Raw genomic sequence first — 54961 nt, 5'->3', positions numbered from 1 at the left:
CGGCCCCGCCGCGGCGGGCGCCCAGGCCCCGCGCCGCCGTCCCCGCGCTGCCTGCCCGCTGGGCAACCCGGCCCCTGGCCAGGGCATCCCGCCCATCGCCCCGTCCCGTGCCGCGCATGGCTCCGCCCCGATAACGTCGGTGCTGCGCCCGGCGCTTTCTGGCTCTATGCGCCGCCGAACCGAGGCCCGCACTGGGCCATAGCCCTGGAAAAGCCCGCCCGATGCCGCTGCACGTCGCCCTGACCCACCGCACCGCCTACCGCTATGACCGGGCCGTCTCCCTCGGCCCGCAGACCATCCGGCTGCGCCCCGCGCCGCATGCCCGCACGCCCACCGTCAGCTACGCGCTGAAGATCGAGCCGAAGCCGCATTTCCTCAACTGGATGCAGGACCCGCAGGGCAACCACCTGGCCCGCGTGGTCTTCCCCGAGCGCGTCACGCATTTCGACGTCACCGTGGATCTCGTCGCCGACATGGCGACCATCAACCCCTTCGACTTTTTCCTGGAGCCGGAGGCGGAGACCTGGCCCTTCGCCTACGACCCCGTGCTGGAGCAGGAGCTCGCCCCCTTCCGCAAGCTGGAGAAGCCGGGGCCGCTGCTGGCCGCGCTGATCGCGGAAGCGCAGAAGGGCCAGCAGCGCACGGTGGACATGCTGGTCGGCCTCAACCGCGCCGTGCAGGAACGCATCGCCTATGTGGTGCGGCTGGAGCCCGGCGTCTGGACGCCGGAGGAGACGCTGACCAACGGCAAGGGAAGCTGCCGCGACAGCGCCTGGCTGCTGGTGCAGTTGCTCCGCCATCTCGGCTATGCCGCGCGCTTCGTCTCCGGCTACCTCATTCAGCTCGTCGCCGATGTGAAGCCGCTGGAGGGCCCCGAAGGCCCTGCCGAGGATTTCACCGATCTCCACGCCTGGGCCGAGGTCTATCTGCCCGGCGCCGGCTGGATCGGCCTCGACGCCACCTCCGGCCTGATGGCCGGCGAGGGCCATATCCCGCTGGCCGCGACGCCGGAGCCGGTCTCCGCCGCCCCGATCACCGGCCTCGTCGAGAAGGCGGAGACCAGCTTCGAATTCCATATGGAAGTGCGCCGCGTGCGGGAGACGCCGCGCGTCACCAAGCCCTATACCGAGGCCCAGTGGCAGGACATCCTCGCCCGTGGCCAGACGGTAGACCGGGCGCTCAAGGCCGGCGATGTCCGCCTGACCATGGGCGGCGAGCCCACCTTCATCGCCGCCGACGACATGGACGCGGCGGAATGGAACACCGCCGCCCTCGGCCCCACCAAGCGCCACTATGCCGGAAGGCTGCTGCGCCGCCTCGCCGCCCTGTGGTCCCCCGGCGCGGCGCTGCAATACGCCATGGGCAAGCAGTATCCCGGAGAGCCGCTGCCGCGCTGGGCGCTCTACTCGCATTGGCGGAAGGACGGGGAGAAGGTCTGGCGCGACCCGGACCTGCTCGCCTCCGACGACGACCGGGACACCGCCACCGCCGAGGACGCCGCCCGCTTCGCCGGCATCCTGGCGGAACGACTCCAGGTGGACCCCGCCCTGGTCCACCCGGCCTATGAGGACATCCACTACTACCTGTGGCGCGAGAAGCAGCTCCCCGCCAATGTGGTGGTGGAGGATGCGAAGCTGCGCGACCCGCTGGAGCGCGCCCGGCTGGCGCGAGTCTTCGCCCAGGGCCTGGCCAGCCCGGTGGGCAGCGTGCTGCCGCTGCGCCGGGTGATGCAGGATGGCAGCCGCCGCTGGCAATCCGGCCGCTGGTTCTTCCGCAGCGACCAGCTTTTCCTCATCCCCGGGGACAGCCCCATCGGCTTCCGCCTGCCGCTGGAAAGCCTGCCCTGGCTCTCCGAGGAAGACGCCGCCCGCAACTTCGAGACGGCGCCCGACCCCTTTGCCCCGCAGCCCCCCCTGCCGCCGCGCCAGGCCTTCGAGCGCCCGCGCCGGCTGGCGGAGGGCCCGGCCATGGGCGCCGAGGAGTTCCGCCCGGTGCCGCAGGAACTGCCTGTGGTGGGGCGGAGCGACCCGGGCGTGGTCCGCACCGCGCTCTCCGTGGAGGCGCGGAACGGCCTCCTCCACATCTTCTTCCCGCCGCTTTTCCAGGCGGAGGATTGGCTGGACCTGACCGCCGCCATCGAGGCGACGGCGCGGGAGGCCGGCCGCCAGGTGGTGCTGGAAGGCTACCTGCCGCCGCGCGACGACAGGCTGCTGCACTTCTCTGTCACCCCCGACCCGGGCGTGATCGAGGTGAACATCCACCCCAGCGCCTCCTGGGCCGAGCATGTGGAGCGCACCGGGCAGCTCTATGAGGAGGCTCGGCAGACCGGGCTATCCGCTGAGAAATTCATGCTTGACGGAAGGCATGTCGGCACCGGCGGCGGCAACCACGTGGTGATGGGCGGCGCCTCGCCGGCGGAGAGCCCCTTCCTGCGCCGGCCGGATTTGCTGAAGAGCCTGCTCGGCTTCTGGCACAACCATCCGAGCCTCTCCTACCTGTTCAGCGGGTTGTTCATCGGCCCGACCAGCCAGCATCCGCGGGTGGACGAAGCGCGGCAGGACAGCCTGGCGGAGCTGGAAGTCGCCTTCTCCCGGATCAAGGCGAAGCAGGAGACGCCGCCCTGGCTGACCGACCGGCTGTTCCGCAACATCCTGGCGGACATGACCGGCAACACCCATCGGACGGAATTCTGCATCGACAAGATGTACGCGCCGGAGAGCAGCTCCGGCCGGCTTGGCCTGGTGGAGTACCGGGCGCTGGAGATGCCGCCGCATGCCCGCATGTCGGCGGCGCAGATGCTGCTGATGCGCAGCGCGATCGCCGCCTTCTGGCAGACGCCCTATGACCGCCGCCTGGTCCGCTGGGGCACCCGCCTGCACGATGAGTTCATGCTGCCGCACTATGTCCAGCAGGATTTCGCTGATGCGCTGCGGGAGCTGGGTGATCTCGGCTTCCCGCTGGAGGAGGGCTGGTTCGCGCCGCACCAGGAATTCCGCTTCCCGCGGATCGGGGAAGTGACCTTGCGCGGCATGGGGCTGGAGTTGCGCCATGCGCTGGAACCCTGGCACGTACTGGGGGAGGAGCCGGCGGCGGGCGGCACGGCGCGCTATGTTGACAGCAGCACGGAACGCCTGCAGGCCCGGGTCTCCGGCTGGGTGGAGGAACGCTACGTGCTGGCCTGCAATGGCTATGAGGTGCCGCTGACCGCGACGGAAACCCAGGGGGAATACGTCGCCGGCATCCGCTTCAAGGCCTGGGACCCGCCCTCCGCGCTGCACCCGACCATCCGGGCGCAATCGCCCGTTGTGCTGGATGTGTATGACCGCTGGACCGGGCGCAGCCTGGGCGGGCTGACGCATCACGTCTCGCATCCTGGCGGGCGGAATTACGAGACGCTGCCGGTGAACGCCAACGAGGCCGAGGCCAGGCGGCGCACGCGGTTCCAGCCCTTCGGGCATACGCCCGGGCCGATGGCGGCGCCGCAGAAGCTGCCGGCGCGGGAGCAGCCGCGGACGCTCGATCTGCGGCGGGGCGCATGAGGGGGGCTTTGCCCCCCTCAACCCCCCACCAAAGGCCGAAGGGCCTTTGGAAACCATTCGTTTGCGCTCCACGGTTCAACCTGCCGACTCAAGGGTTCAAAGGGCCTTTCGGCCCTTGGCGGGTGGGAGCTCGAGGGAGGGTCGCGCCGCAAGGCGCGCCTTGCGGCGCGACGCCCTTCCTCGAACACCGGCGGTGAATACCCTGGACGAAATGGTGGACGGCCATGGCGGCTTCCGCCCGCATTGGCGCCCCCTGCTCGCCGCCCTCGGCCAGCTCGGCCGCGAGGTGCTGACCGAACGCGCCCAGCAACTCGACCGCGCCTTTGCCGAGGAGGGCATGACCAGCCTCCTCCCCGGCCCGGTTTCCGCCCCCGCCGCCTGGCGCTGCGACCCCATCCCGCTGATCCTCGACCCCGCCGAATTCGACTCCCTGGCCGAGGGCCTGGCCCAGCGCGCCGCCCTCCTCGAACGCGTGCTCCGCGACGTCTACGGCCCCCAGCACCTGCTGGCCGAGGGCGCCCTGCCCCCCGCCCTGGTCTACGCCAACCCCGCCTTCCTCCGCGCCTGCCGCCACCCCGCCGGCCATGCCGGCCCGCTGCTGCAAAGCTACGCCGCGGATCTGCTGCGCGGCCCGGATGGGCGCTGGCGCGTCCTGGCGGACCGCACCGCCGCCCCCTCCGGCATCGCCCATGCGCTGGAAAACCGCCGCGCCATGGCCCGCCACATTCCGGAATTCGCCCGGGTGACGGAGCTGCGCCGCCTGCTGCCCTTCTTCGACATCTGGCAGGACGCCTTGCAGCGCCTGGCCCCGGCGGAAAACCCCGGCGTCGCCCTGCTCACCCCCGGCCATGCCAGCCCGCTCTGGTTCGAGCATGTGGTGCTGGCCCGCGAGCTGTCCTGCGCCCTGGTCGAGGGCGGCGACCTCACGGTGCGCGACGGCGCCCTCTACCTGAAGACCCTGCGCGGGTTGCAGCGCGTGGACGTGCTGCTGCGCCGCCAGGATGGCCGCACCATCGACCCGCTGGAGGCGGAGCAGAACACGCTGCAAGGCGTCGCCGGCCTGCTGGATGCCGCCCGCACCGGCACCGTCCGCATCGCCAACGACCCTGGCACCGGCTTCGCCGAGGCGCCGGCCCTCGCCGCCTTCCTCCCGGCCCTCGCCCGCCGCCTGCTGGGCGAGGAGCTGCGCCTCCCCGGCGCCCATACGCTCTGGCTCGGCGACCCCTCGGCGCGGGACCAGATAGGCCATGGCTTCGACCGCTGGCTGGTGCGCAGCGCCGTGGACGGCACCGTCCGCTCCATCCGCGCCGGCGCCCTCTCCCCCGCCGATCGCCATTCCCTGGCCCAGCGCATCCTGGCGGCGCCGGGGGAGTATGCGGTCTCCGAAGCCCTGGACGGCTCCTTCACCCCCTGCCTCTCGCCGGAAGGGCTGGTGCCGCGCCCGGTGATGCTGCGCCTTTTCCTGGTCTTCGACGGCCAGCGCTGGCACGCCCTGCCCGGCGGCCTCGCCCGCACCCTGGCGGCGCCCGACCCTGCCTCCGGCCGCCGCCCGCGAACGGCGCTGGCCAAGGATGTCTGGGTGCCGGCGCAGGACGGCCTGGACATCCTCGGCCCCCGCTCCCTGTCCATCGCCGCCCTGCCCATCCGCCGCGGCAGCGGCGACCTGCCGAGCCGCGTGGCGGATAATTTCTTCTGGCTCGGCCGCTACCTGGAAAGGCTGGAAAGCGCCGCCCGCCTGTTGCGCGCCGGCGCCGCCCGCCTCGCCCGCCCCAGCCCGACGCCGCGCGAGGCGGTGGAGCTGAAGAGCCTCTGCGCCTGCCTCGCCCGGGCGGAGCTGCTGGATGCCGAGACCGCCCAGGCCGGCCTCGCCGGCATCGGCACCGGCGCGCTCAGCCGCGCCCTGCTGCGGGCGATGCGGGAAGGGGGGCCGGTGGCCGGGCTGCTCGGCCAGGTCTCCCGCCTCACGGAGTTGCTACGGGACCGGCTGACCGGGGAGATGCACCTCGCCCTGCAGCGCGGCCTGCGGCAGCTTCGGGACGCGCTGCGCGGCATCGCCCCGGCGCGCGATGCGGCGCGGGAGCTGGAACAGCTCGACCAAACCTGCGCCCTGGTGCTGGGCTTCGCCGCCACCGTCGCCGGCCTCGCCGCGGAGAACATGGTCCGCGGCGGCGGCCGGCTCTTCCTCGATCTCGGCCGGCGGGTGGAGCGGGCGCAGAATGTGGTGGCGGAGCTCGCCCGGGCGCTGGACCAGCCCGGCGCCGCCACCCAGCCGGCGCGGCTGGAGCCGGGGCTGCGCCTGGCGCTGGAGCTGCGCGATTCCGTCATCACCTATCGCAGCCGCTATCTCACCGTCATGCAGCCGGCGCCGGTGCTCGACCTCGTGCTCGCGGATGAGGGCAATCCGCGTGGCCTGGCCTTCCAGTTGCGCGCCGCCAGGGACACACTGGCCGACCTGGCCGGGGAGGCGGAATCCTCCCTGGTGACCCTGGCCGAGCAATTGCTGGAGGAGACGCGCGACATGGTGCGGGAGGTGGCGGCATCCCCCGCCCAGGCGGAGGCCGCGATCCGGCTGCTGCCGCGGCTGAAGGCGATGGAAGGCGCGGTGGCGGCGCTCTCGGACCGCGTCAGCCGCCGCTACTTCGCCTTGCTGCCGGCGCCGCAATCCCTCGGCCATGGCAGCAGCACGGGCCGGCTGCGCGGCGCGGCGTGAGGGACGGGGTCCGCCCTTGAGGTACCGCGTCCGCCACAGCACGGCCTATGCCTACCGCCACACGGTGGATCTGGCGGCGCATCTGCTGCATCTGACGCCGCGAACGCTGCCCTTCCAACGCGTGGAGGCGGCGCGGATCACCGCCGCCCCCGCCGCCTCCCGCCGGCGGGAGGGGGTGGATCATTTCGGCAATCCCTGCACCTGGCTGTTCCTCGATGAACCCCATGCCGCCTTCGAGGTGACGGCGGAGGCGGTGGTGGAGGTGCGCTTCCCCGCGCCGCCGCCAGCGGCCGCGACGCCGGATTGGGCGGTGGTGGCGGAGGCCGCCCGGCAGGGCGGGCCCGGCGCCTGGGAGGCGGCGGAATTCCTCTTCGAAAGCCCGATGCTGCCCGGCCTGCCGGCGGCCACCGACTGGGCTGCCCCCTGCTTTCCCGCCGGGCGGCCGGTGCTGGACGGGCTGCTGGCGCTGAATGCCCGCTTCCGCCAGGAATTCGCCTTCCGCGCCGGCGCCACCAGCCTGGAAACCCCGGTGGCGGAGGTGCTGGCACGGCGGGAGGGGGTCTGCCAGGACTTCACCCATCTGATGATCTGCGCCCTGCGCGGCCTCGGCCTGCCGGCGCGCTACGTCTCCGGCTATATCCGCACCCGCCCGCCGCCCGGGCAGAAGCGGCGGCTGGGCGCCGACCAGAGCCATGCCTGGGTGGGCTGCTGGCTGGGGCCGCTGCATGGCTGGGTGGACCTCGACCCCACCAACGATCTGGTGGCGCAGGAGGAGCATGTGGTGCTGGGCTGGGGCCGGGATTTCTGCGATGTCAGCCCCCTGCGCGGCGTGGTGCTGGGGGGCGGCGCGCACAGCCTGACCATCGGGGTGGATCTGGAGCCGGTGGAGCAGCCGGCCCCGGCGGGGCTGCCGGCCGAGGCGAAATAAGGGCGGGAGAGCGCCCGCACCCGGCCAGAGGGCAGGCGGGCCAGGGGGCAGGCGGGTCGGTGCCGGCGGAACTCCGGCCGCGGCGGCGCGTCCTGGCCGCGCGGGAGGGGTCCCGGCCATGAAGTTGTTCCGCTGCCAGCATTGCAGCCAAGTGCTGTACTTCGAGAACACGCTCTGCGAGCGCTGCGGCCACCGGCTGGGCTTCCTGCCGGAAGCCGCCACGCTCTCCGCCCTGGCGCCGGAGGGCGAGGCCTGGCGCCCTCTGGCCGCGCCCGGGCAGCGCCGGCTGTTCTGCAGCAACGCGCAATACGCCGCCTGCAATTGGCTGGCGCCGGAGGATGGTTCGGAAGCGCTCTGCGCCGCCTGCCGGCACAACCGGATAATCCCCGACCTGACGGTGGCGGAGAATCTGCCGCCCTGGCGCCGCATCCAGGATGCTGCGCACCGGCTGATCTACAGCTTCCAGCGGCTGAAGCTGCCGCTGGCCAACCGCATCGAGGACCCGGCGCATGGCCTGGCCTTCGATGTGCTGGCGGACCCGCCGGAGGGCAGCGCGCCGCCGGTGATGACGGGGCATGAGGAGGGGCTGATCACCATCGCGCTCGCCGAGGCCGACGATGCCGAGCGCGAGCGCCGCCGCACCGCCATGGGCGAGCCTTACCGCACCCTGCTCGGCCATTTCCGCCATGAATCCGGCCACCATTACTGGGATCTGCTGGTGCGGGATGGCGGCAAGCTGGAGGAATGCCGCGCGGTGTTCGGCGATGACAGCCAGGACTACGCTGCGGCGCTGCAGGCGCATTACGCCCGGGGCGCGCCGCCGGACTGGCAGAACGCCTATGTCAGCGCCTATGCCGCCGCCCATCCCTGGGAGGATTTCGCCGAGACCTGGGCGCATTACCTGCACATCGTGGACACGCTGGAGATGGCGAGCGCCTTCCGCCTCAGCGTGCAGCCGCGCGTGGCGAGGGGCGACGAGCTGGATACGCAGATCGAATTCGACCCGTACAGGGTGCGCGACGTCGCCGCCCTGGTGGAGGCGTGGCTGCCGCTGACCTATGCGGTGAACAGCCTGAACCGCTGCATGGGCTCGCCGGATCTCTACCCCTTCGTGCTGTCGCCGCCGGCGATCGAGAAGCTGGGCTTCGTGCATCGGCTGGTGCACGGGCAGAAGTAGCCCCCCGACTGGGACGTACCGTCCGGGCGCGCAAGCGCGCGCTCGACACCGTCGAGCGCCTCCCTCGGAACAGCCACGGTGCCGCAAGCGAGTCAAGGCTGCGGCTTCGCCGCACAGCGCGACGCGCGGCTACGGCCCTGACTTGCTTGCGGCACTATGGCCCGGGCAATGGCGGCCTTCGCCCGACACCCCGCGAAGCAAGCTTCGCGAGGACGCCGTCGTCGTCGAAGGCCCTTTCAAGGGCCTTCGCTTGCGCGACGGATGGCCTTCGCAGCGCCTGCCTGAACCTGCCGCCGCCCATTGCCCTTCCGCGGCTTTGCCGCGGCAGGCTGTGCCGCCCTTCGGGAATGCAGCGACTCCCGGGGGCCCCCACGAAGCCGCGCAGCGGCTTCGTGGGGAGCTAAGCGAAGCCCAGCTTCGCCGCGATGCCACCCTCCTGCGCCAGCTCGCCGAGCTTCTTCCAGGTGGCGTCCTCGATCTCGACACCCTCCGCGGCGCGCTGCTGCTCCGCCCGGTGCTCCACCTCGCCCGGATAGAGGACGCCCTTGCTGCCCTTGGCCGGCGGCGTCTCCTTCAGGTAGTGCGCGAACTCCCCCACCTCCTTGCGGAAGGTCAGCAGCGGGCGGAAGGCCTCCACCTTGATGGCGATCAGGAAGCAGCCGTCATTGTGCCGCCCGCTGGGCTCCACCCCGAAGCCGAGGCCGGTGAGGATGCCGCAGAACACCTCGCCCATCGCCGCCAGCGCGGTGCCCTTGTAGCCCTCGCCGGCGCCGCCCAGGGGCAGCAGCGCGCCGCCCTTGATCTTCTTCGGGTCGGTGGTCAGGTCGCCCTCGCTATCCACCACCCAGCCGCGCGGAATCTCCTGCCCGCGCGCCTCGGCCAGCTTGATCTTGCCCATCGCCACCGCCGAGGTGGCGAAATCCATGCAGAACGGCCCGTCCAGGTCGGACGGCACCGCCATCGCCCAGGGGTTGGTGCCGAGCCGCGCCTCCCGCCCGCCGAACGGCGCCACGCCCTTCGGGGAACGGCCGCTATCGGCCCAGGCCATGCCGATCATCCCCGCCTTCGCCGCCATCAGCGGGTAGCTCGCCAGCCGCCCGACATGGCCCTGGCGGAACACGGTACAGGCGGCGATGTTGGTCTGCTGCGCCTTCTCGATGGTCAGCGCCATCGCCTTCTCGTTGATGACGTAGCCGAAGCCCCAATTGCCATCCACCACCGTCGTCGCCGGCGATTCCTGCACGATGGTGAAGGGTGCGCCCGGCACGATATGCCTGACCCGCACCCGCTCGATGTAATTTGGCAGCATGATGACGCCATGGCTGTCATGCCCGGCGAGGTTGGCATTCACCACATGCCGGGCGACCGTCGCCGCCTCCTCCTCCGGCACGCCATTCGCCATCAGCAGCGCACGGCCGATCTCCCGCAGCTTCTCCGCCTGAACCTTCGGCATGGTTCCTCTCCCTATCCCAGAGCGTGATCGCTTTCGGTGGCCTCACCGGAAGCGTGAATCACGCGATCATACAAAGACCTGGAGCATGAGCCATGAGCGCAAGCGAACGGACCATGCTCCAGAGCGTGATCGCTTTCGGTGGCTTCACCGGAAGCGTGAGTCGCGCGATCCAGCAAATGGCCGGAGCGGGACGGGCCGAGCGAAGCTCAACCCGCCCCGCCCTGGCGTTGCGCCGCGACGGCGGCGCGGTAGTCCAGAATCCGTTGCTTCAGCCCCGGCCGGGCGGCGGAGCGGACCAGCGCGGCGAGGTCGGCATCGTCGTCCGCCGCCCGCGTGCGGGCATGCAGCAAGGCCACCGTCTCCGGCGCCAGCCGGGACGCGGTGGCGGCGATGCGCGTCAGCGCCTCGGGCAGCTCGACCTCCGTCAGCACCGCGGTGGCGAGGCCGGCCTCCAGCGCCGCCTGGTCCACCAGCGTTTCGCCGCCCAGCAGCACCGCCCGCGCCCGCCCGGCGCCGATCCGCGCCGCCAGCCGCGCCGTGCCCAGCACCAGGCCGAAAGCCGGGCCGGGAAAGGCGAAGCTCGCCCCCGCCTGCGCGATCCGGTGATCGCAGACGGCGAAGAGATCCGCGCCGGCGCCGAAGCTGCGCCCCTGCCCCACCGCCACCGTCACCACCGGTGCGGCATGCAGGCGCTGCAGCAATTGCTCGATCCGCACCACCCGCAGCAGCAGATCGCCATCGGACAGCGCCTCGAGATCCGAGAGATCGAAGCCGGTGCAGAAATGCTTCCCCGCCCCGCGCAGCACCAGGCAGCGCGCGCCCTCGGCCAGCGCTGCCGTCACCGCCGCCTCCAGCGCCGCGACCAGTTCCAGCCCGAGCGCATTGCCGCGCTCCGGCCGGTTCAGCCGGAGCGTGGCGACGCCGCCTGCCTGTTCCACCTGCACCAGCGTCACGCGGCTGGGTTCCGCTGCGGCCAGGGCATCTGCTGCAACGCAGCATGGCCTGGGCGAAGATTGCGCATCGGCCGCTCCTCCTTCCCCGCCATCCTGCGGCGGCTCGCACCAGCGCGAAACCCCCCATGGCCGGCAATATCTAGTTTGCTCATCATTCGTCTGCGTCCTAGTCTCGCGTCATGCGGGACGGTTCCAGCCTCGCCCATACGCAATGGCACATCGGCATCGCGATCGCGCAGATCGCCAGGCGCTGGCGCGCGCGGCTGGATTCCCGCATCGCGGAGCACGGGCTGACGGAGGCGCGCTGGCTGGCGCTGCTCACCCTCTCCCGCCTCGGGGACGGGATGACGCAGAAGGCGCTGGCCACCAGCCTGGCCATCGAGGGCCCGACCCTGGTGCGGACGCTGGACTGGCTGCAGGCGGAAGGGCTGGTGGAACGGCGCGAATCGGCGCAGGACCGCCGCGCCAATACGCTGCATCTGACGGACAGGGCCCGGCCGCTGATCCAGCGCATCGAAGCGGTGGCCACCCAGGTGCGGGCGGAAATCCTCGCCGGAATCCCGGAAGCCGATTTGCGTGCCTGCCTCGCCGTGCTGGACCGGGTGGCGGCCGGCCTCGCCGCCCCGCCCGCCGAAGGCGGCTGAAATGGACATCGGCCCAGGCAGCGTACGGAGCAGCGCGCCCGGGGTCACGCGGAACAGGGGCCGGGCGCTGCGCATGACCGCGCTCGGGCTGGCGCTGCTCGGCGCGCTGGCCGGCGCCGCCTGGTTCACCCATCGGCTCCTCACCCTCGTCATCGTCGATGATGCGCGGGTGGCGGCGGATATGGTCACCATCGCCTCCCGCGTGCCGGGCTGGGTGGCGGAGGTGCGGGTGATTGCCGGCGATACGCCGGGCAAGGACAGTCTGCTGGTCCGCATCGACAGCCGGGAATCGGAAATCGCCCTGCGCGAGATCGAGGCGCGGCTGGCGACGCTGGCGGCGCGGCGGGCGGAGCTGGAGGCGCGGCTCTCCATGGTGGACCGCCAGACGGAGAGCGCCGCCGCCGGTGCCCGCGCCAAGCTGGAAGTGGCCCGTGCCGCCCTGCCGGCGGCGGTCGCGGAGCGCGTGCTGGCCGAAGCGGAATTCGAGCGCGCCCAGATGCTGGTGGCGAGCGGCAGCGGCACCCGCCAGCGCCAGGACCAGACGCGCAGCGCGCTGGACACCGCGCGGCAGAAGGTGCTGGGCGCCACTGCCGAGATCCTCAGCGCCGAGGCGCAGATCGCCGCCAGCGAAGCGGCGCGGGAGGAGCTGGTGGTGCTGCGCCGCCAGCTCGAAGCCCTCGGCCCGCAGCAGCGGGAGCTGGAGGCGCAGCGCGACCGCGCCGCGCTGGACCTCGCCGACCGCCGCATCCTGATGCCCTTCGACGGCAGCATCGACCGCGTCTTCATCGACCCCGGCGAATATGTCGCCGCCGGCCAGCGCCTGCTGATGCTGCACGACCCCGCCCGCGTGCGGGTGGAGGCGAATGTCAAGGAGACGGAGATCCGCTGGTTCCGCCCCGGCACCCATGTGCAGGTGATGGTGGACGCCCTGCCCGGCCAGCGCTTCGAGGGCGTAGTGGAACGCGTCGCCGGCGCCGCCACCAGCGAATTCGCCCTGCTGCCCAGCCCCAACCCCTCCGGCAATTTCACCAAGATCACCCAGCGCCTGCCGGTGCGTGTGGTGCTGCAGCCGCCCCCCGCGCCCGGCCTGCTGCGCCCCGGCATGATGGTGCAGATCGAGGCCGCCGCGATTGAGTGAACGGACGCTGGAGAGCCTCGGCGCACGCTTCGGCCCCAGCTATCGCTGGCTGGTGACCACCACGGCGATCATCGGCACCCTCTCCACCATCCTCGCCTCCACCATCGTCAACGTGGCGCTGCCGGACATAATGGGCGCCTTCGGCATCGGCCAGGACCATGCGCAGCTTCTCTCCACCGGCTTCCTGGCGGCCGTCACCGGCACGATGCTGCTGAACGCCTGGTTCACCGAAAGCTTCGGCCACCGCGCCACCTATCTCGGCGCCGTCGCGCTGTTCCTGGCGGGCTCCGCCCTCTGCGGCTTCGCGCCGAACGAGGCGGTGCTGATCCTCGGCCGCATCCTGCAGGGCGCCTCGGCGGGGATGATGCAGCCGCTCGGCACCCAGATCATCTTCCTGGTCTTCCCGCCGGAGAAGCGCGGCTCCGCCATGGGCCTCGCCGCCGTCGGCATCGTGCTGGCGCCGGCGCTGGGGCCGACCCTGGGCGGCGTGCTGGTGGATAATTACGGCTGGCGCAGCGTCTTCATCCTCTCCGTGCCGCCCACCTTGCTCGGCACCGCGCTCGCCGTGGTCTTCATGCCGGACCGGGCGGAGTCCGGGCCGCGGCGGCGCTTCGACCTGCCGGGCTTCCTGCTGCTGATCGCAGCGCTGCTCGCCCTCTTCACCGGGCTTTCCACCGGGCAGCGGGAGGGTTGGGGGTCCGAGCCGGTGGTGGGCGCGCTGGCCGCCGCCGCCCTGGCCATCACCGGCTTCCTGCTATGGGAATTGTTCACGCCGGCGCCGCTGCTGAACCCGCGCATCTTCGCCCATCGCGGCTTCGCCGGCGCCTTTGCCGTCGCCATCGTCTACGGCGCCTGCATCTTCGGCACCACCTACCTGTTGCCGCTCTTCGTCCAGACGGTGCAGGGCTATACCGCGACGCGAGCCGGGCTGGTGCTGATGCCGGCCGGGCTCATCATGCTGGTGGTCTTCCCGGTGGCGGGGCGGCTGGCGGATGCGCTGCCGCCCTGGCAGCCCGTGGCCTTCGGCCTGGTGCTCTTCGCGCTTTCCTCCTGGCTGCTGCGCGGCGTGCATACCGACACGCCCTTCTGGTCCATGGCGCTGATGATCCTGCTCGGCCGCGTGGGGCTGGGGTTTACGATGCCATCCATGAATGCCGGCGCGCTGCGGGCCTTGCCGCCGCGCTTCCTCGGCCAGGGGGCAGGGGGGATCAATTTCGCCCGGCAATTCGGCGGGGCGCTGGGCGTCAACCTGCTGGCCGTCGCGCTGGAGCGGCACACAGAGCTGCACGCGCAATCCCTGACGCCGAGCCAGGATGGCGGCGGGGCCGGGACCCTGGAGTTCATCCGGCAGTCCCAGGCGCTGCTGGCACAGGACGGGGTGCCGGAGACGGAAACCCTGGCCGGGGCCTATGAGCTGCTTTCCCGCGCGGTGGCGGCGCAGGCGAGCATGCTGGGATTCCGGGACAGCTTCCTGTGGGTGGCGCTCGCCTGCCTGGCGGCGGTGCTGCCGGCGCTGGCGACGCGGCGGAAGCGGCCAGCCTAGAGCATTTTCAAGTCCGGCGGAATCGCCGGACGCCGCGGAAAACTGTAGCAGGCGGATTGGAACGCTAGAGCGGGATCGGTTGAGCTGCGCTCACCCGCCCCGCTCTAGCTCATTGTTCGGTCGCGTGATTCACGGTTTCGGTCGATTCAACCTCAACCGATCACACTCTATCTTATTGATGGTAGAGCAGATTCACGCCTCCGGGCGATTCCGCCCTCCGGCGATCTGCTCTAGATGCGCCATTTGTCGAGCTGGGAGCTGGAGACGACCCTCGACGCCTGAACCATGGGGCTCCAAAAGCCTTTCGGCCCCTGGTGGGTGGGGGTTCGAGGGAGGGTCGCGTCGTAAGGGCGCGCCTTACGACGCCCTCCCTCAACACCCGCGCAGCAGCTTCGCCAACGTCGGCGCCACCCCCGCCACTTCCCTGCCCTGCGCCAAAGCAAAGCTGCCGGCTTTCGGCTTCGGCAGCTTCAGCCGCACCAGCATTTCCAGCAGCCCGACGCCGCAGGCGATGCCGTCCAGCAGCGGCACCGGGCATTCGGGCTGCAGCTTCGGCGCCATGCCGGCGAGCGCGGCGCCGCCCAGCACCACCGCATCCGCCCCCTGCGCCACCAGCGTGCCCAGCCCCGCTTGCAGCTTGCGGCCCACACCCTCCGGGTCGCGCACCGCCTCCTGCGGCGTCGCCGCCACCGCCAGCAGCCCGGCCAGGCGGGTGGAAAGCCCGTGCCGGGCGATGCGTTCGCGGTAGGTCTCCGTGCTGCCGAAGGTGATGAGGCCGAAGCGCCCGCCCAGCAGGCAGGCGGCGAAGCAGGCGGCCTCCGTCATGCCCACCACCGGGCAGGGCAGCGCCTGGCGCGCCGCTTCCAGCGCGGTGTCGTGGCTGACGGCCAGCAGCACGCCATCCACCTTCCCGGCGTGCTCGGCCAGCAATTCCAGCAGGGCGTGGCCGGCGACGATGTCCTCCGCCCGCGTGGCGATGACGGCGGGGCCGAAGCGCGGCGTCGCCGGGATGATCTCGGTGCCCGGCGCGGCCGCGCCGCGCGCCGCCGCGGCGCAGAGTTCGGTGATCGCCTCCGTGGTGTTGGCGTTCGCCACCAGCAGCTTCATGGTCCCGGTCCCCCGCGCGGCTCGGCGCCCAGAGTGCGGCTTGGGTGCACCGGCCGCCACCCGTGCTTCGCCGACGGGGCCGCGGCGCTGCCGCACGGGCCGCCCCTTGCCCTGCCGCGGCAGGCTGGGCGAGGCCTCCACTGTCGAGCGACTCCCGGGTCCCCCCACGGCGTTGCGCAGCAACGTCGCGGGGGTTTCACCCGCCCACCAACCCGGGCGGGGTAGCAACGCCGCCGCGTGGTGCCCCGGCGGCGGTCTCGCCGAAGACCTGGCGGAAGCTCTCCGGCAAGGCACGGCTGCCGGGCAGGGCCAGCCACAGCCGCAGCAACTGCCGCGCCGCTTCCGGCGCCGCCACCGCCCCGGCCGCCACCCGCTTCCAGACCAGGTGCGGGTTGTGCAGCAGCACGTCGCCGGCATGCAGCGGAATGGTCAGCGCCTGGCCGGGGGCGGCGGCCGCCTCATCCAGCGCCGCCAGCGCCGCGAGCTGGGCCTCATCCAGCGCCGTCTCCAGCATCGAATCCCGGTCATACCGCCCGACGAAGGCCCCGCTGGCCGTGCTGAACACCGGCAGGGAAAGCGGCGTCTCCGCCCCCAGATGCGGGAAGGGCTGGTGTAGCACGGCAAGCGCCGCGCGGTCCGCCTTCATCAGCGCGTTGTGCAGGGCAGGGGCGGAGACCAGCGTCACCACCCCGCCCTCCCGCGCCTGCTGCAGGCAGAGCAGCGCGACGGCATCGGCCGGGTCGGCGTGGAAGCGTGGCGGCCCCCCGGCCTCCACCCCTGCTCCTGGCCCCGCCAGGCGGCCCACCAGAGCGCCCGCGGCGTCCTGCGGCAGGGGCGTGCCCAAGGCCTGGCCCAGCGCCAGCAGCGCCGCCTCGGGCGCCGGCAGCTTCTCGATCGGCAGGCCGCGCAGCAGCACGAAGCCGCGGCCATGCTCCAGCCGCTCCGCCACCGGGCCGAGCAGGGGGGCCAGCTTCGCCGCCGGGTCTGGCTCGGCCAGGGCAGCCGCCAGCTCGGCGCCGACCGGCAGCATCCAGTCCGCGGGGGTCAAGGCGGCGCCGCTCCAGACGGAGGGACCGGCCTGGGGGGTGAGCCGGGGGGGTGGGGTCATGGGCGAAAGGGTAGCAGGGCCGCCCCCCTTTCCGCATCCTTCCTTCCATGCAGCCCTGCCATCCCCGCGGAGGGGCCCGCCGGCGCATCGGGGGTTGTGGCGGGGCGGGGAAGCGGCAAACCTCCCGCACCCGCCCCTCCCCTGGCGGCCATGGAGAATTGTGCGATGGATGCCCCCGTTCTCGACCTGCCCTTCGACGCCGCGGCGATGATCCCCGGGCTGAAACGCTGGGTGGCGTGCGAGAGCCCGACCTTCGACGCCGCCGCGGTCGGCCGCATGATGGACATTGCGGCGCGGGACCTCGCCCTGCTGGGTGCGCGGATCGAGGTGATCCCCGGCCGCCTGGGTTATGGCCCCTGCCTGCGCGCCAGCTTCGGCCACCCCAGGGCCGGCGAGCCCGGCATATTGGTGATGGGCCATATGGACACCGTCCATCCCATCGGCACGCTGGAGCCCTTGCCGGTGCGGCAGGAGGGCAACCGGCTTTACGGGCCGGGGGTCTATGACATGAAGGGCGGCAATTACATCGCCGTCGAGGCCATCCGGCAATTGCTGAAGGCCGGCATCCCCACCAGCCGGCCGGTGACCGTGCTCTTCACCTCGGATGAGGAGGTCGGCAGCCCCTCCACCCGCGACCTGATCGAGGCCGAGGCGGCGCGCCATGCCGTGGTGCTGGTGCCGGAGCCAGCGCGGCCGGATGGCGGCGTCGTCACCGGCCGCTACGCCATCGCCCGCTTCAACCTGCGCACCACCGGCCGGCCCAGCCATGCCGGGGCGCGGCTGGCGGATGGCCGCAGCGCCATCCGCGAGATGTGCCGTCAGGTGGTCGCCATCGAGGCGATGACGACGGAGGACGTGACCTATTCCGTTGGCGTCATCCATGGCGGGCAATGGGTGAATTGCGTCGCCACCTATTGCGATGCGGAGAGTCTCTCCATGGCCAAGCGGCAGGAGGACCTGGATGCGGCGGTCGAGAAGATGCTCTCCCTGCGCCCTACCGGAAATGACGTGCAGCTCGAGGTGACGCGCGGCGTGACGCGGCCGGTCTGGGAGCCGGATGCGAAGGGGATGGCGCTGTACGAGACCGCCCGCGGCATCGCCCGGAAGATCGGCTTCGACATCAACCACCAGAGCGCCGGTGGCGGTTCGGACGGGAATTTCACCGGGGCGATGGGGATCACCACGCTGGACGGGCTCGGCGTGCAGGGCGCCGGCGGGCACACGCTGGAGGAGCATCTGGTGATCGACAGCCTGGTGCCGCGGGCGAAGCTGCTGGCGGGGCTGCTGCAGGTGGTGTGATCGCAGAATGGGGGCTCCGCCCCCATGCCCCCGGCAGAGGGCGCCGCCCTCTGCACTCCCGCCGGGGGGAAAGCTTCCCCCCGGACCCCGCCCCGAGCCGGCAGGTTGAACCCACGGGTCTGAAACTCGGACCGGGGGTTCGGGGGCAGCGCCCCCGATCTTTTACTCCGCCGCCTTCGCCTCGTTCCCATCCCGCCAGGCGATCAGCCGCCGCAGCCCCTCGCGCATATCCACCTCCGGCTTCCAGCCGATGGCGTTGAAGGCTTCCTCATGTGCGATGCGGAAGGCGCCGCCGCTGGTCAGCCGCACCTTGCCGTCGCTGCCGACGAACTCGGGCGCCGGCCCGCCGCCCGCCAGCTCCGTCACCAGCTTCACCAGCTCCAGCGTGGTGATCGGCGCGACGCCGGAGGCATTCACCGCCACATCCGTCGCCGCGCTCTCGAAGGCCATGCGGTTGGCCCGCGCCAGATCGCCGACATAGACGAAATGCTTGGTCTCGGAGCCGTCGCCGAAGACCTGCGGCGCCTCGCCGCGGCGGACCTTGTCGATGGTCTCGATGATGTAGAGGGCGTTGGCCGCGCGGTAGTGCTGGCGCTCGCCATACACGGTGGAGTAGCGCAGCACCACGTAGTCCTGCCCCCATTTGCGGAAGGCGTCGCGGCAGAGCTGCTCGCCGATGATCTTGCTGGCGCCGTAGAGGATGGCGGCCGGCGGCGCGCCCACCGAATGGAAGGGCGTGCTCTCCACCAGCTCGCCGGAGACGCCCGGGCCATAGCCATAGACGGCGTTGGAGGAGGCGAAGACGACCTTCTTCACCTTGTTCGCCCGGCAGGCCTCCAGCGCGTTCTGCACGCCGCGGATGTTCACGTCGAGCCCGCCCCAGGGGTCGCGGTCCATGGAGAGCGTCATGAAGGCGGCGAGCTGCAGCACGCCGGCCGCACCCTCCGTCACCCGCAGCAGATCCGCCATGCGCATCACGTCGCCGCGCACCAGCTTCAGCCGCGGATGGTCCTTCACATGGGCGATGGCGGCTTCCGAGCCGAAGGCGAAATTGTCGAACAGCACCACCTCCGCCGCGCCATGGTCGAGCAACTCCCCGGCCGTGGCGGAGCCGACGAGGCTGGCGCCGCCGATGATGACGAAGCGGTTGCCGGAAATGGGCACGGAGGCGGGCATGTTTCTCTCCCCAGGGGATGGCTGCCCGCATCCAAGCGCGGACCGGGCCCGGGGGAAAGGGGGCGCGCCGAGGTTGTCTCCGCCGCCGGACAGGTGCATGTAGCGCCCGTCCGCGTGCCGGGGTGACCCTGCTGTTGCCTTTCCGGCGCGCGCCGGAAGGAAGGTCCCCCCTATGAACATCCTGTCCCGTCGCGCCGCCCTGGGCGGCGCCGGCAGCCTGTTGCTTGCGCCCCGCCTCTCGGCCCAGCCCGCCTGGCCCAACCGGCCGGTGCGCATCATCGTCCCCTTCAGCGCCGCCGGCACCACGGATATCGTCGCCCGCCTGCTGGTGGAGCCGCTCTCGGCCCGGCTCGGCCAATCGGTGGTGGTGGAGAACCGGCCTGGCGCCGGCGGCAATATCGGCGCGGAGGCGGTGGCCAAATCCACCGACAATCACACGCTGCTGATGACGACGATCGGCACGGCGGCGATCAATTACGGCCTCTACCGCACCACCATGCCCTACAAGCCGGAGGATCTGGTCGCGGTTTCCAACGTCGCCGGCGTGCCGAACGTAATCCTCGCCGCGCCGAACCTGCCGGTGAAGACGCTGGCGGAGGCGGTGGCGCTGGCGAAGACCCGCAGCGGCGGCCTCACCATCGCCTCCTCCGGCAATGGCACCTCCCTGCACCTGACCGGGGAGTTGCTGAAGCAGGTGGCGGGGATCGAGCTGGTGCATGTGCCCTTCCGCGGCGCCGGCCCCATGCTGACGGAGGTCATCGCCAGCCGGGTGGATCTGGCGGTGGACAATCTGCCCAGCTCGCTCGGCCATATCCGCGACAACCGGGTGAAGGCCCTGGCGGTGACGACGCCGCAGCGCAGCCCGGCGGTGCCCGACGTGCCGACCACGGCGGAGGCCGGCTATCCGGCGCTGGACGCCACCGCCTGGTTCGGCATCCAGGCCCCGGCGCGGCTGCCGAAGGAAGCGGTGGCGCGGCTTTCCCAGGCGCTGCAGGCGATCGTCAAGGAACCGGCGATGCAGGCGAAGATCGCCGAGCAGGGCGCGGTGCCGATCGGCGACACGCCGGAGCATTTCCAGGCCTTCATCGCGTCCGAGATCGCCAAATGGGACCAGGTGATCCAGAAGGCCAATATCAGCCTGGAGTAGTTCCCCATGACGTTGCTGCGCAACGCCTGGGGCCCTCCGACTCTCTGTTCGCGCAAGGCCTCGCACAGCCCTCCGCGGCAAAGCCGCGGAGGGCAGCGGGCGGCGCCAGCTCCGGCGGGCGTCGGCCCGAGCGGTGGGGACGGGTCAGCCCGCCTTCCCGGCCTCCTCCTCGCCCTCCTCCGCCATCGCCAGCAGCTCCGCGGTGCTGAGCAGCAGCACCCGGCGGGCGTCCAGAAGCTGCGGCGCCTGGTGCTGCAGCGTCTCCCAGCGCGCCTCCACCGCGTCCAGCGCGGCGTCGAGGCTGGGGAATTCCTCCTGCTCCGGCGCCGGGCGCCCGCCGCGCCACCGCAGATAGACCGGCCCCTGACCCTGTTCCGCCATGCGTGACCCTCCTGTGGCGCTTCCTTTGCGTTACGTCGGCGGCGGCTGACAAGCCGCCCCTGAGTCCCCAGATGAGCCGGGGCCGCCCGGGCGCGCGCCGGGCCGGCTGGCCATCTCAGCCAGGGGGAGGGCGATATGCGCTACATCTGCGACGCGCCAGGGGGAATGAGCTGGTTCCGCCTGGAAACCGAGACCGAGGCCGCGCAGGAATCCCAGCTCATGCGCCATGCGGTCGAAAAACACTACCGGCGGGCGCGGGAGGATGCCGCCCAGGGCTTCAACCCCGCCGGCATTCCCTTCATCGAGCAGGATATCCGCCGCGCCACCCATATCGAGCGGACCATGCCGGTGTTCATGACCCTCCGGGATGCCGAGGGCAATGCGCTGGTGACGGCCATGCTGCCGCCGCCCAGCCAGGGGGTGCAGGGCTTCCGGCCCATCGTCGTCGGCGCGGCCAACAGCGACCCCTTCCCGGATTACGGGCCGGCGATCGAGGCGCTGGCGCGGCATCTGCGCCTGACCCTCGACCCGGCGCTCTGCTACCCCTACCGGCGGGGCTGAGGGCGGCTCAGCCGGGCTTGCGCTCCGGCGGGATGCGCTCGAAGGCCAGGATTTTCGCAATGAAGGGCTCCGGCAGCGGCGTCGGCCGGCGGGTGTCGCGCGTGGCGTTCACATAGGTCAGCCGGCCGGCGACCAGCAAAGTGCCGTCCCGGAAGCAGCCCATGCGGAAGCGGAAGCTGCTGCGGCCGAGATAGTCGATGCGGGCGGCGATCAGCAGCGCATCGTCATGCCCGGCCGGGGCGTGGAAATCCAGCGTGGCATTCACCGCGAAGACATCCGTGCCATGGGCGGCGAAGCCATTGGCGCCGCGCCAGCCCAGGGCACGGAGATACTCGGTGAGACCGATATCGAAATACATCAGGTAATTGGCGTTGAAGACGATGTTCTGCGGGTCCAGCTCCGCCCAGCGGACGCGCAGGGGGTGGGTGAAGGCGAAATCATCCAGGGTTTCAGCCATGCGGGTCGGACAGCCGGGCAAGGGTGGCGAGGAAGCGTTCGGCGGCGATCTCCGGCGGCCAGGGCTGCCAGGGCCGGTCGCCCAGGGCGGCCAGCGGGTCGGCGGCCAGCAGCGGCGCGCGGATGCCGAGCGTGAAACGAACCTCCTCCGGCGTCCAGCCGGCGACATGCACGGCTTCGGCGGCGGCCAGGGCGATGTCGCAGGCCTTGTGGGCGCGCTTGGAGTCCTTGGTCCAGGCGGGCAGGGCGTAGCGGAGGGCGACGGCCTGCTGCAGGCGGGATTGCAGGGCGGCGAAAGCGGCGCCGAGGAAGGGCTTCAGCGGCGAAATGCAGTCGAAGCCGAGCAGGCCCTCCTCGGCATCGTGCAGGAGCTCGCGCCGGGCTTCGTCCTGGGTGAGGCCGCCCTTGGTGCGGGCGCGGCGCAGGGCGAGGACGGAAAGGGAATGCTGGGCGACGGAAAGCGGGGCGCCAGGCCAGATGGAATGGCCGCCCCAGCGGAAGGTGCGGGACAGGCCGATGGCCAGGTCCTCATCGGTCCAGTCGAAGGGGGTGGGGGAGAGAAGGTCCAGGCGGCGGCCGGAGGGGAGGCGGACCCAGGCGCGGTCAGGCACGGCGCTGTCTTGAGGGTCGCGCCGTAAGGCGCGCCTTACGGCGCGACGCCCTCCCTCGACACCGCGCCGCCATCAAAAGCGCGGCGCCGATATGTCGAACTCCTCCATCACCGCCAGATCCTCGTTGAACCAGGCCGCGATCCCCGCCCGCCGCTGCCCGATATATTCCGGCTTCCCCGCGGCACCCAGACGCATGGTCAGGTCATGCCCCGGGATCAGCAGCGTCCCCGGCTCCTGCTTCCACAGCCCCCAGATGCGGTCCAGGCTGGCGCGGCTGGCGCCGGCATCCATGGTCATGTCCGTGGTCATGGAAAGCATCTCGGCACGGTTCTTCGCCGCGTCGCCGCTGAACACCACCGGCACCTCGCCCCCCGTCATCCGGAACACCAGGCAGCCCGGCGTATGCCCCGGGCAGAGATGCGCGGTGAGGCCGGGCAGGAAGGCCTCGTCATCCTCCAGCAGATGCAGCTTCGGGTGCTTCGCCAGATCCTGCACATACAGCTCCGGCAGCGGGTTGAAGCCGACCGGCGTGCTGGTCGCCCACTCCATCTCGACGCGGCCGATCCAGACATCGGCATTGGGGAACAGGGTGTAGTTCACCGAATGGTCCCAATGCGCATGGGTCAGCACCACATCGGTCACGCTCTCCGGCGCGCAGCCCGCGGCCTTGAGCTGCCGGCCGAATTCGCCGCGAATGGCGAAGGCGCCGACATCGATGAGGATGGTCCGCCCCTGCCCGCGCAGCAGCGCGATGGTGGACCAGCCCAGGCCGCCATGGCAGAGCGACTTGCCCGGATAGCCCTGGATCAGCACGTCCAGCTTGTACATCGCGCCCATTCCTCCCGCGTCATCCTCGACCCGCCCCGATGAGCGGGCGCCGCATCAGGATCACCTCGTGGTCCCTCTCCCGCTCGATGCCCGCCCGCGCCCAGCCGAGCCGGAGATAGAAGGGCTCGGCGGCCAGGGTGTAGAGCCATAGTACCGGCACGCCCGACCGGCGCGCAAAGCCCTCCACCTGCCGCACCAGCGCGGCCCCATGGCCGCGGCCGCGGCATTCGGGCAGCACGAACAGCCCGGCGAGCCAGGGCGTGAGATCGGGCCGGGTCTCCAGGTCCTGCTGGACCAGGCCGGCCGTGCCCACCGGCCTCTCCCCCTCGAACAGCACGAAATTGTCCTCCGGCCCGACCGGCGGGGCGAGGATCCAGCCGGTCATCTCCTCCACCGTGCAGCCGCCGGGATGATGGAAGAAGGCTTCCACCCGCCAGCGCGCGACCAGGGGCGCCAGCTCCGGCCGCTGCGAGACGGCGAGGATGCTGCGCTCCATCGCTAGTAGGTGGCGAAGATGCGCGCGATCTCGGCCGGGTCGCCGGAGATGGTCAGCGCCAGCGCCAGCAGGATGCGCGCCTTCTGCGGGTTGAGGTTGTCGGCCGGGATGAAGCCCGCCTCCGCCAGCTTGGTGGTGGGGAAGACGCGGCCGCTGCCGGCGCGGGTGGATTGCAGGACGATGACGCCCATCTGCTTCGCCTCCAGCAGCGCCGCGGCATCGCCCGGCGTGACGAAGCCGGGCGCAAAGCCGGCCACCACGATGCCCTTGGCACCGGCGGCGGTGAAGGCGCGCACCGCCGTGCCATCCGCCCCCGCATAGGAATAGGCGATGTCGACGCGCGGCAGCTCGGCCAGCCGGCGGATGTCGAATTCCGTCTCCGGCGCCAGCTTGCGCAGCGGGCGGCGATACCACACGACGCGATCGCCATCGGCCTGGCCGAGCACGCCGAAATCCGGGCTGCGGAAGGTCTGCATGCGGCCGGTGGAGGTTTTCGTCACCTCCCGTGCCGCCTGGATCTCGTCATTCAGCAGCACCAGCGCGCCGAGGCCGCGCGCCCCCTCATCCACCGCGACGCGCACCGCATTCACCAGGTTCAGCCCGGCATCGGTGGAAAGCGCCGAGGCCGGGCGCTGCGAGCCGACCACCACCACCGGCACCTTCACCTTCAGCGTCAGGGAGAGGAAGAAGGCCGTTTCCTCCAGCGAGGCGGTGCCATGGCCGATCACGATGCCGGCCAGATCCGGGGTCTCCGCCGCCACCTTGTCGCAGAGCAGGACGAGCTCCTGCCACTCCTTCCAGGCGATCTGCGGCGACGGGACGTTGCGGTAGGGCACGGCGAAGACATCGGCGACGAGCTGCACCTCCGGGAAGCGCTCCAGGATGCCGTCGGCCTGCAGCATCCGCCCGTTGGCGCCGTAATTCACCGTATCCAGCGGCCCCTTGCCGATGGAGGCGATGGTCCCGCCGGTGCCGATGAAGGCAACGCGCTTCCTCATCCCTGCCTGCTCCGCCCGAATTCTACGGGGGTAAAGACTGGCACGGGCGGAGGGCCGCGCCTAGCGCAAGGCCGGGCCCGCAGCCCCGGCCCCGCCACCGCGCCGCCCGTTGCCCCGAAGCGGCTTCGCCGCTTCAGGCTGTGCGAGGTCCCGGGCCCCCAGCGACTCCGGGGCCCCCATCGCGTTGCGCAGCAACGTCATGGGGAAATGAGGACGAGGTCGTCCCGGTGCACGATCTCATCCCGGCCGCGCCAGCCGAGGATGGCCTCGATCTCCTCCGAGCGATGCCCGGCGATGCGCCCGGCATCCTCCGCATCATAGGCGGAGAGACCGCGCGCCAATTCGCGCCCGGCGGCATCGCGCACGCTCACCGGATCGCCGCGGTGGAACTGCCCCTCCACCCCGCGCACCCCGGCGGGCAGCAGGGAGGAGCCGCGGGCCAGCGCCCGCGCCGCCCCCTCATCCACCGTGAGGCTGCCGAGCGGCGCCAGCGAACCCGCGATCCAGCGCTTGCGCGCGGTGCGTCCCTCCGGCGCGGGCAGGAACCAGGTGCAGGGTGCGCCCTCCTCCATCGCCCGCAGCGGGTTGTCCCGCTTGCCCAGCGCGATCGCCATGGCGCAGCCAGCGCCGGTCGCGATGCGCGCCGCGATCAGCTTGGTGCGCATGCCGCCGGAGGAATAGCCGGGCGGCGGCTCACCCCCCATGGCCATGATCTCCTCGCCGATCCGCTCCACCACCGGCAGATGCCGCGCCGCCGGATCCTTGCGCGGGTCGGCGGTGTAGAGCCCGTCGATGTCGGAGAGCAGCACCAGCGCATCGGCGCCGGTCATCTCCGCGACGCGCGCCGCCAGCCTGTCATTGTCGCCGAAGCGGATTTCGGCCGTCGCCACCGTGTCGTTCTCATTGATCACCGGCACGCAGCCGAGTTCCAGCAACGTGCCGAGCGTGGCGCGGGCATTGAGGTAGCGGCGGCGATCCTCGCTGTCCTCCAGGGTCAGCAGCAATTGGGCGGCGGAAAGACCATGGGTGGAGAGCGCCTCCTGCCAGGCGCCGGCCAGGCGGATCTGGCCGACCGCGGCGGCGGCCTGCTTCTCCTCCAGCCGCAGCTTCTTGCGGGTGAGGCCGAGGGCGCGACGGGCCAGCGCAATGGCACCGGAGGAGACCAGCACCACCTCCGTCCCGCGCGCGCGCATGGCGGCGACGTCGGCGGCGACGGAGGCGAGCCAGGCGGCGCGCGGCGCGGCGGTCTTCTCCTCCACCACCAGGGCGGAGCCGATCTTCACCACCACCCGCTTCGCCTCCCGCAACAGGGGAAGGGCGGGGCCTGAGGGAGCTGCCATATCCATGGCACGGGCGCATAGCATGGGCGGGAGGCTGGGGGAAAAGTCGGGGGCTTCGCCCCCGAACCCCCAGCAGAGGGCTCTGCCCTCTGCACTCCCGCCGGGGAGGGGACCCCTCCCCGGACCCCGGTCCGAGTCGGCCGGTTGAACTGCAAAACTCACACCGGGGTCCGGGGGGTGGTCCACCCCGGCGGGATTGGCGGCACTGCCGCCAACGGGCAGCGCCACTGGCCAGGGGCATGGGGGTGGAGCCCCCATTACGCACGCCACCCCGCTTGACCCCCACGCTCCGCAGCCGGCAGGCTTGCCGCAAGCGGCGGCGCCGCGACGGAGGAAACGAGCATGCCCCGAGCCATGCGCCTCGGGCGCCGGGCGATGCTGGCCCTGGCCCTGGCTACCCCTGCCCTGGCCCAGGCACCGCTGCCCTGGCCGGCCCGCGGCATCCGGCTGGTGGTGCCCTTCGGCCCCGGCGGCCCCACGGACATCATGGCCCGCGCCCTCTCCCACGGCCTGACCCCCGCCCTCGGCCAGCCCGTGGTGGTGGAGAACCGGCCGGGCGGCGGCGGCAATATCGGCGTCGCGCATGTCGGCCGCGCCGCGCCGGATGGCTATACGCTGCTGGTCACCTCCACCGGCTTCGTGGTGAATCCCAGCCTGTTCCGCAGCCCGGGCTACGACCCCTTCCGGGATTTCGCCCCGATCACCGAGCTCGGCGCCTCCCCCAACGTGCTGCTGGCGCGGCCGGACAGCGGCATCGAGTCGGTGGCGGCGCTGGTGGAACGGGCGAAGGCGGCGCCGGGCGTGCTGAACATGGCCAATCCCGGCATCGGCTCCACGCCGCATCTGACGGCGGAGCTGCTGCGGCTGAAGACCGGCATCGAGGTGGTGCAGGTGCCGCACAACAGCGCGGCGCTGGCCGTGCAGTCGCTGCTCGGCGGCACGACCAGCATCGGCGTCACCGCCCTGCCGCCGGCGCAGCCGCAGATCAAGGCCGGTGCGCTGCGGGCCCTGGCGCTGACCGGCGCGCATCGCTGGCCGGACCTACCGGAGGTGCCGACCATGCAGGAGCTGGGCTATGAGGGCTTCATCTCCGAAACCTTCCAGGGGCTGCTGGCCCCTTCCGGCACGCCTTCCGCCATCCTCGCCCGCCTGGCCACGGCGGCGCGGGCGGTGCTGACGGCGCCGCAGATGGCCGCGCGGCTGCGCGCCGCAGGGTTCGAGCTAAGGCTGGCTGGGCCCGAGGCGCTGGCCGACCGCATCGCCCACGAAGCGCCGATGTGGCAGGAGGTGATCCGCGCCGCCGGGCTGCCACAGGAATAGCGGCGGCGCGGCAGAGGGCAGCGTTGCCGGGCGCTGCCGCCCTCCCGCCGGCGCCTCGCGGCCGGCAGGCGGCGCGACCGATCGCGATCCGCCGCCCTGCCCGGCGGTCCGGCTGGCCGGCATCGCGCCTGCCCAACCCCGCGCGGCCGCCGGGTTGCCGAGGCCCGGCCGGGCCGGCAGGATGCGCCGGATGCCATCCGGACCTTCCATCTGGCTGGTGATGCTGGCGCTGCTCGGCACCCATCTGGCCGGAATGGGCACCTTCCTCACCCTGCCCGTCCTCGCCCCCGCCATCGCCGCGGAGCTGGAGCTGCCGGCGAGCCTGGCCGGGGTGCACACCGCCCTCGCCTATGCCGGCGCGCTGGTTTCCGGCCCCTTCGCCCAGGGGCTGCTGCGGCGGCATGGCGGCATCAGGGTCTGCCAGGCGGCGCTGGTGGTGATCGCCGCCGGCATCGCGCTGGCGGTACTGGGCCACCCGCTGGCGCTGATCGCCTCCGCCGTGCTGGCCGGCGCCGGGCACGGGCCGCTGACGCCGGCCGGCAGCCATGTGCTGGCGGCGCGCACCCCGCCGCAGATCCGCAGCCTGATCTTCGGCCTGAAGCAGACCGGGGTCCCGGCGGGGGCGATGCTGGTCTCGGTCATCGCGCCGGTGGTCGGCAGCCTCTATGGCTGGCGGGCCGGGGTGCTGGCCATTGCCCTTTTCACCCTGCTGCTGGCCCTGGCCCTGCAACCGCTCCGCGCCGTCCTGGATGCGGACCGGGACCCGAAAGCGCCCAGCCGCGCCGCCTTCGGGGAGGCGCTCGGCAGCCTCCGCCTGCTGCGGGAGCATGCGCCGCTGCGCGCCACCAGCCTCTATGGCTGCGGGCTGGTGGTGGGGCAGTTCGGCTTCTTCTCCTTCTTCGTCGTCTGGCAGGTGCAGGCGCTGGGGATGGGGTTGGTGGAGGCGGGGATGACGCTGGCCATCGGCCAGGGCGCCGGCATCCTCGGCCGCATCCTCTGGGCGGTGCTGGCGGACCGAAGCGGCGCCCGGCCGGTGCTGAGCGTCATCGGCATCGGCGCCTGCCTCTCCGCCCTGCTGCTGGCGCTGGCCGGGCCAGGCCTGCCCTGGCTGGGGGTGGTGGCGCTGGCCGCCGCCATGGGCTGCTTCGCCGTGGGCTGGACCGGAGTGCTGCTGGCCGAGGTCGCGCGCCTCGCCCCGCCCGGCCGGGTGGGCGGCGCCACCTCCGCCATGGGCTTCGCCATGGCGCTGACGCTGATCCTCTCGCCCAGCCTGCTCTCGGCGCTGGCCGGCCTCACCGGCGGCTATGCGGCGGGCTTCGCGCTGTGCGGCGCGCTGGCGGGGGCGGCGGTGCTCATTCTCCGCCGTGGCACCGTCCCCACCCTTGCGGTTTCCCGCGCGCGGTCCAGAGTCACCTCATGAAGCTCTTCCTCGGCATCCTCACCGGCATCGCCATGCTGGCGACGCTCGGCACCCTCTTCGCCGGCATGCTCGGGCTGGTGCGACAAAGCGGCGACGCGGAGCGCTCCAACCGGTTGATGCGCTGGCGGGTCATCCTGCAGGGCGTCACCCTGGCGCTCTTCGCCCTGCTGCTCCTGGTTTCGCGCTGACGCCCTCGGACGTCCCCCGGCGCCCGCGGGCCCGGATGTGGGGGTTTTTTGACAGCAGCGACGGCGTCGCCCTATTTTGCCGCCCGATCCGCGGGCGCCGGGCTTCGCCGGGCACCCCGCTTCCCCAACAACGAGCCAGGAAACGGCAGCGGCGATGAAGCTTCTCGTCCCCGTCAAGCGGGTGGTGGACTACAATGTGAAGGTCCGCGTGAAGGCGGATGGCACCGGCGTCGAGACGGCCAACGTCAAGATGTCCATGAACCCCTTCGACGAGATCGCGGTGGAAGAAGCCGTGCGGCTGAAGGAGAAAGGCGTGGCGACGGAGATCGTCGCCGTCTCCTGCGGCCCCACCGCCTGCCAGGAGCAGATCCGCACCGCCCTCGCCATGGGCGCCGATCGCGGCATCCTGGTCGAGCATGACGGGGTGCTGGAGCCGCTGGCGGTGGCCAAGCTGCTGAAGGCGCTGGTGGCGAAGGAGAATCCGGAGCTCGTCATCCTCGGCAAGCAGGCGATCGACGACGACATGAACGCCACCGGCCAGATGCTGGCGGCGCTGCTGGGCTGGGCCCAGGGCACCTTCGCCAGCAAGGTGGAGAAGGATGGCGACAAGCTAAAGGTGACGCGCGAGGTCGATGGCGGGCTCGAGACCGTCTCGCTCAAGCTGCCGGCCATCGTCACCACCGACCTGCGGCTGAACGAGCCGCGCTACGCCTCGCTCCCCAACATCATGAAGGCGCGGAAGAAGCCCATCGAGAACGTGAAGCCGGCCGATCTCGGCGTGGACGTCACGCCGCGGCTGACCGTGCTGAAGGTGGAGGAGCCGGCGAAGCGCCAGGCCGGCAAGAAGGTCGGCTCGGTGCAGGAGCTGGTGGACAAGCTGCGCAACGAAGCGAAGGTGATCTGAGCATGGCCGTTCTCGTTCTTGCCGACCATGACGGCAGCGCGCTGACCCAGCCGAGCCGCAGCACCATCGCCGCCGCGGCGAAGCTCGGCGAGGTGCATGTGCTGGTGCTGGGCGCCGCCGCCGCGGCGCAGGCCGCCGCCCAGGTGGCGGGCGTCGCCAAGGTGCTGCACTCGGAGGCCGAGCCCTACGCGAACGGGCTGGCGGAGCCGGTGGCGGCGCTGCTGGTGGCGCTGGCACCCAATTACTCCCACCTGCTCGCCCCGGCCTCGGCCGCGGGCAAGAACGTCATGCCGCGGGTCGCCGCGCTGCTCGACGTGCAGGTGATCTCCGACATCGCCGGCGTGGTGGATGCCGACACCTTCGTGCGCCCGATCTATGCCGGCAACGCCCTGGCGACGGTGAAGAGCGCCGATCCGAAGAAGGTCATCACCGTCCGCGCCGCGAGCTTCGACCCGGCCGCCGCGACCGGCGGCAGCGCCGCGGTGGAAGCGGCGCCCTCGGCCGATGATCCCGGCCTCTCCAGCTTCCTCGGCGCCGAGATCGCGAAGAGCGAGCGGCCGGAGCTGACCGCGGCGCGCATCGTCGTCTCCGGCGGCCGCGCCATGGGGTCCTCGGAGAACTTCAAGATCATCGAGGGCGTGGCGGACAAGCTCGGCGCCGCGGTCGGCGCCTCCCGCGCCGCGGTGGATGCCGGCTACGCGCCGAACGACCATCAGGTGGGGCAGACCGGCAAGATCGTGGCGCCGGAGCTCTACATCGCCGTCGGCATCTCGGGCGCCATCCAGCACCTGGCCGGGATGAAGGACAGCAAGGTCATCGTCGCCATCAACAAGGACGAGGAAGCGCCCATCTTCTCCGTCGCCGATTACGGGCTGGTGGGTGACCTGTTCAAGCTGATGCCGGAACTCGAAGCCGAGCTGGCGAAGAAGTAAGACCTCAGGCTAGTGTCCTGCCCGCGAAGTTCGCTGGCTTTCCAGCGAACGCAGCGGACAAGCAGGCCACTGAAAACAAAAGCTAGAGCAGATCGCCGGAGGGCGGCATCGCCCGGAGGCGTGAATCTGCTCTACCATCCATAAGCTAGAGCGGTTTCGCGCTGCACAGTCAGCGTGAAACCGCTCTAGTGGCCCGAGAACGAAGTCCGCAGGACTTCGGAATCGGGACACTAGAGCAGCCCCGATCTGCCGGATCACGATGTGATCCGACAGATCGGGGATAAGCTGCTCTAGATTTCATATTTTCTAAAGCAAGAGACCCGGTCAGGTGTTTCCACTTGGCCGGGTCTTGCTTTAGGAGGAGGCCGCCCGACGCCCGCGCGTCCGGCGGCCTTTTTCATATGGAGGGGCGGAGATGACGGAAGTGCGGAAGCTCGGGGTGATCGGCGCCGGCCTGATGGGCAACGGCATCGCCCATGTCGCGGCGCTGGCCGGCGTGCAGGTGGCGCTGGTGGATGTGAACGCCCAGGCGCTGGAAAAGGCGCTGGCGACCATCGAGAAGAACCTGGAACGCCAGACCACCCGCAAGGCGATCCCGGAGGGCGCGAAGGAGACCGCGCTCGGCCTGATCGCCACCGGCACCGATTACGCCGCCTTCGCCGATTGCGACTTCGTCGTCGAGGCCGCGACGGAAAATGAAGAGATCAAGAAGAAGATCTTTGCCAGCGTCTGCCCGGTGCTGCGGCCGGATGCGCTGCTCGCTTCCAACACCTCTTCCATTCCCATCACCCGGCTCGCCGCGGCGACGGACCGGCCGGGCCGCTTCCTCGGCATGCATTTCTTCAACCCGGTGCCGATGATGAAGCTGGTGGAGGTGATCCGCGGCCTGGCCACGGAAGACGCCACGGTGGCGGCGGTGACGGCGCTGGCGGAGAAGATGGGCAAGACGGTGGTGCCCGCCGCGGACTACCCCGGCTTCGTCGTCAACCGCATCCTCTGCCCCATGCTGAACGAGGCGATCTTCGCCCTGATGGAAGGCGTGGGCGATGTGCGCGCCATCGATGAGGGGATGAAGCTCGGCGCCAACCACCCGATGGGGCCGCTGGAGCTGTCCGACTTCGTCGGGCTGGATACGCTCTACTCCGTGCTGAAGGTGCTGCATGAGGGGCTGGGCGACCCGAAATACCGGCCCTGCCCGCTGCTGGCGAAATATGTCGAGGCGGGGTGGCTGGGGCGGAAGACCGGCAAGGGGTTCTACGACTACTCGACGACGCCGCCGACGCCGACGCGGTGAGTGTTGGGGCGCGCTGCCCCCGAACCCTGGGCAGGGGCGCTGCCCGTTGGCGGCAGTGCCGCCAACCCCCGCCGGGGGTGGACGCCCCCCGGACCCCGATCTGAGTTTGCTGGTTCCACGCGCCGGCTCACGCCGGGGTCCAGGGGCAGCGCCCCTGGCTACAGGTTGAACGCCACCCTCCCCGTCTTCCCCAGCGCATAGCCGCCCAGCCGCGCCCCCCGCGCCGCGAATTCCGCCCCGCGCGCGAAGCCCAGCAGCGCCTGCATGGCCGGCGCGAAATACTGCCGCCGCGGCATCACCAGGTCGAAGCGCTCCGCGATCAGCGGCACGAAGCCCAGCCCGCGGGACCCGGCCTCCGCCCGGATGCCGAAGCCCGCCTCCGCCCGCCCCTCGGCGACCGCCGCCGCCACCTCATCCTCCGACATGGCGGGCGCCGGCAGGAAGCCGATCTGCTCCAGCCGGATCCCGGCCTCGGTCAGCAGATGGGTCAGCAGCACATGGCTGCCCGCCCGCGCCTGCCGCCCCGCGACGCGGATGCCCGGCCGCGCCAGCGCCGCCACCTCCCCCAGCCCCGCCGGATTGCCCGGCGGCACGATCAGCCCCTGCTCCCGCCATGCCCAGGTGATCCCGACCACGCCCCAGCCCGGCAGGGCCTGCCGCACCGCCGGCTCGTTGAAGGCGCCGGTATCGGGGTCCAGCAGATGGGTGGCGGCGGCCATCGCCTCCCCCGCCGCCAGCGCCGCCAGCCCGTCCAGGCTGCCGCCGCTGCGCAGCGCCAGGCCGCAGCCGGATTGCCGCACCGCCCAATCCAGCAGCGGGTCATGGCTGCCGGCCAGGATGGGCGGCGGGTCCGGCCGCGGGGCGGTGGTGCCGGCCGCCGCCTCCGCCGCCAGCCAGGCCTCCAGCAGGCGGCGAGGGAACAGCCATTTGCCGCCGAGCTGCGCCGCCGGCAGCCGGCGCTGCCGCGCCATCTCGTACAGGCTACGCTCGGAAAGGCGGAGGAAGGCAGCGGCCTCCCGCAGGGTCAGGACATCCGGCAGCATCCGGCAGATTCCGGCAGGTGCCGCACCCTATTCCGGATTGACCGCGACCGATACCGCCCGCCACAAGGCTGCACCGGGAGAGCCGCGTGCAGGACCTCGCCACCGCCTTCGCCACCGCCCTCGGGCTGGTCGCCACCGCCGACCCGGCGGTGACCGGCATCCTGCTGCTCTCGCTTCGGGTCAGCCTCACCGCCGTGGCGCTGGCGGCGCTGGTCGGCCTACCCCTCGGCGCCCTGCTGGCGGTGGCGCGCTTCCCCGGCCGGCGAGCCGTGCTGGTCACGCTGAACGCGCTGATGGGCCTGCCGCCGGTGGTGGCCGGGCTGCTGATCTACCTGCTGCTCTCCCGCGCCGGGCCGCTCGGCCCGCTGGGCCTGCTCTTCACCCCCACGGCCATGGTCATCGCCCAGGCGGTGCTGATCGCCCCCATCCTCGCCGCCCTCTCCCGCCAGGTGCTGGAAGGGCTGTGGGAGGAATATGCGGAACAGCTCCGCAGCTTCGGCGCCGGGCCCTGGCGGGCGGTGCCGACCCTGCTCTGGGACGGGCGCTTCGCCCTGCTGACCGTGCTGCTGGCCGGCTTCGGCCGGGCCGCGGCGGAGGTCGGCGCGGTGATGATCGTCGGCGGCAATATCGAGGGTTTTACCCGGGTGATGACCACCGCCATCGCGCTGGAGACCAGCAAGGGCGACTTGCCCCTGGCCCTGGCGCTGGGCCTGATGCTGATGGCGATCGTGCTGGCGGTGAACGCCCTGGCCCAGGGGCTGCGGGACGCCGCGGCGGGAAGCGCCGGCTGATGCGCCTGCCGGACAGCATCCTGCCGCTGCTCGTGGAGGGGCTCTGCTACCGCGCCGGGGCGGTGGAGATCCTGCGCGATGTCGGCTTCACCCTGGAGGCCGGTGGGCCAAGCCTCGTCATCGGCCCGAACGGCGCGGGGAAAAGCGTGCTGCTCCGGCTGCTGCACGGGCTGCTGGCGCCGAGCGCCGGGCGCATCCACTGGGGCGCGCCGGAGGGGAATGTTCCGGTGGCGCGGCGGCAGGCGATGCTGTTCCAGCGGCCGGTGCTGCTGCGGCGCTCCGTGCTGGCCAACGCGGCCTATCCGCTGCGCCTGGCCGGGCTGGGGCGGGCGGAAGCGGCGGCGCGGGCGCGGGAGGGGCTGGCGCTGGTGGGGCTGGAGGGGCTGGCGGAGCGGCCGGCGCGGCGGCTTTCCGGCGGGGAGCAGCAGCGGCTGGCCCTGGCCCGCGCCGCGGCGCTGCAGCCGGAGGTGCTGTTCCTGGACGAGCCCTGCGCCAACCTCGACCCGGCGGCGACGCGAGCGGTGGAGGAGATCGTCGCCACGCTGGCGGCGCGGGGCACGAAGATCGTGATGACGACGCATGATCTGGGCCAGGCGCGGCGGCTGGCGGCGGAGGTGCTGTTCCTGCACCAGGGGCGGCTGCTGGAGCAGGCACCGGCGGAGGCGTTCTTCGCCGGGCCGGCAACCGCCGAGGCAAGGGCGTTCCTGCGGGGGGAGCTGCTTTGGTAAGCGCGGTGATGAGGCAGGGCGCCAGCCTCGGCAGACCGAACCCGCGAGGCCCAAACCCATGGTTTCCAAAGGCCCTTCGGCCTTTGGCGGGGAGAGTTTGAGAGGGGCAGAGCCCCTCTCAAGTCACGGGAGAAGACCCATGCCCATCCTACGCCGTACCCTTCTTCTTCTGGCCGCCTTCCTCGCCTGGGCCGGCACGGCCACGGCGCAGGAGCGCAGCATCACCGTCGCTTCCACCACCAGTACGGAGCAATCCGGCCTGTTCGGCCATATCCTGCCCCTCTTTACCCAGGCCACCGGCATCGCCGTCCGCGTCGTGGCGCTCGGCACCGGCCAGGCTCTGGATGTCGGCCGCCGCGGCGACGCCGATGTGGTCTTCGTCCATGACCGCGCGGCGGAGGAACGCTTCGTCGCCGAGGGCTTCGGCGGCCCCCGCCGCCATGTGATGTACAACGACTTCGTCATCATCGGCCCCGCCGCCGACCCTGCCCGCATCGCCGGGCTGCGCGACAGCACGGCGGCGTTGCAGCGCATCGCCGCCGCCCGCGCCCTCTTCGTCAGCCGCGGCGACCGCAGCGGCACCCATGCGGCAGAGCTGCGCCTCTGGCAGCAGGCCGGCATCGATCCGGTGGCCGGCCGCGGCCAGTGGTACCGGGAGATCGGCCAGGGCATGGGCCCCGCGCTGAACAGCGCCGCGGCGCAGGACGCCTATCTGCTGGCGGATCGCGGCACCTGGCTCAGCTTCCGCAACCGCCAGACTCTCAAAATCCTGGTGGAGGGCGATGCCAGGCTGTTCAACCAGTATGGCGTCATGCTGGTGAACCCGCAGCGCCACCCGGGGGTGAAGGCGGCGGAGGGCCAGCGTTTCATCGACTGGCTGGTCTCCCCTGCCGGCCAGGCGGCGATCGCCGCCTACAAGATCGACGGCGAGCAGCTCTTCTTTCCGAATGCCGACAAGCCGGAGCCCGGCGCCTGAGGTGGCGGCGCCGCTCCGCCTGACGGCGCCGGAGGCGGCGCTGGCGCAATTGCTGGCCCTGGCGCCCGGGCCGGTGGCGCCGGCGGCCGTGCCGGCGAAGGACGCGCTGGGCCTGGTATTGGCGGAGGATATCCGCGCCGCGGCGCCCGTACCGCCCGCGCCGGTGGCGCGGCGGGACGGCTTCGCGGTGGCGGCGGCAGCGACGGAAGGCGCCGGCCCCTATGCACCGGTGCCCCTGCCCGCCCCGCCCCCGGCGATCAGCGTGGGGGAGGCGCTGCCGCCCGGCTGCGACGCCGTGCTGCCGGGCTTCGACCTGCTGGCCGGCCCATTCCCCCAGGCGCTGCAAACCCTGGCGCCGGGCGAGGGCGTGCGCCACCCGGGGGAGGACATTCCCGCCGGCACGCTGCTGCGCCCCGCCGGCGAGGCGCTGGCCCCGCGCGACCTGCCGGCCCTGGCCGCGCTGGGCCTGGACCTTGTGGCGGTGCGCCGCCCGCGCCTCGGCTGGATCGCCACGGGGGCGGAGATGCTGGCGGACCCGGCCCGGGACCGGCTGCGCGGAGTAGTCGCCGCCCTGGCGCCGGAGGCCGCGCTGCACCCGCTGCCCCCGATCCCGGATGAGCCTGCCGCCATCGCCGCCGCGCTGCGCGGCGGCGCGCCGGCGCATGACCTGCTGCTGCTGGTGGGCGGCACCGGGGAAGGCCCCATGGATGGCAGCGCCGAGGGCCTCGCCGCCGCCGGCCGGCTGGCGTTACATGGGCTCGGCGCCCGGCCGGGCATGACCGCCGGCTTCGGCGAGGTCGCCGGCCGCCCGGTGCTGCTGCTGCCGGGCCAGGCGGAGGATGCCATCGCCGCCTTCCTGTTGCTGGGGCGGCCCCTGCTGGCGCAGCTCGCCGCCGCTCGCCCTGTCGCGCCCCGCCGGCTGCGCCTGACCCGCAAAGTGGCCTCCGCCGTCGGGCTGGCGGAATTCGTGCCGTTGCGGGAAGTGGCGCCGGGCGAGGCGGAACCGCTGGCCGTGGGCGGCCTGCCGCCCGCCGCCCTGGCGGCCGCCTCTGCCCTGCTGCTGGTGCCGCCGGGCTCGGAAGGCTTCGAGGCCGGGGCGGAGGTTGCCGCCCTGCCGTGGTGAGTTCCGCCCGGCCCGAGGGTCCGCTCCGGGGCTCAGGCGGCAGGCTCCGGGGGGCCTGGGGAGGCGTCCCTGGGGCCAACCGGCAAGGCCCAGGTCCTGCCTTCGGCGCCGTTCGGCAGCGCCCGGCCCCGCGACGCGATACAAGCATGCTTTCGCCGCCGTAGAGCCCCCGCCGATGACCGACCCCATCCCCCTGCTCGACCGCGTCCGGCGCGCCGCGCGGCAGGAGCAATTCCTCGCCATCCTCAGCGCCGAGGAGGCGATGCAGCGCTTCCATGCTGCCCTCGACCTCTCGCCCCTGCCGGGGGAAGAGGTGCCGCTCGCCGCCGCCCTCGGCCGGGTGGTGGCGGAGACGGTGCTGGCGGCAAGCGATGCGCCACCCTTCGACCGCTCCTCGGTGGACGGCTTCGCCCTGCGCGCGGCGGATACGGCGGGCGCGGCCGAGGGGACGCCGGTGCGCCTCCGCCTGAACCCGGAGGTGCTGGCCTGCGGCGTCGCCCCGGGCATCGAGGTGGCGCCGGGGACCGCCACCGCCATCGCCACCGGCGGCATGATCCCGCGCGGCGCCGATGCCGTGGCGATGATCGAGCATACCGAGCTGGAGGAAGAGGCCGCAGGCCCGGTGCTGCTGCTGGCCCGGCCGGCGGCGCCCGGCGCCTGCATCGGCTTCGCCGGCAGCGACATCGCCCGCGGCGAGACCCTGCTGCGCCCCGGCACCCGGATCACCAGCCGGGAGATCGGCATGCTCGCCGCCTCCGGCCATGCCGCCGTGAAGGTGGTGCGCCAGCCGCGCGTCGCCGTGCTCTCCACGGGGGATGAGCTGGTGCCGCCCGGCAGCCCCCTGCCCCCCGGCGGCATCCCGGACAGCAACGCCGCCATGCTCGCCGCCGCCGTGGCCGAGCATGGCGGGGAGCCGCTGCCGATGGGCATCTTCCCGGATGACGAGGCGGCGCTGGAAGCAGCCGTGCGGGCGGCGCTGGACCGCGCCGACCTGGTGGTGATGTCGGGCGGCACCAGCAAGGGGGCGGGGGATGTCTCCCACCGCATCATCGCGCGCCTCGGCCCGCCCGGCGTGCTGGTGCATGGGGTGGCGCTGAAGCCGGGCAAGCCGCTCTGCCTGGCGGCGGTGGGCAGGCAGCCTTTGGTGGTGCTGCCGGGCTTCCCGACCAGCGCCGTCTTCACCTTCCAGGAATTCGTCGTGCCGGCGATCCGCGCCCTGGCCGGCCTGCCGCCGCGGGAGGAGCAGGCGGTGCCGGCCCGGCTGGCGGTGCGGCTGCCGAGCGAGCTGGGGCGGGTGGAATACGTCATGGTCTCGCTCGCCGAGGACGAGGCGGGCGGGCGGCTGGCCTTCCCCCTCGGCAAGAGCTCCGGCAGCGTGACGGCCTTCGCCCAGGCGGATGGGTTCTTCGCCATCCCGGCGCTGGAGCAGGGGGTGGCGGCGGGGACCCCGGTTTCCGTGCGGCTGATCGGCGGGGCGGCGCCGCCGCCCGATCTGGTGCTGATCGGCAGCCACTGCACCGGGCTGGATGCGGTGCTGGAGGCGCTGGCGGCGGAGGGCTGGCGGGCGCGGACCCTGGCGGTGGGCAGCCTGGGCGGGCTGGCGGCGGCGAAGCGCGGGGAATGCGACCTGGCGCCGGCGCATCTGCTGGATCCGGCGAGCGGCGCCTACAACACCCCCTTCCTGGAACCCAGCCTGCGCCTGGTGCCCGGCTGGCGGCGGCTGCAAGGGGTAGCGTTCCGCCCGGGCGATGCCCGCTTCGAGGGGCTGGACGGCCGCGCGGCCGTGGCGCGCGCCGCGGCGGACCCGTCCTGCCTGCTGGTGAACCGCAATGCCGGCTCCGGCACCCGCATCCTGCTGGACGGGCTGCTGGCTGGGGCGCGGCCGCCCGGCTATGCCAACCAGCCCAAATCCCACAATGCGGTGGCCGCCGCGGTGGCGCAGGGGCGGGCGGATTGGGGGGTCTGCATCGCCACCGTGGCGCGGGCCTATGGCCTCGGCTTCCTGCCCCTGGCGGATGAGGTCTACGATTTCTTCCTGCCGGCAGCGCGGGCCTCGCGGCCCGGGGTGCAGGCCTTCCTCCGCGCCTTGGCCAGCGAGGAGGTGCGAGGGCGGCTGCTTGCCTTGGGCTTCACGCCGGTGGCGGCGACGTAGCCCCGGATAGGGGCGGAGGCCGGACCGCAGGCGCCGGGCGATGGCCGGGCCGGCCGGTAGGCGCCGGTCAACGGCGGCGCCAGGCGATGGCCGGGCCAGCCAGCGGCGGGTAGGCAGTGGCGACGCCGGGCGATGGCCGGACCGGCCGGTACGTGCCGGTCAACGGCGACGCCAGACGGTGCCGCGACCAGCTGGAGGCAGCGCCCTCCGGCGGCTGGACCAGCCCCCCGGACGCAGAAAGCCGCCGCGGCAGGGCCGGCGGCGGCATGGAAGCCTCAGGCGCCGGGCAGCACCGCCCGGCCGCGCATCCTCAGCCCTGGCGGGCCTTCAGCCGGGGGTTCTTCTTGTTCAGCACATAGAGCCGGCCGCGGCGGCGCACCACCACGCAGTTCTTGTCGCGCGTCTTCGCGGTCTTCAGGCTGTTGCGGATCTTCATCTGACCAAATCCAGGAAAGGCGGGGGCGTTTACGGGCGCAGGCCGGCGCTGTCAACCGCTTGGCCGGCCTCGTCCTGCAGCACCAGCGTGTCCTTCAGCAGGGCCAGGCGCAGCCTTTCCAGCGCATCGCGCAGCACCAGCGCGGCCTCGTGGAATTGCTCGTTCGCCGCATCCTCCACCAGATGGTCCAGGCGGCGGATCAGGCTCCGCCGGCGGTTCAGCAGGTTGTAGGCCGCCGCCATCTGGGCATCCGGCCATAGCGAAGCCTGTTCTTTCCGGTCGGGGGCGATGCGGCTGCGCCTCGACATGGAGATCACCTCAGAGTTGCAGGTCCGGGGGGACAACACGCCAAGGAATCCACGCGACGCGCGGCGCTACAACCGCGAAATTCGACCTCACCCGCCGCTTCAGGTCGGTTTAACGCAGTAATGACACGTATGCAGAATGAGTTCCGTTTACGTTCCGGGAAGCCCGGCGGGGACTTCACGGAAGCGCGAGGAACCGCCCGCCCGGCCGGCCCGCCAAGGCGATGGACAGTGCCGAAACATCCATGTCACCTTCCCGGCATGCCGCCGCCGGATGACAGCTTGGACCCCGAGCTGGTCGATGCGCTGCGCGGCGCGGTGCGGCAGCTCACCGGGCTGGCCCAGGACCCGGACGCGGCCCTGGTCGCGCTGCGCCGGCAGCTTCCCCAGCTCCTGCATCCGGGCGCCTGGCCGGACAGCGAGATCCTGCGCGCGCTGGAACAGGCGCTGGCGGAGCTGCGGGCGCCGCGCTGAACGCTGCCGCCCGGCCTATTCCGCCGCCAGCTTCGCCGCCGCCAGCTTGAGGAAGCCGTCCCTGGTCTGCGGTAGCTTGCGGCCGAGGAGCTGTTCCGCCACCTGGTTGCGCAGCACCTGCGCGGTGCCGCCGGCGATCGCGAACATCCTGGCGTCGCGCACCGCCCGCTCCATCGGGTTCTCCCGGCTGTAGCCGGCGGCGCCCCAGAGCTGGAGGGCCATGTTCGTCACCTCGATGGCGCTGTCCGCCGCCAGCACCTTGGCCCGCGCTGCCAGCAGCCGGTCCGGGAAGCCGATGCGGCCGTCCGCAGGACCCGCCGACCGGGCCGCCTGCCAGATCAGGGCGCGGGAGGCTTCCAGCTTGATGGACATGTCCGCCAGCATCCAGCCGATACCCTGGAATTCCGCGATCGGCCGGCCGAATTGGTGGCGCTTCTGGACGAAGCCCAGCGCGTGGTCGAAGGCGCCGGCGGCAATGCCGAGGGCGGCGGTCGCGGCGCCGACGCGCTGGCCGTTATAGGCATCCATCAGCCGGCCGAAGCCGCGGGCGAACCCTCCCGGCGGCCGCAGCACCATGGCATCCGGCACTTCCAGGCCGCGGAAATGCAGCTCCGCCTCCGGCATGCCCTTCAGCCCCATGGAGGGGATGCGGCGATGCACGATGAGGCCGGGCGGATCCCCTTCCCCGTTCCGTACCGCGAGGAAGCCGGCGATGCCCTTCTCCTCGCCATCCTCGATGGCGCGGGCGAAGATGAGGTGCAGGCGGGAGACGCCGCCGCCGGTGATCCAGTGCTTCACCCCGTCGATCACCCAGGTGTCGCCGCGGCGCACGGCGCGAGTCGTCATCTCGGTGGCGGCGGAGCCGGCCTCGGGCTCGGTGATGCAGATGGCGGGCTTGTCGCCGGCCAGGACCAGCTCCGCCGCGAGGCGCTTCTGCGCCGCCGTGCCATAGGCCATGACGGCGCCGATGGCGCCCATATTGGCCTCCACCGCGATGCGGCCGCAGACGGCGCAGGCCTTGGCGAATTCCTCGATGACCAGGACGGCGTCGAAATAGGAAAGGCCGGGGCCGCCCAGGGCGCGGGGGATGGTCAGGCCGAAGAACCCTGCCTCCGTCATGCGGCGAACCATGGGCCAGGGGTACTGCTCGCTGCGGTCGGTCTCGGCGGCCTGGGCGGCGGCCTCCTGCGCGAGTTCCCGGGCGCGGTCGCGGAGGCGCGTTTCGGCTTCGGTCAATTCGGTCATGCTGCGTTGTCCTGCCCTCTGCGGGCATGGTTACCGGAAAGCCGGAGGGGGGCAAATCGAGAGAGGCTCCGCCCTCTGTCGCATCGGACGCAGCGCGTCCGATCCCGCCAAAGGCCGAAGGGCCTTTGGCGACGATGAATTTCAGAGCCGACGAGCCGAGACGCCAAACTCAAGGGTTCCAGGGTCCTTCGGCCCTTGGCGGGTGGGCGTTCGGGGGAGGGCAGCGCCCTCCCTCAACCCGTTGTCAAAGGTGCCGCGGTCTTCGCCTGCGCCTCCTCGAAGCTCACCCCCGGCGCCAGCTCCCGCACCGTGAAGCCGCCGCCATTCGGCGCGAACAGGCCAAGATTGGTCGCCACCAGCGTCACCACCCCGCGCGCCGTCACCGGCAGGGTGCAATGCGGCAGCAGCCGGCTTTCCCCCTTCCGCGTGGTGTGCTCCAGGATGATGAAGACCCGCTGCGCGCAGGCCGCCAGGTCCATGGCGCCGCCGATGCCGCCGCCCAATTGGCCGGCCAGCTTCCAATTGGCGAAATCGCCGCCGGCCGAGACCTCATAGGCCCCCATTACCGTCACGTCGATCCGCCCGCCACGGATGATGCCGAAGCTGTCCGCGTGGTGGACGATGGCCGCGCCCGGATGCAGCGAGACATTCTGCCCGCCGGCGTTCACCAGGTGCAGATCCTCCTGCCCCGCCGGCAGCACCGGGCCGTAGCCGATGACGCCATTTTCCGCGTGATAGATGATGTCGCGGTCGCCGATATCGGTGTTGCTGCACAGTGTCGGGATGCCGACGCCGAGATTGACGATCCAGCCATCCTGGAACTCGTTGGCCAAGCGGTCGGCCATCTGCTGGCGGTCCCAGCCTTTCGTCCCTGTCGCACTCATCGGGCACGCTCCTGCCGGCGGACGGTCCAGAGCCCCTCGGGGGCGGGCGGGATCTTCACCAGGCGCTGGACGAAGATGCCAGGGGTGTGGATGTGGTCGGGGTCCAGCGCGCCGGCGGGCAGGATGTCCTCCTCCACCTCCACCACCACCAGCTTCGCCGCCGTCGCCATCAGCGGGCAGAAATTCCGCTGCGCCAGCCGGTATTGCAGGTTGCCGGCGGCATCGGCGCGCCAGGCGCGGATGAAGGCGACATCGCAGGGCAGCGCGTATTCCAGCAGGTATTCCCGGCCGTTGATGACCCGCGTCTCGCGCCCCTCCGCCAGCTCCGTGCCGACGGCGGTGGGGGTGTAGAAGGCCGGGATGCCGGCCCCGGCAGCACGCAGCCGCTCCGCCAGCGTGCCCTGCGGCACCAATTCGGCTTCCACCTCGCCGCGCTCATAATAGGGCGTGAAGGGAAGCTGGTCGGTGGGGCGGGTGGCGGCGGTGAAGGCGCAGATCACCTTCGCCACCTGCCCGTTCTCCACCAGCATGCCGATATCCGGCATGCGCGGCTGATGCGCCCCGCCCGTGGTGTTGGCGATGCAGGTGAGGCGCTTCGCCCCCTGCTCCAGGATCGCCTTGGTCAGATTGTAGGGCGTGCCCGGGCCGGCGAAGCCGCCGAAGGCGATGGTGGCGCCATCCGGGATATCCGCCACCGCCTCGGCGAAGCTGCCGAAGATCTTGTTCCGCGCCATGGCTGGAGCGTCTCCTCCTCTCGCTTGGGCGGCAGGGTGGCGCGGTCCGCGCCGCGCGTCCAGCTTGCCCGGAGGCGCTGCATGCTGCGCTGGCGGCCATGCCCGCCCCGCTTCGCCTCGTGGCACTGGAAGCCTGGCCGCTGGCCCTGCCGCTCCGCCATCCCATGCGCCTGGCCCCGAGACCGTGCGGGTGGCGGAGACGCTGCTGGTCCGCGCGGTGGATGCGGCAGGCCGCGAGGGCTGGGCGAGGCCTCCGCCGCCCCCACCATGACGGGCGAGTTGCTGCCCGGCGGTGCGGGCGCCGGATGCGCTGCCGCGCTCGCACGGGCTGCGCACCGCCTGGCCTGAAAGATCGCCGAAAGGAGCATCGGCGCCGCTGCCATGACGCATCGGCCATGGTGCTCGAGGAGGTGAGCTGAGCGCCAGCCTCGCCCAAGCGCTGCTGGCGGAGGATGTGGTGGCCGCGCCCCTGGCGCTGCGGGAGGGGGCCTGCCGCCCGCCTTCCGGGCCAGAGCATGGCGCGGTGCCGAAGGTGCAGCGACTGGCCCGGCATCGCCGGGCAGATGAAGCGCCCGCACCGGAAGAACGGGCTCCGCCCCCTGCCCCACCGGCAGGCGCCTTACCCCCGGCACCCGCCAAGGCCTGCCGGCAACCACTCCCGGAGCCCGGCATGCGCTTGCAGGCCGGGCCTGAAACTCAGACCGAGACGGCACTGGCGGCGTTACCGCCGGCAGGCAAATCCGCCGGTCCTTATCTTGACGGTTCTTAAACCGGTCTCCGCGACCATCAGGCCGCGGCAGCGGCGCCGCTGGCCCGGTTGGCCGGCTCGCTGCGCGCAGCGGCGGCCATATTGGCGCGAAGCTCCTTGAGGAAGGTCTGCCCCGCGGCGGTCTGCTGCACGATGACGCTGCGGCGGTCCAGCGGATCCGTCTTGCGGCGAGCGAAGTCGAGCTCGCCAAGCCGGTCGAGCGCGCGGGTGATGGCGGGCTTGGAAACCCGCAGCTCCGCCGCCAGGCCGCGGACCGTATGCGGCCCCTCGGTGAGGTAGACCGTCAGCAGCACCGCAAGCTGGCGGGCCGAGAGATCGGCCCCATCGCGGCGCACCATGGCGAGAATGGTTTCACGCAGCACATGCGCCAGCCCATGGGCATCGTCTGAGAGGTTCATGACCGCTCCTGCTATCCTTTCTGGGTCGCCCCCCGGCGGGAGCGCAGATCCGATGCCAACTGCAGCCGGCGGAGAGCCGCCTGCAGGACAAAGCTAGGTGTATTCCGCAATCGATTACAACCTATTGGGGCATCATACGCGGAACGGCGATGGCTTCGAGAGGAAATGGCGCACGGAATGCGGGTATCGCGAGGGTGTTATCGTTCTTTGTCCAAGTGCCATTGGCACCGGCCCCAGGCGGGAGCGGTGCGGCGCCACCGGCTGCAAAGCGCGGTCGCGCCGAAGCTCGGCGGCTAATGGCGAAGAAAGGGTAAAGCCCGGCGGGGCGGAGGGCTTCACCCCCTGCCGCGCGAACCCATTGCCGAACAAGGAAAAGCCTGCGGGCCGCCCGCATCGGCGACGATGCCGCCGGCCTTCCACGCGCGGGACCCGCGTCTGCTTTTTTCGACGCCATGGCCCCACCCCGTGGGCCAAGGGCGCGGGGCGGCGGTTCCGCGAGGCCACCGCCAGGTGACGGCGCCTGAAATCTGTACTTGGCTTTAGTTCATTTTATTTTCCGGCCGGGGAATCAGCCCTCGCCGGCTGCGGCCAGGGCGAAGCCGGCGGCAATGCCCCAGCGCCCGGGCAACAGCGCCTCCGGCGCCGCGGCGGCGCCCTGGCGCAGATGCCATAGCCGCTCATGCGCCGCGATCAGGCTCCAGACATCCTGGCGACGCCGGCGGATATCCGCCTCCGCGGCCATCGCCTCCTCCGCCAGCGGCAGCAGCTTGCCGGCGAGGTCGAGCTGGCCCGCATCGCAGGCCCGGTGCACCGCCGCCAGGATGGTGTCCGGCAGGCGGCGGCTGCGCCTGGGGGAATGGGGGCGGTCGACGGCGGCGTCCATGGGTTTGGCCTTCATCCGCATCGCCGGGCTGGCGGAGTGCCGGCCCGTCCCGGTCGGCGGAGGCAGACCAGGGCGGAAGGGGCATGTGTTGGCCGGCGGTGAGAGCTGTGCTGCAAAACTTTACGTTGCGCCCTTGGTTTGCGGCCTTGAGCAAGGCTTGCTTGAGCAAGATTTGTGCCAGACCAGCCAGGGCTTTGGAATCAATCCCTTGCGGGGCGACGCCCAGTCCCGCCATGCCCGGCTGTAAAGCCCGCCGACACCCACCCCTTGTCGCCCCTGCCCCTGCGCTATATCCGTATATTTATAACGATCTAAGGCAGGAGGACACCCATGGCCTATCCCAGGCTCCAGCTTTGCATCGGCGGCGAATGGCGCAGCCGCCCCGGCCAGCCCGTGCTGAACCCCCTTGACGACAGCGTGCTGGGCGAGCTGCCGCATGCCACCAGGGCCGATATGGAGGAGGCGCTTTCTGCCGCCGAAGCCGGCCATCGCGCCTGGCGCCGCACCGCCCCGGCAAAGCGCGCCGAGATCATGCAGCGCGCCGCCCGGCTGCTGCGGGAGCGCGCCGACACCATCGCCGAGGCCATCACCCTGGAACAGGGCAAGCCCAAGGGCCAGGCGAAGATCGAGGTGCTGCGCGCCTGCGACATCATCGACTGGGACGCCGAGGAGGGCCGCCGCGCCTATGGCCGCGTCATCCCCGCCGAGCCGGGCATGCGGCACATCGTGATCCGCGAGCCGATCGGCATCGTCGCCGGCTTCGCGCCGTGGAATTTCCCCATCAGCTCGCCGACGCGGAAGGTCGCCGGCGCGCTGGCCGCCGGCTGCGCCATCATCCTGAAAGCCTCCGAGGAAACGCCGGCCGGCGCCTGGTACCTGGTGCAGGCCTTCATCGAGGCCGGCGTGCCGAAAGGCGCGCTCAGCCTGCTCTTCGGCGTGCCGGGGGAGATCTCGGAATACCTGATTCCCCGCCCGGAGGTGCGGCTCGTCACCTTCACCGGCTCGGTGCCGGTGGGCAAGAGGCTCGCCGCGCTGGCCGGGGCGCATATGAAGCCGGCGATCATGGAGCTGGGCGGGCATGCGCCGGTCATCGTCTGCGGCGATGTCGATCCGGTCGCGAGCGCCGGCATCTCGGCCGTGGGCAAGTCGCGCAATGCGGGCCAGGTCTGCGTCTCGCCGACCCGCTTCTTCGTCGATGACGCCATCCATGACCGCTTCGCCACCGCCTTCGGCGAGAAGGCCAAGACCATCGCCATCGGCAATGGGCTGGACCCCGCGACCCAGATGGGGCCGCTGGCCAATCACCGCCGGGTGGAGGCGATGGAAAGGCTGATCGCCGATGCCGTCTCCCGCGGCGCCAAGCTGCTGGCGGGTGGGGAGCGGCAGGGCAATCGCGGCTGCCTCTTCCCGCTCACCGTGCTCTCCGACGTGCCGGAGGATGCGCTGGCGATGCATGAGGAGCCCTTCGGCCCGCTGGCGCTGATCCACCGCACCCGTGATCTCGGCGAGGCGATCGGCAAGGCGAATGCCCTGCCCTTCGGCCTGGCCGGCTATGCCTTCACCCATTCGGCGCCGAATGTGGAGCGGCTTTCCGACGAGCTGGAGGTCGGCAACCTCTCCATCAACCACCTGGTCGCCTCCATTCCGGAGACGCCCTTCGGCGGGGTGAAGGACAGCGGCTACGGCCGCGAGGGCGGCAGCGAGGGGCTGGCCTGCTACACGGTGACGAAGAACGTCTCCCATCTGGTGACTGCCGCGGTGTGAGCCGGGCGCGCGACCATCTGAATCGCGCGTCCCGGGCCATGGCCGGCGCGGGCGGGAGAGCCCCGTCCCGCGCCGGCGCGACGCGGTGGCGCGCCTGCCGCATCGCACCACCGCCCGGTTGACCCCTTCGCCCTCCCGGTTATCGTCGCTGGCCGGGAGCCAAGGGAGGGACGAAGGGTGACGTCGCAGACCGAGACGGGGCCGGAACCGCTTCGCGACCCCGCCAGCCTTCGTCGCCTGCTCTCGCCGCGCAGCGTCGCCGTGGTCGGCGTCTCCGCCGAGCCCACCCGCTTCGGCGGCCGCACCGTCACCAATTTGGTGAATTTCTCCGGCCCGGTCTGGGGGGTGAACCCGAAATACGCGGGCAAGGACCTGCATGGCCGGCCCTGCTACGCCAGCCTGGAGGAGCTGCCCGAGGCGCCGGATTGCGTGCTGATCGCCCTGCCGCGGGAGCAGGTGGCGGGGGCGGTGAAGCAGTGCATCGCCAAGGGCGCGGGCGGCGTCATCGCCTTCGCCTCCGGCTATGGCGAAACCGGGCTGCCGGAGCGCGTGGCGGAGGAAGCTTCGCTGCGCGAATTGTGCCGCGGCGCGGGGATGCCGCTGGTCGGGGTGAATTGCCTCGGCATCGTCGATCATGTGCTGAAGGCGGGCGTCACCTTCATGCCGGAATATGCGCGCATGACGGCACCGGCCGGCGGCGTCGCCATCACCAGCCAGTCCGGCGCGCTCGGCTATGCGCTGATGCAGGCCGCCGAGCGCGGCTACGCCGTCTGCCACATGACGACGGCGGGGAATGCGACCGACCTCGATGTCTGCGACCTCGCCGCCTATCAGCTCTCCATGCCGGAATGCCGCGTGGTGGCGCTGGCCGTCGAGGGGCTGCGCGACGGCCGCCGCCTGGCGCTGCTGGGCGCGGCGGCGAAGGCGGCGGGCAAGCCGATCGTCGTGCTGAAGCTCGGCCGCGGCGAGGCGGGGGCGGCGGCGGCCGTCTCCCACACCGGGTCCCTCGCCGGCAGCGCCGCCGCCTGGTCGGCGGCGTTCAAGCGCGCCGGCATGGTGGAGGTGGAGGATTTCGAAGCGCTGCTGGAAACCGCCGCGCTCTTTGCCAAGGCGGGCAGGCCCACGGCCAAGGGGGTCGCCATCGTCACCGCCTCCGGCGGCGCCGGCATCATGGCGGCGGACCATGCGGAGGCACTGGAGCTGGACATGCCGCAGCCCAGCGCCGCGGCGAAGGCGGTGCTGGAAGCGGCCATCCCGGATTTCGGCGCGGCGCGCAACCCCTGCGACCTGACGGCGCAGGCCGCGAGCGACCCGACCAGCTTCGGCAAGTGCGTGCTGGCGATGGCCGCCGACCCGCAATATGGCGTCATCGTCTATCCGCAGGTCTATTCGCACTACGCGACGACCACGGCGCGTATCAAGGAGATCGCCGAGCTGACGGAGAAGGGCGGCAAGCCGATCATCGTCGCCTGGATTCCGGAGCAGCTCGAAGGGCCCGGGGCGGTGGCGGCCGATGCCTCGCCGGTGGTGCCACTGTTCCGTTCGATGCGGCGGCTGATGCGGGGCATCAGGCTGTGGCACGCCTACCATGATCGCGTCGAGGAAGCGCCGCCTGCGCCGCCGCCGGGGCTGGCGGAAGCGGTTGCCGCGTTGCCCGGCAAGGGTGCGGTGCTGACGGAAGCCGAGGCGAAGACGCTCTTCGCCAAGGTCGGCGTGCCGGTGGTGGAGGAGCGCCGTGCCGCGACCGCCGAGGCGGCGGCGGATCAGGCGGCGGCACTTGGCTTCCCGGTGGTGCTGAAACTCGACAGCCCGGATATCGCCCACAAGACGGAAGTGGGCGGGGTGAAGCTGAACCTCCCGGACGCCGCGGCGGTGAAATCCGCCTTCGCCGAGATCATGGCGAGCGCGAAGCGGCACGCGCCCGAGGCAAGGCTGGATGGCGTGCTGGTGCAGCGCATGTCGCGGAAGGGCGTGGAGCTGATCCTCGGCGCGCGGCGGGACCCGCAATTCGGGCCGATGATCCTTATCGGCACCGGCGGCGTGCAGGCGGAGCTATGGCGCGACGTGGCGCTGGACCTGGCGCCCGTCACCCCGGCCCGCGCCGAGGCGATGCTGCGCAGCCTGAAGGGGTTTCCGCTGCTGGATGGCTTCCGCGGCGCCCCCAGGGCCGATCTGGCGGCGGTGGCGCAAGCGGTCTCGGCCTTCTCGATGCTGGCGGCGGAGGCCGGGGAGACGCTGCAGGAAGCCGAGGTGAACCCGCTGATCGTCGGCGACTGGGGTTGCCTGGCGGTGGATGGGCTGGTGCGCTGCGGCTGAGCGGCGTCTCCCTCCCCCGCTTCGCGGGGGAGGGCCGGGGTGGGGGGTGGCGGGGCTGGGCGAGAACCGCGATGCCGGACGCTGGCCGACCGCCCACGCCGAATTACCGGATGGACGCCGCCCCCGATCCACCCCCACCCTGACCCTCCCCCGCAGGGCGGGGGAGGGAACGACGCAGGGGAGGATATTCATGCAAGCCCGCGCCGCGGTGCTCCGCGCCATCGGCCAGCCCATGGCCATAGAGCGCATTCGCATCGGCCCTCTCGCCTCCGGCGATGTGCTGGTGAAGACCGTCGCCGCCTCGCTCTGCCATACCGATCTGGAGGTCATCGAGGGCCAGCTCGGCCTCACCCTGCCGGCCGTGCTGGGCCATGAGGCGGCCGGCACCATCGCCGCGCTGGGCGAGGGCGTCACCGGCCTCGCCCTGGGCGATCCCGTGGTGCTCTCCTGGAACCCGCATTGCGGCGGCTGCTTCTACTGCCGCCGTGCCCAGCCGATTCTCTGCGAGCCCTATCTCGCCAACGGCCCCAAGGCCGTGCATTTCGACGGCCGCCCCCGCCTCGCCTGCGATGATGGCGCGACGCTGCACCAGCTCATGTATCTCGGCGGCTTCGCGGAGTATGTCGTGGTGCCGGCGCAGCAGGCCGTGCCGGTGCCGCGGGAGATGCCGCTGGATCGCGCCTGCCTGCTCGGCTGCGCGGTGATGACGGGCTTCGGCGCCGCCACCCATATCGCCCGGATCGGCTGGGGGGAGGTGGTGATGGTGCTCGGTGCCGGCGCCGTCGGCCTCGCCGCTATCCAGGGCGCGAAGCTGGCCGGTGCCCGGCAAATCATCGCCGTCGATCCCAACCCCGCCCGCCGCGCCATGGCGGAGCGGGCCGGCGCCACCACCCTGTGCGACCCCGCCGCCGAGGACCCTGCCGCCCTCGCCCGCCGCCTCACCGCCGGCCGCGGCGCCGATGCGGTGATCGAGGCCGCCGGCGTCCCCGCCAGCCTGCGCAGCAGCGTCGAGGCGGTGCGGCCCGGCGGCCAGGTGGTCTGGCTCGGCAAGCTCGGGGTGAATGCGGAGATGCCGTTCCGCTGGGGCGCGCTGATGCAGGAGAAGCGGATCACCCGCTCCTCCTATGGCGGCGCCCGGCCGGCCGAGGACTTCCCCCTGCTGGCGGAGGCCTACCTGGCCGGGAAGCTCGACCTCGACAGCCTGATCACCGCCCGCATCGGCCTCGAGGAGATCAACCAGGGCTTCGCCGCGCTGCAGCGCGGGGAGGCCATCCGCTCCGTGGTGATGTTCCCATGAAGACAGGGCCCATGAAGATCTATGAAGGCGGCCGCGGCCTGGCCGGGGCGGAAGTCACGGTGGATGGCGCGCCGCTCGACCCGCGCTTCGACGTCCGGACCTTCTCCCCGATGGGGTTCGAATGGACCTATGAGGGCGACGGCCCACGCCAGCTCGCCCTCGCGCTTTTGTGTGAGCATCTGGGCGACCCGGCGCGCGCTCTGGCCCTGACCGAGGGCTTCATGCGCCTGGTGGTGGCCGAGCTCGACAATGCCTGGATGCTGACCGGCGAGGAGATCGCGGCGGCGGTGGCGGCGCTGGAGGAAGGTCGACCGACCAGCTAGGGGGCACGCGCCGGGCCGGCTCCGACAGGCGCGGAACACGGCACCGGCACGCGCGGCACCCCGGACCTCACCCTCCCTAAACCCGGCTTTCCGCAGGGCGACATAGCAGCGGGCGTCATTGAATATCCCGCTGATATATCTGATGCGCAAAGTGTGGGGGGAGTCCGGGTTGCTTGTCAACTATGGTTGCGCCCGGCGCGCTCTTCCCGCAAAAGCTGCTGCGATGCGAGAAGCTACTACGCACCCGAAACAGGAGCGCGCACCCCTGGGCGCCGCCGCCGACAGCACCCTCACCGAACAGGCTTACCGGGCCATCGAGGAGGCGATCGTCACGCTCGACCTGCGGCCGGGCGAGGCAGTGAGCGAGGCGCAGCTTTCCGCCCGCTTCCAATTCGGCCGCACCCCGGTGCGGGAGGCGCTGCAGCGTCTAGCGCGGGAGAAGCTGGTGCGCATCCTGCCGCGGCGCGGCATCGTGGTGGCGCCGGTGGATGTGCGGGAGCAGCTGCGCCTGCTGGAGGTGCGGCGGGAGGTGGAGCGGCTGATCGCCCGCCTCGCCGCGCGCCGGGCGGATGCGGGGGAGCGCCGGCATTTCCGCGCCCTGGCCGAACGCATGGAGCAGGCCGCGGCGAACAATGACGGCACGGCGTTCCTCTCCGCCGACCGGTCGCTGAACCTGCTGGTGCTGGAGGCGGCGCGGAATGAATTCGCCGCCGCCGCCATGGCGCTGATGCACGGGCTCTCCCGCCGCTTCTGGTTCATCCATTGGCAGCGCAATGCCGATCTGCCGCGCTCCGCCGTGGCGCATGCGGCGCTGGCCATGGCGATCGCCCAGGGCGATGCGGCGGGCGCCGCCCGCGCCTCCGATGTGCTGATCGACTATATCGAGGCCTTCACCCGCGCGACGGTGGGCCCGGAGCCCTGAATTCCCCGGCCCCATCGCTCGCTTGACCCTGGCCGGCCGCGCGGCTGATATGTCAGCCAGCAGGGAACAGGAAACGGCCACCATGGACGGCAGCCACAGCAGCCCCGAGGCCCTGAAGCGGGAGCGGCTCTCCCGCCGGCAGCAGGCCTTCCGCGCGGATTTCCGGCAGAAGATCGGCCGGCTCTACCATGGCTGGGCGCATGTCGCCCTCATCTACGCCATCGGCGGCGCCGCCATCTGGTATTGCGCCCGGCAGATCGGCTCCCCCGCCTGGTACGAGTATCTGGTGATCCCCGTCGCCTTCCTCGGCGCCAACGTCTTCGAATGGTGGATCCATAAATACGTCATGCACCGGCCGCTGCGCGGGATGATGGGCATCTACAAGCGCCACACCCTGGCGCACCACCAATTCTTCACCGAGAACGAGTACACCATCGACAACGCGCGCGATTTCCGCATCGTGTTCTTCCCGCCCTACGCCCTCATCACCTTCCTGGCGATGTCGCTGCTGCCGGCCTTCGTGCTGAATGCGGCGGGCTTCCCGGATGCGGGGTGGCTGCTGCTGATCACCAACACGGCGCTCTACCTGAACTACGAGCTGTTCCACTTCTGCTGCCATGTGAAGGATGACCGGCTGGTGCGGCACATCCCCTTCGTCAACACCATCCGCCGCCACCACGCCGCGCACCACAACACCGCCATCATGATGGAGCGGAATTTCAACCTCACCTACCCGATCGCCGATTGGCTCTTCGGCACCAGCGATCTGAAGCGCGGGCTGCTCGGCCATATCTTCAACGGCTATGATGCGCGGCATGTCCGCGGCGACCTGAAGCGGGTGAAGCACACGCTGGACGACCCGCGGGCCGGAAGGCCGCGCACCGCGATGGCGGCGGAATAGGCATGGCCGCGCATTCGACCTCGCGCGACCGATTCACGCCGCGGGGCTCCGCCCCTCCGCGATCGGGCGCGCTCAGGCCGCTGGATGGCGGCGGCATCAAGACCTCCCGCGCCTCGCTCTTCGGCGGCATCGCCGTCGCCATCGGCGTCTTCGTGCTCTGGGTGGCGATCGCGCGGGAGCTGGCGGCCGACACCCCGCTCTCCCTCGCGGCCGGCGCCACGGTCGGCGCGCTGATCGGCCTCTGGATCTGGAAGGCCGATCTCTGACCATGCGCCTCTGGTACCAATCCATGACGCGGCCCGCCGCCTGGCCGGCCTATGCCGAGGCGCTGCGCCGCACGTTCGACCGTGCCGCCGACCCCGGCACCGAGATCGCCATCCACGGCATCGAACAGCGCGGCGGCATCGGCGACCAGTATCGCAGCCTGGAATTCATCGAGACCATCGAGGTGCTGGAGAATGCGCAGCTCGCCGAGGCGGCAGGCTTCGACGCGCTGCTCCTCGGCAACATCGCCGACCCCGGCCTCAGACAGGCGCGGGAGATGCTGTCCATCCCCGTCCTCGGCCTCTGCGAGACGGCGCTGCTCACCGCCTGCCAGATGGGCGCCTCCATCGGCCTCGTCATCGCCAATGACAAGCATCACAGCCGCATCCTCGAAAACGTCGCCCTCATCGGGCTGACGTCGCGCGTCGTCGCCGTGGAACGCATGCGGGTGGATCGGCTGGTCGATCTCGACGCCGCCTTCTCCCCCGGCGAGGCGCGGGACCGCGTGCTTGCCCAATTCGCGGAGGCCGCCGAAGCCTGCGTCGCCCGCGGCGCCGAGGTGGTGATCCCGGCCGCCGGCGTCGCCATGGTGCTGCTGGCCGAGGCGGGCGTGCATGAGGCCGGGCGCGGCGCCCCGGTGCTGAACGCCGCCGTGGCGCTGCTGAAGGCGGGCGAGGCCGCGGTGAAGCTGAACCGCCTGATGGGCGGCCGCTTCACCAGCCGCCGCGGCGCCTATGCCCAGCCCCCCGCCGGCCAGATCGCCGAGCTGCGCCGCGCCTACGGGCCGGTCTTCCCCCGCATCCCGGAGGGCTGAACGCGCCCGCGTGGCGGCGGCCTGGCGAGTCCGCCAGCCGCATCCGCCGGCCTTGGCGCCGGCCTCGCGGGCCGCTGGCCGGCCGTCCCCTTCCCCCCTCGCTGCGCCGGTCTGCCCTGCACCTAGCGCATGCCTCAGGCAATTTGCAAACGACTCGCAATTACGGTTACTTGCCGCGATGCAGCACGCCCTCCCCTCCCCGCTCGAGCTCTTCCTTGCCGCCGACCCGGTGGTGAAGGGTGTGATGCTCGCCCTGGTCCTCGCCTCCCTCGCCTGCTGGACCGTCATCCTGGAAAAGCTCGCCACCCTGCGCCGGCTGCGGCGAGAAGCCCACGCCCTGGCCCAGGCGGAAGCCGGCCAGACCGGCGCCGCCGGCCTCACCGGCGCCGTCATCGGCGCCGTGCTGCCGGAATGGCGCCGCGGCCAGGGCGCGCGGGAGACCGATGGCGAGTATCGCCAGCGCCTGGAAATCGCCCTCCGCCGCCCCGTCGCCGCGGCGATGAAGCGGGCGGAATCCGGCCTGCCCATCCTCGCCACCACCGGCTCGGTCGGGCCCTTCGTCGGCCTGTTCGGCACGGTCTGGGGCATCATGAACAGCTTCGCCGGCATCGCTGCGAGCCAGGACACCAGCCTCGCCGTGGTGGCGCCCGGCATTGCGGAGGCGCTCTTCGCCACCGCCATCGGCCTGGTCGCCGCCATCCCGGCGGTCATCGCCTATAACCGCTTCGCCGTCGGCCTCGCCTCGGTGCGGCAGGAGGCGATGACGGCTGCCTCCGAGCTGGCCCTGCGGCTCAGCCGCGCCGCCCCGGCGGGGATCTAGCCCATGGCGATGCAGATGCCCGGCGGCGGTGGCGGCGGGGATGACGACGACGCGGCGCCGATCGCCGAGATGAACGTCACCCCGCTGGTCGACGTCATGCTGGTGCTGCTCATCATCTTCATGGTGGCGGCGCCGATGATGACGGTGGGCGTGCCCGTCCGCCTGCCCCAGGCCACCGCCAGCCGGGTGCCGATGCCCACCCAGCCCATCACCGTCACCGTGGTGGCGCCCGGGGAGATCTACCTGCAGGAGAACCGGGTGGAGGAGGCGGAGCTGCCCGCCCGCCTGGCCGCGGCGCGCGAGGGCCTGGACCCGGCCCCTGCCGTGCATCTGCGCGGCGACAAGGATGTGCCCTATGGCGAGGTGCTGCGCGTCCTCGGCGGGCTGCGCGGCGCCGGCGTGGACCGGGTGGCGCTGGTGGCGGACCCCGCCCCGGCGCGGCGCTGAGGGCGGGGGGCGGCGATGCCGGACGGCTCCCACTTCGTCCTTCCCCCTCGTCAGTCGGCGCCGGACCGTACCCGCGCCGTGGCGGCGTTGGCGGCGGTGCTGTTGCACGCCGCGGCGCTGGGGGCCCTGCTGCTGCCCCCCGCCCCCCTGCCGCCGGTCGAGGAGGTGACCGAGGTCGAGATCGCGATGCCGGAGGCGGAGCCGGAACCGGAGCCCGAGCCCGAGCCGGCCCCCGAGCCGGAGGCTGCCCCGGCGCCAGCGCCCGAGCCGCAGGCCGCGCCCCCGCCGCCCGATCCCGCGCCGGAGCCACCGCCCCCCGAGCCGCCGCCGGAGCCGGAGCCGCCGCCTCCGCCCGAGCCGATGCCGGAGCCGCCGCCGCCTGAGCCGCCGCCGCCGGAGCCCGTGCCGCCACCGCCCGAGCCCACCCCGGAACCGCCGCCGCCCGAACCGGTGCCGGAGCCGACGCCGGAATTGCCGCCGCCCGAGCCCCCGCCGGAGCCG

Annotated in this window: 53 protein-coding genes; 33 read left to right on the top strand and 20 right to left on the bottom strand. The window is 72.1% G+C overall.

What is annotated here, in order from left to right:
• Positions 1–221 precede the first annotated feature (221 nt).
• From E5N76_RS22740 to E5N76_RS22725, 4 genes are all read left to right on the top strand, one after another.
• Entirely contained in the window at positions 222–3539 is a 3318-nt protein-coding gene (locus tag E5N76_RS22740) for a transglutaminase family protein (protein WP_149539628.1), read from the top strand.
• A gap of 193 nt (positions 3540–3732) precedes the next feature.
• Positions 3733–6249, top strand: coding sequence for a circularly permuted type 2 ATP-grasp protein (locus E5N76_RS22735; protein WP_149539627.1), 2517 nt, complete (start codon positions 3733–3735; stop codon positions 6247–6249).
• 16 nt (positions 6250–6265) lie between these two features.
• On the top strand, positions 6266–7177 hold the full coding sequence (locus E5N76_RS22730; protein ID WP_149539626.1) for a transglutaminase family protein: 912 nt from the start codon (positions 6266–6268) through the stop codon (positions 7175–7177).
• A 118-nt stretch (positions 7178–7295) separates the two neighbouring features.
• Positions 7296–8354 carry a zinc-binding metallopeptidase family protein gene (locus E5N76_RS22725; protein ID WP_149539625.1) on the top strand — a complete coding sequence of 353 codons (1059 nt, stop codon included), beginning with the start codon at positions 7296–7298 and terminating at the stop codon, positions 8352–8354.
• Positions 8355–8754: 400 nt separating this feature from the next.
• On the opposite strand, the gene E5N76_RS22720 is transcribed toward E5N76_RS22725, so the two are convergent.
• Positions 8755–9807: an Ldh family oxidoreductase gene (locus tag E5N76_RS22720; protein ID WP_149539624.1), complete on the bottom strand. Its 1053-nt coding sequence runs from the start codon at positions 9805–9807 to the stop codon at positions 8755–8757.
• A gap of 206 nt (positions 9808–10013) precedes the next feature.
• A complete protein-coding gene (locus tag E5N76_RS22715; RefSeq protein ID WP_149539623.1) occupies positions 10014–10760 on the bottom strand; it encodes an enoyl-CoA hydratase/isomerase family protein in 747 nt (248 codons plus the stop codon).
• Positions 10761–10939: 179 nt separating this feature from the next.
• On the opposite strand from E5N76_RS22715, the gene E5N76_RS22710 reads away from it, so the two are divergent.
• From E5N76_RS22710 to E5N76_RS22700, 3 genes are all read left to right on the top strand, one after another.
• Positions 10940–11404: a MarR family transcriptional regulator gene (locus E5N76_RS22710; RefSeq protein ID WP_149539622.1), complete on the top strand. Its 465-nt coding sequence runs from the start codon at positions 10940–10942 to the stop codon at positions 11402–11404.
• Positions 11405–11477: 73 nt separating this feature from the next.
• The gene (locus tag E5N76_RS22705; RefSeq protein ID WP_187830333.1) at positions 11478–12542 is read left to right on the top strand and encodes an HlyD family secretion protein; all 1065 of its coding nucleotides are present in this window, start codon (positions 11478–11480) and stop codon (positions 12540–12542) included.
• Positions 12535–14085: an MDR family MFS transporter gene (locus E5N76_RS22700; RefSeq protein WP_149539620.1), complete on the top strand. Its 1551-nt coding sequence runs from the start codon at positions 12535–12537 to the stop codon at positions 14083–14085. The genes E5N76_RS22705 and E5N76_RS22700 overlap by 8 nt, the downstream gene beginning before the upstream one ends.
• Positions 14086–14457: 372 nt before the next feature.
• On the opposite strand, the gene E5N76_RS22695 is transcribed toward E5N76_RS22700, so the two are convergent.
• Together E5N76_RS22695 and E5N76_RS22690 are read right to left on the bottom strand one after the other, a co-directional pair.
• Positions 14458–15192, bottom strand: a complete 735-nt coding sequence (locus E5N76_RS22695; protein ID WP_149539619.1) for an aspartate/glutamate racemase family protein — start codon at positions 15190–15192, stop codon at positions 14458–14460.
• A gap of 196 nt (positions 15193–15388) precedes the next feature.
• Entirely contained in the window at positions 15389–16300 is a 912-nt protein-coding gene (locus E5N76_RS22690; protein WP_149539618.1) for a TauD/TfdA family dioxygenase, read from the bottom strand.
• Between the two features lie 165 nt (positions 16301–16465).
• Between E5N76_RS22690 and E5N76_RS22685 the strand changes: the two genes are divergently transcribed.
• A complete protein-coding gene (locus E5N76_RS22685) occupies positions 16466–17599 on the top strand; it encodes a M20/M25/M40 family metallo-hydrolase (protein WP_149539617.1) in 1134 nt (377 codons plus the stop codon).
• 162 nt (positions 17600–17761) lie between these two features.
• On the opposite strand, the gene E5N76_RS22680 is transcribed toward E5N76_RS22685, so the two are convergent.
• Positions 17762–18775, bottom strand: a complete 1014-nt coding sequence (locus tag E5N76_RS22680) for an NAD-dependent epimerase/dehydratase family protein (protein WP_149539616.1) — start codon at positions 18773–18775, stop codon at positions 17762–17764.
• 172 nt (positions 18776–18947) lie between these two features.
• On the opposite strand from E5N76_RS22680, the gene E5N76_RS22675 reads away from it, so the two are divergent.
• A complete protein-coding gene (locus tag E5N76_RS22675; protein WP_149539615.1) occupies positions 18948–19922 on the top strand; it encodes a Bug family tripartite tricarboxylate transporter substrate binding protein in 975 nt (324 codons plus the stop codon).
• A gap of 144 nt (positions 19923–20066) precedes the next feature.
• On the opposite strand, the gene E5N76_RS22670 is transcribed toward E5N76_RS22675, so the two are convergent.
• Entirely contained in the window at positions 20067–20303 is a 237-nt protein-coding gene (locus E5N76_RS22670; RefSeq protein WP_149539614.1) for a hypothetical protein, read from the bottom strand.
• A 135-nt stretch (positions 20304–20438) separates the two neighbouring features.
• Between E5N76_RS22670 and E5N76_RS22665 the strand changes: the two genes are divergently transcribed.
• A complete protein-coding gene (locus E5N76_RS22665) occupies positions 20439–20864 on the top strand; it encodes a hypothetical protein (RefSeq protein WP_149539613.1) in 426 nt (141 codons plus the stop codon).
• A gap of 7 nt (positions 20865–20871) precedes the next feature.
• On the opposite strand, the gene E5N76_RS22660 is transcribed toward E5N76_RS22665, so the two are convergent.
• The 6 genes from E5N76_RS22660 to proB all read right to left on the bottom strand — a co-directional run bounded on the left by E5N76_RS22660 (position 20872) and on the right by proB (position 25593).
• A complete protein-coding gene (locus E5N76_RS22660) occupies positions 20872–21321 on the bottom strand; it encodes an acyl-CoA thioesterase (RefSeq protein WP_149539612.1) in 450 nt (149 codons plus the stop codon).
• Entirely contained in the window at positions 21314–21931 is a 618-nt protein-coding gene (locus E5N76_RS22655) for a phosphohydrolase (RefSeq protein WP_149539611.1), read from the bottom strand. Before E5N76_RS22655 ends, E5N76_RS22660 begins: the two co-directional genes overlap by 8 nt.
• Before the next feature lie 72 nt (positions 21932–22003).
• A complete protein-coding gene (locus tag E5N76_RS22650) occupies positions 22004–22759 on the bottom strand; it encodes an MBL fold metallo-hydrolase (RefSeq protein WP_149539610.1) in 756 nt (251 codons plus the stop codon).
• Positions 22760–22778: 19 nt separating this feature from the next.
• Entirely contained in the window at positions 22779–23255 is a 477-nt protein-coding gene (locus tag E5N76_RS22645; RefSeq protein WP_149539609.1) for a GNAT family N-acetyltransferase, read from the bottom strand.
• A gap of 2 nt (positions 23256–23257) precedes the next feature.
• Positions 23258–24253 carry an asparaginase gene (locus tag E5N76_RS22640; RefSeq protein ID WP_149539608.1) on the bottom strand — a complete coding sequence of 332 codons (996 nt, stop codon included), beginning with the start codon at positions 24251–24253 and terminating at the stop codon, positions 23258–23260.
• Positions 24254–24450: 197 nt separating this feature from the next.
• Positions 24451–25593 (bottom strand): glutamate 5-kinase, encoded by a 1143-nt coding sequence (gene proB, locus E5N76_RS22635; protein ID WP_149539607.1) that lies wholly within the window; start codon positions 25591–25593, stop codon positions 24451–24453.
• A 342-nt stretch (positions 25594–25935) separates the two neighbouring features.
• Here proB and E5N76_RS22630 point away from each other — a divergent pair, with 342 nt between their 5' ends.
• The 6 genes from E5N76_RS22630 (at position 25936) to E5N76_RS22605 (ending at position 31651) form a co-directional block, all read left to right on the top strand.
• Entirely contained in the window at positions 25936–26913 is a 978-nt protein-coding gene (locus E5N76_RS22630; protein WP_149539606.1) for a Bug family tripartite tricarboxylate transporter substrate binding protein, read from the top strand.
• Between the two features lie 190 nt (positions 26914–27103).
• Complete coding sequence (locus E5N76_RS22625; protein WP_187830332.1) at positions 27104–28333, top strand: MFS transporter; 1230 nt, start codon at positions 27104–27106, stop codon at positions 28331–28333.
• Positions 28330–28521, top strand: a complete 192-nt coding sequence (locus E5N76_RS22620) for a twin transmembrane helix small protein (RefSeq protein WP_149539604.1) — start codon at positions 28330–28332, stop codon at positions 28519–28521. The genes E5N76_RS22625 and E5N76_RS22620 overlap by 4 nt, the downstream gene beginning before the upstream one ends.
• Positions 28522–28675: 154 nt before the next feature.
• Positions 28676–29425 (top strand): electron transfer flavoprotein subunit beta/FixA family protein, encoded by a 750-nt coding sequence (locus E5N76_RS22615; protein WP_149539603.1) that lies wholly within the window; start codon positions 28676–28678, stop codon positions 29423–29425.
• Positions 29426–29427: 2 nt separating this feature from the next.
• On the top strand, positions 29428–30357 hold the full coding sequence (locus tag E5N76_RS22610) for an electron transfer flavoprotein subunit alpha/FixB family protein (RefSeq protein ID WP_149539602.1): 930 nt from the start codon (positions 29428–29430) through the stop codon (positions 30355–30357).
• A 415-nt stretch (positions 30358–30772) separates the two neighbouring features.
• Complete coding sequence (locus E5N76_RS22605; RefSeq protein ID WP_149539601.1) at positions 30773–31651, top strand: 3-hydroxybutyryl-CoA dehydrogenase; 879 nt, start codon at positions 30773–30775, stop codon at positions 31649–31651.
• Positions 31652–31809: 158 nt separating this feature from the next.
• On the opposite strand, the gene E5N76_RS22600 is transcribed toward E5N76_RS22605, so the two are convergent.
• Positions 31810–32694, bottom strand: a complete 885-nt coding sequence (locus tag E5N76_RS22600) for a helix-turn-helix transcriptional regulator (RefSeq protein WP_149539600.1) — start codon at positions 32692–32694, stop codon at positions 31810–31812.
• Between the two features lie 86 nt (positions 32695–32780).
• Between E5N76_RS22600 and E5N76_RS22595 the strand changes: the two genes are divergently transcribed.
• The 5 genes from E5N76_RS22595 to E5N76_RS22575 all read left to right on the top strand — a co-directional run bounded on the left by E5N76_RS22595 (position 32781) and on the right by E5N76_RS22575 (position 38464).
• On the top strand, positions 32781–33485 hold the full coding sequence (locus E5N76_RS22595; RefSeq protein WP_149539599.1) for an ABC transporter permease: 705 nt from the start codon (positions 32781–32783) through the stop codon (positions 33483–33485).
• Positions 33485–34213, top strand: a complete 729-nt coding sequence (locus tag E5N76_RS22590) for an ATP-binding cassette domain-containing protein (protein WP_149539598.1) — start codon at positions 33485–33487, stop codon at positions 34211–34213. The genes E5N76_RS22595 and E5N76_RS22590 overlap by 1 nt, the downstream gene beginning before the upstream one ends.
• 139 nt (positions 34214–34352) lie before the next feature.
• Positions 34353–35189: an ABC transporter substrate-binding protein gene (locus tag E5N76_RS22585; protein WP_149539597.1), complete on the top strand. Its 837-nt coding sequence runs from the start codon at positions 34353–34355 to the stop codon at positions 35187–35189.
• On the top strand, positions 35161–36312 hold the full coding sequence (locus E5N76_RS22580) for a molybdopterin-binding protein (RefSeq protein ID WP_149539596.1): 1152 nt from the start codon (positions 35161–35163) through the stop codon (positions 36310–36312). The genes E5N76_RS22585 and E5N76_RS22580 overlap by 29 nt, the downstream gene beginning before the upstream one ends.
• Before the next feature lie 175 nt (positions 36313–36487).
• The gene (locus E5N76_RS22575; protein WP_149539595.1) at positions 36488–38464 is read left to right on the top strand and encodes a molybdopterin biosynthesis protein; all 1977 of its coding nucleotides are present in this window, start codon (positions 36488–36490) and stop codon (positions 38462–38464) included.
• A gap of 310 nt (positions 38465–38774) precedes the next feature.
• Here the strand turns inward: E5N76_RS22575 and ykgO are convergent, their stop codons facing one another.
• Together ykgO and E5N76_RS22565 are read right to left on the bottom strand one after the other, a co-directional pair.
• Entirely contained in the window at positions 38775–38900 is a 126-nt protein-coding gene (gene ykgO / locus E5N76_RS22570; protein WP_043337704.1) for a type B 50S ribosomal protein L36, read from the bottom strand.
• Between the two features lie 29 nt (positions 38901–38929).
• Positions 38930–39208 carry a hypothetical protein gene (locus E5N76_RS22565; RefSeq protein WP_149539594.1) on the bottom strand — a complete coding sequence of 93 codons (279 nt, stop codon included), beginning with the start codon at positions 39206–39208 and terminating at the stop codon, positions 38930–38932.
• Positions 39209–39466: 258 nt separating this feature from the next.
• Here E5N76_RS22565 and E5N76_RS22560 point away from each other — a divergent pair, with 258 nt between their 5' ends.
• Positions 39467–39679, top strand: coding sequence for a hypothetical protein (locus E5N76_RS22560; RefSeq protein WP_149539593.1), 213 nt, complete (start codon positions 39467–39469; stop codon positions 39677–39679).
• 15 nt (positions 39680–39694) lie between these two features.
• On the opposite strand, the gene acdA is transcribed toward E5N76_RS22560, so the two are convergent.
• The 5 genes from acdA to E5N76_RS22535 form a co-directional block, all read right to left on the bottom strand.
• On the bottom strand, positions 39695–40924 hold the full coding sequence (gene acdA / locus E5N76_RS22555) for a 3-sulfinopropanoyl-CoA desulfinase (RefSeq protein WP_149539592.1): 1230 nt from the start codon (positions 40922–40924) through the stop codon (positions 39695–39697).
• A 233-nt stretch (positions 40925–41157) separates the two neighbouring features.
• On the bottom strand, positions 41158–41808 hold the full coding sequence (locus E5N76_RS22550) for a 3-oxoacid CoA-transferase subunit B (protein ID WP_149539591.1): 651 nt from the start codon (positions 41806–41808) through the stop codon (positions 41158–41160).
• Positions 41805–42542 (bottom strand): CoA transferase subunit A, encoded by a 738-nt coding sequence (locus tag E5N76_RS22545; RefSeq protein WP_149539590.1) that lies wholly within the window; start codon positions 42540–42542, stop codon positions 41805–41807. Before E5N76_RS22545 ends, E5N76_RS22550 begins: the two co-directional genes overlap by 4 nt.
• Before the next feature lie 786 nt (positions 42543–43328).
• Positions 43329–43709, bottom strand: coding sequence for a MarR family transcriptional regulator (locus E5N76_RS22540; protein WP_149539589.1), 381 nt, complete (start codon positions 43707–43709; stop codon positions 43329–43331).
• A gap of 568 nt (positions 43710–44277) precedes the next feature.
• Positions 44278–44592 carry a hypothetical protein gene (locus tag E5N76_RS22535; protein WP_149539588.1) on the bottom strand — a complete coding sequence of 105 codons (315 nt, stop codon included), beginning with the start codon at positions 44590–44592 and terminating at the stop codon, positions 44278–44280.
• 330 nt (positions 44593–44922) lie between these two features.
• Between E5N76_RS22535 and E5N76_RS22530 the strand changes: the two genes are divergently transcribed.
• From E5N76_RS22530 to E5N76_RS29750, 11 genes are all read left to right on the top strand, one after another.
• The gene (locus tag E5N76_RS22530; RefSeq protein WP_149539587.1) at positions 44923–46356 is read left to right on the top strand and encodes an NAD-dependent succinate-semialdehyde dehydrogenase; all 1434 of its coding nucleotides are present in this window, start codon (positions 44923–44925) and stop codon (positions 46354–46356) included.
• Between the two features lie 177 nt (positions 46357–46533).
• Positions 46534–48672 carry an acetate--CoA ligase family protein gene (locus tag E5N76_RS22525; RefSeq protein WP_149539586.1) on the top strand — a complete coding sequence of 713 codons (2139 nt, stop codon included), beginning with the start codon at positions 46534–46536 and terminating at the stop codon, positions 48670–48672.
• Between the two features lie 190 nt (positions 48673–48862).
• Positions 48863–49969 carry a Zn-dependent alcohol dehydrogenase gene (locus E5N76_RS22520; protein ID WP_207792077.1) on the top strand — a complete coding sequence of 369 codons (1107 nt, stop codon included), beginning with the start codon at positions 48863–48865 and terminating at the stop codon, positions 49967–49969.
• A gap of 11 nt (positions 49970–49980) precedes the next feature.
• Complete coding sequence (locus E5N76_RS22515; RefSeq protein ID WP_149539585.1) at positions 49981–50292, top strand: DUF6166 domain-containing protein; 312 nt, start codon at positions 49981–49983, stop codon at positions 50290–50292.
• Between the two features lie 223 nt (positions 50293–50515).
• Entirely contained in the window at positions 50516–51214 is a 699-nt protein-coding gene (locus E5N76_RS22510; protein ID WP_149539584.1) for a GntR family transcriptional regulator, read from the top strand.
• Between the two features lie 82 nt (positions 51215–51296).
• Positions 51297–52115 carry a sterol desaturase family protein gene (locus E5N76_RS22505; protein ID WP_149539583.1) on the top strand — a complete coding sequence of 273 codons (819 nt, stop codon included), beginning with the start codon at positions 51297–51299 and terminating at the stop codon, positions 52113–52115.
• A gap of 2 nt (positions 52116–52117) precedes the next feature.
• Entirely contained in the window at positions 52118–52381 is a 264-nt protein-coding gene (locus E5N76_RS22500; RefSeq protein WP_149539582.1) for a hypothetical protein, read from the top strand.
• Between the two features lie 2 nt (positions 52382–52383).
• Positions 52384–53193, top strand: coding sequence for an aspartate/glutamate racemase family protein (locus E5N76_RS22495; protein ID WP_149539581.1), 810 nt, complete (start codon positions 52384–52386; stop codon positions 53191–53193).
• A gap of 178 nt (positions 53194–53371) precedes the next feature.
• Positions 53372–54013, top strand: coding sequence for a MotA/TolQ/ExbB proton channel family protein (locus E5N76_RS22490; protein WP_149539580.1), 642 nt, complete (start codon positions 53372–53374; stop codon positions 54011–54013).
• 3 nt (positions 54014–54016) lie between these two features.
• On the top strand, positions 54017–54460 hold the full coding sequence (locus tag E5N76_RS22485; RefSeq protein WP_149539579.1) for an ExbD/TolR family protein: 444 nt from the start codon (positions 54017–54019) through the stop codon (positions 54458–54460).
• A 15-nt stretch (positions 54461–54475) separates the two neighbouring features.
• Positions 54476–54961: hypothetical protein (locus E5N76_RS29750; RefSeq protein WP_207792076.1), on the top strand; the 486-nt coding region annotated here is incomplete at its 3' end.

The organism is Siccirubricoccus phaeus (assembly GCF_008360935.1).
GTDB lineage: Bacteria > Pseudomonadota > Alphaproteobacteria > Acetobacterales > Acetobacteraceae > Siccirubricoccus > Siccirubricoccus phaeus.
This window is presented reverse-complemented; position numbering and strand designations above follow the sequence as displayed.

Coding starts and splice junctions, on each gene's coding strand:
- E5N76_RS22740 (WP_149539628.1), top strand. CDS start 222: ATGCCGCTGCACGTCGCCCTGACCCACCGCACCGCCTACCGCTATGAC.
- E5N76_RS22725 (WP_149539625.1), top strand. CDS start 7,296: ATGAAGTTGTTCCGCTGCCAGCATTGCAGCCAAGTGCTGTACTTCGAG.
- E5N76_RS22720 (WP_149539624.1), bottom strand. CDS start 9,807: ATGCCGAAGGTTCAGGCGGAGAAGCTGCGGGAGATCGGCCGTGCGCTG.
- E5N76_RS22710 (WP_149539622.1), top strand. CDS start 10,940: ATGCGGGACGGTTCCAGCCTCGCCCATACGCAATGGCACATCGGCATC.
- E5N76_RS22705 (WP_187830333.1), top strand. CDS start 11,478: ATGACCGCGCTCGGGCTGGCGCTGCTCGGCGCGCTGGCCGGCGCCGCC.
- E5N76_RS22695 (WP_149539619.1), bottom strand. CDS start 15,192: ATGAAGCTGCTGGTGGCGAACGCCAACACCACGGAGGCGATCACCGAA.
- E5N76_RS22690 (WP_149539618.1), bottom strand. CDS start 16,300: ATGACCCCACCCCCCCGGCTCACCCCCCAGGCCGGTCCCTCCGTCTGG.
- E5N76_RS22685 (WP_149539617.1), top strand. CDS start 16,466: ATGGATGCCCCCGTTCTCGACCTGCCCTTCGACGCCGCGGCGATGATC.
- E5N76_RS22680 (WP_149539616.1), bottom strand. CDS start 18,775: ATGCCCGCCTCCGTGCCCATTTCCGGCAACCGCTTCGTCATCATCGGC.
- E5N76_RS22675 (WP_149539615.1), top strand. CDS start 18,948: ATGAACATCCTGTCCCGTCGCGCCGCCCTGGGCGGCGCCGGCAGCCTG.
- E5N76_RS22670 (WP_149539614.1), bottom strand. CDS start 20,303: ATGGCGGAACAGGGTCAGGGGCCGGTCTATCTGCGGTGGCGCGGCGGG.
- E5N76_RS22665 (WP_149539613.1), top strand. CDS start 20,439: ATGCGCTACATCTGCGACGCGCCAGGGGGAATGAGCTGGTTCCGCCTG.
- E5N76_RS22660 (WP_149539612.1), bottom strand. CDS start 21,321: ATGGCTGAAACCCTGGATGATTTCGCCTTCACCCACCCCCTGCGCGTC.
- E5N76_RS22650 (WP_149539610.1), bottom strand. CDS start 22,759: ATGTACAAGCTGGACGTGCTGATCCAGGGCTATCCGGGCAAGTCGCTC.
- E5N76_RS22645 (WP_149539609.1), bottom strand. CDS start 23,255: ATGGAGCGCAGCATCCTCGCCGTCTCGCAGCGGCCGGAGCTGGCGCCC.
- E5N76_RS22640 (WP_149539608.1), bottom strand. CDS start 24,253: ATGAGGAAGCGCGTTGCCTTCATCGGCACCGGCGGGACCATCGCCTCC.
- proB (WP_149539607.1), bottom strand. CDS start 25,593: ATGGCAGCTCCCTCAGGCCCCGCCCTTCCCCTGTTGCGGGAGGCGAAG.
- E5N76_RS22630 (WP_149539606.1), top strand. CDS start 25,936: ATGCCCCGAGCCATGCGCCTCGGGCGCCGGGCGATGCTGGCCCTGGCC.
- E5N76_RS22625 (WP_187830332.1), top strand. CDS start 27,104: ATGCCATCCGGACCTTCCATCTGGCTGGTGATGCTGGCGCTGCTCGGC.
- E5N76_RS22620 (WP_149539604.1), top strand. CDS start 28,330: ATGAAGCTCTTCCTCGGCATCCTCACCGGCATCGCCATGCTGGCGACG.
- E5N76_RS22615 (WP_149539603.1), top strand. CDS start 28,676: ATGAAGCTTCTCGTCCCCGTCAAGCGGGTGGTGGACTACAATGTGAAG.
- E5N76_RS22610 (WP_149539602.1), top strand. CDS start 29,428: ATGGCCGTTCTCGTTCTTGCCGACCATGACGGCAGCGCGCTGACCCAG.
- E5N76_RS22605 (WP_149539601.1), top strand. CDS start 30,773: ATGACGGAAGTGCGGAAGCTCGGGGTGATCGGCGCCGGCCTGATGGGC.
- E5N76_RS22600 (WP_149539600.1), bottom strand. CDS start 32,694: ATGCTGCCGGATGTCCTGACCCTGCGGGAGGCCGCTGCCTTCCTCCGC.
- E5N76_RS22590 (WP_149539598.1), top strand. CDS start 33,485: ATGCGCCTGCCGGACAGCATCCTGCCGCTGCTCGTGGAGGGGCTCTGC.
- E5N76_RS22585 (WP_149539597.1), top strand. CDS start 34,353: ATGCCCATCCTACGCCGTACCCTTCTTCTTCTGGCCGCCTTCCTCGCC.
- E5N76_RS22580 (WP_149539596.1), top strand. CDS start 35,161: ATGCCGACAAGCCGGAGCCCGGCGCCTGAGGTGGCGGCGCCGCTCCGC.
- E5N76_RS22575 (WP_149539595.1), top strand. CDS start 36,488: ATGACCGACCCCATCCCCCTGCTCGACCGCGTCCGGCGCGCCGCGCGG.
- ykgO (WP_043337704.1), bottom strand. CDS start 38,900: ATGAAGATCCGCAACAGCCTGAAGACCGCGAAGACGCGCGACAAGAAC.
- E5N76_RS22565 (WP_149539594.1), bottom strand. CDS start 39,208: ATGTCGAGGCGCAGCCGCATCGCCCCCGACCGGAAAGAACAGGCTTCG.
- E5N76_RS22560 (WP_149539593.1), top strand. CDS start 39,467: ATGCCGCCGCCGGATGACAGCTTGGACCCCGAGCTGGTCGATGCGCTG.
- acdA (WP_149539592.1), bottom strand. CDS start 40,924: ATGACCGAATTGACCGAAGCCGAAACGCGCCTCCGCGACCGCGCCCGG.
- E5N76_RS22550 (WP_149539591.1), bottom strand. CDS start 41,808: ATGAGTGCGACAGGGACGAAAGGCTGGGACCGCCAGCAGATGGCCGAC.
- E5N76_RS22545 (WP_149539590.1), bottom strand. CDS start 42,542: ATGGCGCGGAACAAGATCTTCGGCAGCTTCGCCGAGGCGGTGGCGGAT.
- E5N76_RS22540 (WP_149539589.1), bottom strand. CDS start 43,709: ATGAACCTCTCAGACGATGCCCATGGGCTGGCGCATGTGCTGCGTGAA.
- E5N76_RS22535 (WP_149539588.1), bottom strand. CDS start 44,592: ATGGACGCCGCCGTCGACCGCCCCCATTCCCCCAGGCGCAGCCGCCGC.
- E5N76_RS22530 (WP_149539587.1), top strand. CDS start 44,923: ATGGCCTATCCCAGGCTCCAGCTTTGCATCGGCGGCGAATGGCGCAGC.
- E5N76_RS22520 (WP_207792077.1), top strand. CDS start 48,863: ATGCAAGCCCGCGCCGCGGTGCTCCGCGCCATCGGCCAGCCCATGGCC.
- E5N76_RS22515 (WP_149539585.1), top strand. CDS start 49,981: ATGAAGATCTATGAAGGCGGCCGCGGCCTGGCCGGGGCGGAAGTCACG.
- E5N76_RS22510 (WP_149539584.1), top strand. CDS start 50,516: ATGCGAGAAGCTACTACGCACCCGAAACAGGAGCGCGCACCCCTGGGC.
- E5N76_RS22505 (WP_149539583.1), top strand. CDS start 51,297: ATGGACGGCAGCCACAGCAGCCCCGAGGCCCTGAAGCGGGAGCGGCTC.
- E5N76_RS22500 (WP_149539582.1), top strand. CDS start 52,118: ATGGCCGCGCATTCGACCTCGCGCGACCGATTCACGCCGCGGGGCTCC.
- E5N76_RS22495 (WP_149539581.1), top strand. CDS start 52,384: ATGCGCCTCTGGTACCAATCCATGACGCGGCCCGCCGCCTGGCCGGCC.
- E5N76_RS22490 (WP_149539580.1), top strand. CDS start 53,372: ATGCAGCACGCCCTCCCCTCCCCGCTCGAGCTCTTCCTTGCCGCCGAC.
- E5N76_RS22485 (WP_149539579.1), top strand. CDS start 54,017: ATGGCGATGCAGATGCCCGGCGGCGGTGGCGGCGGGGATGACGACGAC.